The sequence below is a fragment of the Sphingobacterium sp. FBM7-1 genome, from assembly GCF_020687765.1.
Lineage (GTDB): Bacteria > Bacteroidota > Bacteroidia > Sphingobacteriales > Sphingobacteriaceae > Sphingobacterium.
Genome location: NZ_JAJEWJ010000006.1, coordinates 115,343 through 173,013, shown reverse-complemented (window position 1 = coordinate 173,013; position 57,671 = coordinate 115,343). Strand labels below are relative to the sequence as shown.

General features: G+C 41.9%; 50 protein-coding genes and 5 tRNA genes (2 of these 55 running past the window's edge). 34 read left to right on the top strand and 21 right to left on the bottom strand.

What is annotated here, in order from left to right:
* The 3 genes in view from LKO28_RS11885 to LKO28_RS11875 are tightly spaced (at most 7 nt apart) and all read left to right on the top strand, a layout consistent with a single transcriptional unit that may run on beyond the window.
* A protein-coding gene (locus LKO28_RS11885; RefSeq protein ID WP_227695093.1) for an FtsK/SpoIIIE family DNA translocase crosses the window boundary here: on the top strand, nucleotides 1-1,653 show its 3' portion. 930 nt of this gene lie to the left of the window's left edge; the window shows 1,653 of its 2,583 coding nt (coding positions 931-2,583); the start codon falls outside the window, past its left edge; its stop codon occupies nucleotides 1,651-1,653.
* Nucleotide 1,654: 1 nt separating this feature from the next.
* Entirely contained in the window at nucleotides 1,655-2,299 is a 645-nt protein-coding gene (locus LKO28_RS11880) for a LolA family protein (protein WP_227695091.1), read from the top strand.
* Nucleotides 2,300-2,306: 7 nt separating this feature from the next.
* On the top strand, nucleotides 2,307-3,332 hold the full coding sequence (locus LKO28_RS11875) for a LacI family DNA-binding transcriptional regulator (protein WP_227695089.1): 1,026 nt from the start codon (nucleotides 2,307-2,309) through the stop codon (nucleotides 3,330-3,332).
* 1 nt (nucleotide 3,333) lies between these two features.
* Here the strand turns inward: LKO28_RS11875 and uxuA are convergent, their stop codons facing one another.
* The gene (uxuA, locus tag LKO28_RS11870; RefSeq protein WP_227695129.1) at nucleotides 3,334-4,497 is read right to left on the bottom strand and encodes a mannonate dehydratase; all 1,164 of its coding nucleotides are present in this window, start codon (nucleotides 4,495-4,497) and stop codon (nucleotides 3,334-3,336) included.
* A 20-nt stretch (nucleotides 4,498-4,517) separates the two neighbouring features.
* Complete coding sequence (locus LKO28_RS11865) at nucleotides 4,518-5,339, bottom strand: SDR family oxidoreductase (protein ID WP_227695087.1); 822 nt, start codon at nucleotides 5,337-5,339, stop codon at nucleotides 4,518-4,520.
* A gap of 200 nt (nucleotides 5,340-5,539) precedes the next feature.
* On the opposite strand from LKO28_RS11865, the gene LKO28_RS11860 reads away from it, so the two are divergent.
* From LKO28_RS11860 to LKO28_RS11795, 14 genes are all read left to right on the top strand, one after another.
* Nucleotides 5,540-6,262, top strand: a complete 723-nt coding sequence (locus LKO28_RS11860) for a FadR/GntR family transcriptional regulator (RefSeq protein ID WP_227695085.1) — start codon at nucleotides 5,540-5,542, stop codon at nucleotides 6,260-6,262.
* Nucleotides 6,263-6,290: 28 nt separating this feature from the next.
* On the top strand, nucleotides 6,291-8,444 hold the full coding sequence (locus LKO28_RS11855; protein ID WP_227695083.1) for a heparinase II/III family protein: 2,154 nt from the start codon (nucleotides 6,291-6,293) through the stop codon (nucleotides 8,442-8,444).
* Nucleotides 8,441-8,794: a cupin domain-containing protein gene (locus LKO28_RS11850; protein ID WP_227695082.1), complete on the top strand. Its 354-nt coding sequence runs from the start codon at nucleotides 8,441-8,443 to the stop codon at nucleotides 8,792-8,794. Before LKO28_RS11855 ends, LKO28_RS11850 begins: the two co-directional genes overlap by 4 nt.
* Nucleotides 8,791-9,645 (top strand): alpha/beta hydrolase, encoded by an 855-nt coding sequence (locus LKO28_RS11845; protein WP_227695081.1) that lies wholly within the window; start codon nucleotides 8,791-8,793, stop codon nucleotides 9,643-9,645. The genes LKO28_RS11850 and LKO28_RS11845 overlap by 4 nt, the downstream gene beginning before the upstream one ends.
* Before the next feature lie 10 nt (nucleotides 9,646-9,655).
* Nucleotides 9,656-10,684 (top strand): chondroitinase-B domain-containing protein, encoded by a 1,029-nt coding sequence (locus tag LKO28_RS11840; protein WP_227695080.1) that lies wholly within the window; start codon nucleotides 9,656-9,658, stop codon nucleotides 10,682-10,684.
* A gap of 11 nt (nucleotides 10,685-10,695) precedes the next feature.
* A complete protein-coding gene (locus LKO28_RS11835; protein ID WP_227695079.1) occupies nucleotides 10,696-11,964 on the top strand; it encodes an MFS transporter in 1,269 nt (422 codons plus the stop codon).
* Nucleotides 11,965-11,974: 10 nt separating this feature from the next.
* Nucleotides 11,975-12,727 carry an SDR family NAD(P)-dependent oxidoreductase gene (locus tag LKO28_RS11830; RefSeq protein ID WP_227695078.1) on the top strand — a complete coding sequence of 251 codons (753 nt, stop codon included), beginning with the start codon at nucleotides 11,975-11,977 and terminating at the stop codon, nucleotides 12,725-12,727.
* A 72-nt stretch (nucleotides 12,728-12,799) separates the two neighbouring features.
* Entirely contained in the window at nucleotides 12,800-15,994 is a 3,195-nt protein-coding gene (locus LKO28_RS11825) for a SusC/RagA family TonB-linked outer membrane protein (RefSeq protein WP_227695077.1), read from the top strand.
* 12 nt (nucleotides 15,995-16,006) lie between these two features.
* Nucleotides 16,007-17,584, top strand: a complete 1,578-nt coding sequence (locus LKO28_RS11820; RefSeq protein ID WP_227695075.1) for a RagB/SusD family nutrient uptake outer membrane protein — start codon at nucleotides 16,007-16,009, stop codon at nucleotides 17,582-17,584.
* Between the two features lie 12 nt (nucleotides 17,585-17,596).
* Nucleotides 17,597-18,883, top strand: a complete 1,287-nt coding sequence (locus LKO28_RS11815; RefSeq protein WP_227695074.1) for a hypothetical protein — start codon at nucleotides 17,597-17,599, stop codon at nucleotides 18,881-18,883.
* 27 nt (nucleotides 18,884-18,910) lie between these two features.
* On the top strand, nucleotides 18,911-19,615 hold the full coding sequence (locus LKO28_RS11810; RefSeq protein ID WP_227695072.1) for a hypothetical protein: 705 nt from the start codon (nucleotides 18,911-18,913) through the stop codon (nucleotides 19,613-19,615).
* 27 nt (nucleotides 19,616-19,642) lie between these two features.
* Nucleotides 19,643-21,832: a chondroitinase-B domain-containing protein gene (locus LKO28_RS11805; RefSeq protein WP_227695071.1), complete on the top strand. Its 2,190-nt coding sequence runs from the start codon at nucleotides 19,643-19,645 to the stop codon at nucleotides 21,830-21,832.
* Entirely contained in the window at nucleotides 21,819-23,171 is a 1,353-nt protein-coding gene (locus LKO28_RS11800) for a polysaccharide lyase 6 family protein (protein WP_227695070.1), read from the top strand. The genes LKO28_RS11805 and LKO28_RS11800 overlap by 14 nt, the downstream gene beginning before the upstream one ends.
* Before the next feature lie 125 nt (nucleotides 23,172-23,296).
* Nucleotides 23,297-24,289, top strand: a complete 993-nt coding sequence (locus tag LKO28_RS11795) for a sugar kinase (RefSeq protein ID WP_227695069.1) — start codon at nucleotides 23,297-23,299, stop codon at nucleotides 24,287-24,289.
* 63 nt (nucleotides 24,290-24,352) lie between these two features.
* Here LKO28_RS11795 and rpoC read toward each other — a convergent pair whose 3' ends face one another.
* The 14 genes from rpoC to LKO28_RS11725 all read right to left on the bottom strand — a co-directional run bounded on the left by rpoC (nucleotide 24,353) and on the right by LKO28_RS11725 (nucleotide 37,740).
* On the bottom strand, nucleotides 24,353-28,630 hold the full coding sequence (gene rpoC / locus LKO28_RS11790) for a DNA-directed RNA polymerase subunit beta' (RefSeq protein WP_227695068.1): 4,278 nt from the start codon (nucleotides 28,628-28,630) through the stop codon (nucleotides 24,353-24,355).
* 30 nt (nucleotides 28,631-28,660) lie between these two features.
* Entirely contained in the window at nucleotides 28,661-32,455 is a 3,795-nt protein-coding gene (gene rpoB, locus LKO28_RS11785) for a DNA-directed RNA polymerase subunit beta (RefSeq protein ID WP_411028043.1), read from the bottom strand.
* Between the two features lie 178 nt (nucleotides 32,456-32,633).
* A complete protein-coding gene (gene rplL, locus LKO28_RS11780) occupies nucleotides 32,634-33,014 on the bottom strand; it encodes a 50S ribosomal protein L7/L12 (protein ID WP_227695066.1) in 381 nt (126 codons plus the stop codon).
* A gap of 73 nt (nucleotides 33,015-33,087) precedes the next feature.
* Nucleotides 33,088-33,606: a 50S ribosomal protein L10 gene (rplJ, locus tag LKO28_RS11775; RefSeq protein WP_227695065.1), complete on the bottom strand. Its 519-nt coding sequence runs from the start codon at nucleotides 33,604-33,606 to the stop codon at nucleotides 33,088-33,090.
* Nucleotides 33,607-33,608: 2 nt separating this feature from the next.
* Nucleotides 33,609-34,307 carry a 50S ribosomal protein L1 gene (gene rplA, locus LKO28_RS11770; protein ID WP_227695063.1) on the bottom strand — a complete coding sequence of 233 codons (699 nt, stop codon included), beginning with the start codon at nucleotides 34,305-34,307 and terminating at the stop codon, nucleotides 33,609-33,611.
* A 22-nt stretch (nucleotides 34,308-34,329) separates the two neighbouring features.
* On the bottom strand, nucleotides 34,330-34,773 hold the full coding sequence (gene rplK, locus LKO28_RS11765; protein WP_227695061.1) for a 50S ribosomal protein L11: 444 nt from the start codon (nucleotides 34,771-34,773) through the stop codon (nucleotides 34,330-34,332).
* Between the two features lie 205 nt (nucleotides 34,774-34,978).
* Nucleotides 34,979-35,524, bottom strand: a complete 546-nt coding sequence (gene nusG / locus LKO28_RS11760; RefSeq protein ID WP_189625109.1) for a transcription termination/antitermination protein NusG — start codon at nucleotides 35,522-35,524, stop codon at nucleotides 34,979-34,981.
* A gap of 18 nt (nucleotides 35,525-35,542) precedes the next feature.
* The gene (secE, locus tag LKO28_RS11755; protein WP_227695060.1) at nucleotides 35,543-35,737 is read right to left on the bottom strand and encodes a preprotein translocase subunit SecE; all 195 of its coding nucleotides are present in this window, start codon (nucleotides 35,735-35,737) and stop codon (nucleotides 35,543-35,545) included.
* Between the two features lie 24 nt (nucleotides 35,738-35,761).
* Nucleotides 35,762-35,833 (bottom strand) — tRNA-Trp (locus LKO28_RS11750).
* A gap of 161 nt (nucleotides 35,834-35,994) precedes the next feature.
* The gene (gene tuf, locus LKO28_RS11745; protein ID WP_227695059.1) at nucleotides 35,995-37,182 is read right to left on the bottom strand and encodes an elongation factor Tu; all 1,188 of its coding nucleotides are present in this window, start codon (nucleotides 37,180-37,182) and stop codon (nucleotides 35,995-35,997) included.
* Between the two features lie 77 nt (nucleotides 37,183-37,259).
* A tRNA-Thr gene (locus tag LKO28_RS11740) sits at nucleotides 37,260-37,331 on the bottom strand.
* Nucleotides 37,332-37,422: 91 nt separating this feature from the next.
* Nucleotides 37,423-37,495: transfer RNA gene (locus tag LKO28_RS11735), tRNA-Gly, on the bottom strand.
* Nucleotides 37,496-37,557: 62 nt separating this feature from the next.
* Nucleotides 37,558-37,641 (bottom strand) — tRNA-Tyr (locus LKO28_RS11730).
* 26 nt (nucleotides 37,642-37,667) lie between these two features.
* A tRNA-Thr gene (locus LKO28_RS11725) sits at nucleotides 37,668-37,740 on the bottom strand.
* Nucleotides 37,741-38,044: 304 nt separating this feature from the next.
* Between LKO28_RS11725 and LKO28_RS11720 the strand changes: the two genes are divergently transcribed.
* Nucleotides 38,045-39,205 carry a BamA/TamA family outer membrane protein gene (locus tag LKO28_RS11720; protein ID WP_227695058.1) on the top strand — a complete coding sequence of 387 codons (1,161 nt, stop codon included), beginning with the start codon at nucleotides 38,045-38,047 and terminating at the stop codon, nucleotides 39,203-39,205.
* A gap of 7 nt (nucleotides 39,206-39,212) precedes the next feature.
* Here LKO28_RS11720 and LKO28_RS11715 read toward each other — a convergent pair whose 3' ends face one another.
* Both LKO28_RS11715 and LKO28_RS11710 read right to left on the bottom strand, forming a co-directional pair.
* Nucleotides 39,213-39,692 carry a hypothetical protein gene (locus tag LKO28_RS11715; RefSeq protein WP_227695057.1) on the bottom strand — a complete coding sequence of 160 codons (480 nt, stop codon included), beginning with the start codon at nucleotides 39,690-39,692 and terminating at the stop codon, nucleotides 39,213-39,215.
* An 85-nt stretch (nucleotides 39,693-39,777) separates the two neighbouring features.
* The gene (locus tag LKO28_RS11710) at nucleotides 39,778-40,386 is read right to left on the bottom strand and encodes a fibronectin type III domain-containing protein (protein ID WP_227695055.1); all 609 of its coding nucleotides are present in this window, start codon (nucleotides 40,384-40,386) and stop codon (nucleotides 39,778-39,780) included.
* A gap of 775 nt (nucleotides 40,387-41,161) precedes the next feature.
* On the opposite strand from LKO28_RS11710, the gene LKO28_RS11705 reads away from it, so the two are divergent.
* Together LKO28_RS11705 and LKO28_RS11700 are read left to right on the top strand one after the other, a co-directional pair.
* The gene (locus tag LKO28_RS11705) at nucleotides 41,162-42,331 is read left to right on the top strand and encodes a MalY/PatB family protein (RefSeq protein WP_227695054.1); all 1,170 of its coding nucleotides are present in this window, start codon (nucleotides 41,162-41,164) and stop codon (nucleotides 42,329-42,331) included.
* Nucleotides 42,332-42,527: 196 nt separating this feature from the next.
* A complete protein-coding gene (locus LKO28_RS11700; RefSeq protein ID WP_227695053.1) occupies nucleotides 42,528-43,376 on the top strand; it encodes a transglutaminase-like domain-containing protein in 849 nt (282 codons plus the stop codon).
* Here the strand turns inward: LKO28_RS11700 and LKO28_RS11695 are convergent.
* Complete coding sequence (locus LKO28_RS11695) at nucleotides 43,360-44,466, bottom strand: hypothetical protein (protein WP_227695052.1); 1,107 nt, start codon at nucleotides 44,464-44,466, stop codon at nucleotides 43,360-43,362. The two genes, LKO28_RS11700 and LKO28_RS11695, sit on opposite strands and share 17 nt — an antisense overlap.
* 32 nt (nucleotides 44,467-44,498) lie before the next feature.
* Nucleotides 44,499-45,590: a hypothetical protein gene (locus LKO28_RS11690; RefSeq protein ID WP_227695051.1), complete on the bottom strand. Its 1,092-nt coding sequence runs from the start codon at nucleotides 45,588-45,590 to the stop codon at nucleotides 44,499-44,501.
* A 136-nt stretch (nucleotides 45,591-45,726) separates the two neighbouring features.
* Here LKO28_RS11690 and LKO28_RS11685 point away from each other — a divergent pair, with 136 nt between their 5' ends.
* The 13 genes from LKO28_RS11685 (at nucleotide 45,727) to LKO28_RS11625 (ending at nucleotide 56,220) form a co-directional block, all read left to right on the top strand.
* A complete protein-coding gene (locus LKO28_RS11685; RefSeq protein ID WP_227695050.1) occupies nucleotides 45,727-46,389 on the top strand; it encodes an epoxyqueuosine reductase QueH in 663 nt (220 codons plus the stop codon).
* A gap of 62 nt (nucleotides 46,390-46,451) precedes the next feature.
* Nucleotides 46,452-46,988 (top strand): YceD family protein, encoded by a 537-nt coding sequence (locus LKO28_RS11680; protein WP_227695049.1) that lies wholly within the window; start codon nucleotides 46,452-46,454, stop codon nucleotides 46,986-46,988.
* Nucleotides 46,989-47,002: 14 nt separating this feature from the next.
* Complete coding sequence (gene rpmF, locus LKO28_RS11675) at nucleotides 47,003-47,194, top strand: 50S ribosomal protein L32 (protein WP_227695048.1); 192 nt, start codon at nucleotides 47,003-47,005, stop codon at nucleotides 47,192-47,194.
* Nucleotides 47,195-47,298: 104 nt separating this feature from the next.
* Entirely contained in the window at nucleotides 47,299-48,237 is a 939-nt protein-coding gene (gene plsX / locus LKO28_RS11670) for a phosphate acyltransferase PlsX (protein ID WP_227695047.1), read from the top strand.
* 6 nt (nucleotides 48,238-48,243) lie between these two features.
* A complete protein-coding gene (locus tag LKO28_RS11665; RefSeq protein WP_227695046.1) occupies nucleotides 48,244-49,242 on the top strand; it encodes a beta-ketoacyl-ACP synthase III in 999 nt (332 codons plus the stop codon).
* Between the two features lie 96 nt (nucleotides 49,243-49,338).
* Entirely contained in the window at nucleotides 49,339-49,824 is a 486-nt protein-coding gene (gene accB, locus LKO28_RS11660) for an acetyl-CoA carboxylase biotin carboxyl carrier protein (protein ID WP_227695128.1), read from the top strand.
* A 22-nt stretch (nucleotides 49,825-49,846) separates the two neighbouring features.
* Nucleotides 49,847-51,208, top strand: a complete 1,362-nt coding sequence (gene accC, locus LKO28_RS11655) for an acetyl-CoA carboxylase biotin carboxylase subunit (RefSeq protein WP_227695045.1) — start codon at nucleotides 49,847-49,849, stop codon at nucleotides 51,206-51,208.
* Nucleotides 51,209-51,291: 83 nt separating this feature from the next.
* Nucleotides 51,292-52,164, top strand: coding sequence for a twin-arginine translocase subunit TatC (gene tatC, locus LKO28_RS11650; protein ID WP_227695044.1), 873 nt, complete (start codon nucleotides 51,292-51,294; stop codon nucleotides 52,162-52,164).
* An 11-nt stretch (nucleotides 52,165-52,175) separates the two neighbouring features.
* Nucleotides 52,176-52,613, top strand: a complete 438-nt coding sequence (gene rpiB / locus LKO28_RS11645; protein WP_227695043.1) for a ribose 5-phosphate isomerase B — start codon at nucleotides 52,176-52,178, stop codon at nucleotides 52,611-52,613.
* A gap of 27 nt (nucleotides 52,614-52,640) precedes the next feature.
* Nucleotides 52,641-54,209, top strand: a complete 1,569-nt coding sequence (locus tag LKO28_RS11640) for a M28 family peptidase (RefSeq protein WP_227695042.1) — start codon at nucleotides 52,641-52,643, stop codon at nucleotides 54,207-54,209.
* 73 nt (nucleotides 54,210-54,282) lie between these two features.
* Nucleotides 54,283-55,197, top strand: coding sequence for a DnaJ C-terminal domain-containing protein (locus LKO28_RS11635; RefSeq protein WP_227695041.1), 915 nt, complete (start codon nucleotides 54,283-54,285; stop codon nucleotides 55,195-55,197).
* Between the two features lie 3 nt (nucleotides 55,198-55,200).
* Nucleotides 55,201-55,482: a chaperone modulator CbpM gene (locus LKO28_RS11630; protein ID WP_227695040.1), complete on the top strand. Its 282-nt coding sequence runs from the start codon at nucleotides 55,201-55,203 to the stop codon at nucleotides 55,480-55,482.
* 54 nt (nucleotides 55,483-55,536) lie between these two features.
* Nucleotides 55,537-56,220, top strand: coding sequence for a phosphoribosylaminoimidazolesuccinocarboxamide synthase (locus tag LKO28_RS11625; protein WP_227695039.1), 684 nt, complete (start codon nucleotides 55,537-55,539; stop codon nucleotides 56,218-56,220).
* Between the two features lie 82 nt (nucleotides 56,221-56,302).
* Here LKO28_RS11625 and arfB read toward each other — a convergent pair whose 3' ends face one another.
* Nucleotides 56,303-56,710 (bottom strand): alternative ribosome rescue aminoacyl-tRNA hydrolase ArfB, encoded by a 408-nt coding sequence (gene arfB / locus LKO28_RS11620; RefSeq protein ID WP_227695038.1) that lies wholly within the window; start codon nucleotides 56,708-56,710, stop codon nucleotides 56,303-56,305.
* A gap of 114 nt (nucleotides 56,711-56,824) precedes the next feature.
* Between arfB and bshA the strand changes: the two genes are divergently transcribed.
* Nucleotides 56,825-57,671 carry the 5' portion of an N-acetyl-alpha-D-glucosaminyl L-malate synthase BshA gene (gene bshA / locus LKO28_RS11615; protein ID WP_227695037.1) on the top strand. It continues 290 nt past the right edge of the window, so only the first 847 of its 1,137 coding nucleotides appear in the window; its start codon is at nucleotides 56,825-56,827; the stop codon falls past the right edge of the window.

Below are 57,671 nucleotides of genomic sequence, written 5' to 3'. Positions count from 1 at the left end.
GTAGATACACCCGTTGTAATGGATGAATCGATACCAAAGGAAAACCCATCTTCTCTCGATAGTCCTGTTTTAAGCGTAGAGAAAGTCGTGGAAGAAAAAGCGATTACAGCCAATGATCTGGTTGCCGAGTTTGGCGAATATGATCCCAAATTGGACTTGTCGGGATACCAATACCCGACACTTGATCTGCTCAAAGAATACGGTAATGGCAAAATTACAATCAATCAGCAGGAATTAGAAGCAAATAAAAACCGTATCGTCGAAACGTTGCGCAACTACAATATCGAAATCGAACATATTAAAGCGACAATCGGCCCCACGGTAACCTTATATGAAATTATTCCAAAACCGGGTGTACGTATCTCCAAAATAAAGAACCTGGAAGATGATATTGCTTTGAGTCTGGCCGCATTAGGGATTCGTATCATCGCGCCGATGCCCGGCAAAGGCACTATTGGTATAGAAGTCCCCAACAGTTCGCCGGAAATGGTGTCTATGCGTTCGGTGTTGGCGACCGAAAAATTCCAAAAAACAGATATGGATTTGCCTATCGCACTCGGAAAGACGATATCAAACGAGGTATACATCGCGGATTTGGCAAAAATGCCTCACTTATTAGTTGCAGGCGCCACAGGACAGGGTAAATCAGTAGGTATCAATGCAATATTAACCTCTCTACTATACAAAAAACACCCAGCCGAGCTGAAATTTGTCATGGTTGACCCTAAAAAAGTAGAGCTTTCTCTTTTTAAGACGATAGAACGGCACTTCTTGGCGAAACTACCGAATGAAGACGAAGCTATCATCACCGACACAAAAAAGGTAATAAACACACTCAATTCGCTCTGCATCGAAATGGACCAGCGATACGATCTCTTAAAGAACGCCGCGGTACGGAACTTAAAAGAGTATAATGTAAAATTTGTTAATCGTCGATTAAACCCTGAGGAGGGTCATCGATTCTTACCTTATATCGTTCTGGTAGTTGATGAGTTTGCAGATTTGATGATGACGGCAGGTAAAGAAGTAGAAACTCCGATTGCACGTCTCGCACAGCTGGCTCGGGCAGTAGGCATACATTTAGTTATTGCTACCCAACGCCCGTCGGTAAATATTATTACAGGTACCATTAAAGCCAACTTCCCTGCTCGTTTAGCTTTCCGGGTATTATCCAAAGTTGATTCACGAACTATTCTGGATGCCGGGGGAGCGGATCAGTTGATCGGTCGCGGGGATATGTTATTGGCCACAGGAAGTGATTTAACGCGTATCCAATGTGCGTTTGTAGACACGCCGGAAGTGGAGAAAATATCCGAGTTCATCGGAAGTCAACGCGGTTACCCGTCTGCTTTTATGCTGCCCGAATACGTCGATGAAAATGGAGAGGGAAGCGGTGGAATGGAGTTTGATTCGAGCGATCGCGATCAGCTTTTTGAGGACGCTGCGCGCCTCATCGTCATGCATCAACAAGGCTCAACATCATTAATTCAACGTAAATTAAAACTTGGCTACAACAGAGCGGGACGGATAATCGATCAATTGGAGGCTGCCGGTATTGTCGGTCCTTTTGAGGGGAGTAAAGCACGAGAGGTCCTTTACCCCGACGAGTATTCATTAGAACAGTATTTAGAAACGTTAAGAAACAACGACTAAGATGGAGAAGAAAATATTGGTTATCCTAGCCTTCATTTGCGCGTCGCTACTGGCATCCGCACAAACAGATACCAAAGCAAAAAAATTGCTAGACGAAGTGTCTTCAAAATACGACGCTTATCGGAACATACAATCTGACTTTAGCTTTTCGATGCAACAAGCACAAGGAGGAAATCATACAGATAAAGGAACCTTGTTCTTGAACAAACCTAAGAACCAGTTTCGTATCGAATTGAGCCAACAAAATATCATAAGTGATGGCAAAAGTACCTGGTCTATTCTAAAAGAGGACCAAGAAGTACAGGTCAGCGACGCAGACAATACTACTGAAAGCATCGGTCCCAACAATCTTTTTACGTTTTATAAAAAAGGATTTGTCTATAAAAAGACGAAGGACGAAATGCTAGACAAAGAAGTATTAAACGTTATCGAATTAACGCCTACTGACACAAAAACAAATTATGCCAAAATTAAACTGCGAATAAATAAAAACAAACATATACATGATGTTGCCGTAATGGATAAATCAGGAACCCGATATACCTATACGATCAACACCCTCTATGTAAATCATCATATCCCAGCAACGACATTTACCTACAACAAAGCAGATTATCCCGGTTATGAGATAGTTGACCTTAGATAAGATCCCCATGGCGAAGACGACACTTAAAAGTTTAGCCCAGGCATTAAATATGTCTGTTTCGACGGTATCGAAAGCCTTAAATGATAGTTACGAAATCAGTGAGGTGACGAAGAAAACCGTACAAGAGTTTGCGAAAAAGCACAACTATCAACCCAACGTACATGCTAAATTCCTAAAAACAGGAAAAACAAATACCATTGGTGTAGTGCTTCCAAAAATGACGGGATCATTCGAAGCACAGATCCTTGCGGGGATGCAAAAAGCGGCTAGTGCTCATCATTACCGGACAATCATCATGAATACCATGGAAAATGAAGAACTGGAGAAGTTAGCTCTTCAATCCATGTTAGACAAGTCCGTAGATGGCATTCTCTTTTGCCCAATTCATGAAGAGTCTAATATCGATTTGGCTAAACAAATCCTCAAAACCACCCCCATTGTCGTTTTCGACCGAACACGCTACCCGATAGAAACGCATAAAGTAGGCGTATTAAATACGGACGGAATGTATAATGCATGCAAGCACCTCTGGGATATAGGTCGACGGAAGATAGCCATATTCTGTGGTGCACGTCAAGGCATCACTACCGAGCGCCTATCCGGTTATATGGAAGCTCATCGCGATTTTCAAATACCCGTTACCCCAGCCTATATCGTACATTGCAATGTGAAAAGTTTGGTAGATCTACAAGATGATCTCGAAACACATGTTAAAAATCTATTGCAACTGCCCGTCCCTCCAAATGCCATCGTGGGCGTAGCAGACAGCATTACGACTCATTTATTAGGAATTCTAGCAAAATTAGAAATTAAAGTACCGGAGACACTTGCCGTGATAGGCTTTGCAAACACTGATCTAGGTCTATCACTAAATCCCTCCTTAAGTACTATCCGACAACCGACGAGCGAAATAGGTGAAATTTCCGTAAATAAATTGGTAGAAATCATGCAAAAAAAGAATCGAAGCCAAATCGAATGGGAAGACATTAAACTACCCACGTCCATTCAGCTTCGACGCTCTACGATTGGTTAAACTATCCTAGATTTCTTACAACGCCCAATTCAAGTCCACGCAACTCTGCGAGTCCTCTTAATCGACCAATTGCTGAATATCCCGGGTTGGTAACCTTATTTAAATCATCTAGCATTTGATGACCATGATCTGGTCTCAACGGAATCGGAATCTCTCGATTTTGGTTCTCCGCGACGAGCTCCTTCATAACCGCATACATATCCACGTCCCCGTCTAAATGGTCCGCTTCATAAAAACTTCCTATGGCATCTCTTTTCACGTTACGTAAATGAACGAAATTCACTCGGTGTTTCACCTTATTGAAGATCTCTACGAGATTGTTATCGGGTCCCGCTCCCAATGAGCCCGTACAAAAACAAACACCATTGAAGGGCTTATCTACCGTATTAACGATATACTCAAAATCCGCCACATTCCCTGCAATTCTAGGAAGCCCTAAAATAGGATACGGGGGATCGTCCGGGTGAATCGTCATTTTAATACCGTGCGTTTCACAAACATCAGCGATTTCCGACAAGAAATAGGTTAAATTGTCACGTAGCCCGTCGAAACCAATTGCCGCATAAATATCAATACTACGCTGCAAATCTTCCAAAGACGGATCCTTCTCCCCAGGAATCCCCATTAAGACATTGGAAAGCAAGAATTTTTTCGCCTCTTCGTCGAACGTACGATAACGGCTTTCCGCTTGCTCCACGATTGCCGTCGCATACGAAGATCTAGCGTTAGGCCGCTCTAAAATAAAGATATCAAAAACAGCCAAATCGATCCAATCGAAATAGAGTGCTTTAGAACCATCATGCATCACTTTGTCTAACTGCGTACGTGTCCAGTCCAACACCGGCATAAAGTTATAACATACCGTTTTGATACCGCACTCTGCTAAATTAGTCAACGTTTGACGATAATTATCTAGATAGAAATCTACTTTTTCCGAACGTGTTTTTATAGCCTCGTGTACGGTCACACTTTCTACCACAGACCACACGAGTCCAGCTTCCTCGATGATACGCTTACGTTCCAAAATTTCTGCTTTAGGCCATACGTCGCCGTGCGGAATATGGTGTAAGGCAGATACAACACCCGTTGCTCCCGCCTGCTTTACATCCTGTAAGGATACCGGGTCATTGGGACCGTACCAACGCCAGGTTTGTTCTAAAAACATTCTTTTCATATTATAAAAACTTAAACACCAGACCAACTATTAAAACCGCCGTCTACAAAAATCGTCTCTCCCGAAACAAATGCGGAGGCATCACTCAATAAATAAACGAGCGTACCTTCCAATTCCGACGGGTCGCCAAGTCTGGAAAACGGTGTTCCTTGTACAAATTTGTTCGCACGATCCGTATAACTTCCGTCAGGATTCGTCAACAAGTTACGATTTTGTTCGGTAAGAAAAACACCTGGAGCAATGGCGTTTACACGAATTTTATCGCTATATCGTAAAGCTAATTCCGTCGCCATCCACTTGGTAAAGCCATCCACACCATGTTTTGCGACCGTATACCCTAACACGCGCGTTATTGGCAAACTAGCGGCTAAGGAAGATATATTAACGATGGAGCCTTTCCCCTGCTTAGCGATAACCTCTCCAAAAATCAAAGTGGGAATAATAGTTCCGTATAAGTTCAGTTCAATAGCTTTGATCGTATCCCCTATTTTATTATCAAATAGGTTGTCATCTGGACCGATAGTCGCTCCGGGGATATTCCCCCCCGCTGCGTTCACGAGCCCATCGATTGTACCCCATTCGTCCAAAATTTGATCCTTAGCTTGTCGCACGGACACCTCATCCATCACATCTGCAACGATAGCCAAGCCTTCGGCGCCTAAGGTTTCCACCATCTTCACGCGTTCGTCTGCTTTTTCCCGGCTCCGGCCGATAATACAAACTTTAGCCCCTGCTTCTGCTAACGCTTTGACAAATGCTTTTCCCAAAATACCTGTCCCGCCAGTTACCACGATAACTTTTCCTTTCAACGAGAACTTTTCTAAAATACTCATGTTATTATAGTCCTAAGTTTATAATATTCAATTTTAGCTATTTTTTAGTCATTCTCAAGTATTTACCGCAGGTTTATTCACGATAACGATTTCGTATACGCTTACTCGCAACATAAATATTTATTATTTTTTTGTTTATATCATATTTATTCCTAAATTGGTCAACCAATAACTGGTTTACCAATTTAGACAGATGTTATATGAACAACAGTATTATTGAAAGTATCTCTGCCATACAAAGGCAATCTCCGGTGGACATTATCATCCACCAAATGAGGAATCTCATTGTTTCAGGGCAATTGAAACCTGGTGATAAACTGCCTTCTGAACGCATATTGAGTGAGAGATTTCAAACGAGCAGAAGTTATGTGAGAGAGGCCATCCTAAAATTACAATTCTACGGACTACTAAAAACAAACCCGCAAAGTGGAACGTATGTAGCAGGTTTGGGTATCAACATCATCGATAGTATGATAGGTGATCTCATTAACTTTAATCAGGATGATTTCTATGCCTTAATTGAAGCACGTTTTCATCTAGAAATTACCGCGGTACAATTGGCAGCTATTCGACGCACCGAAGAAGATCTAAAAGTCTTAAAGGAAACGATGCTAAGTTTCGAGATAAAAACGAAAAACAATCAATCGAGCGTCGAAGAAGACATGCTTTTTCATACCAAAATTGCACAAGCGACACAAAACAATGTTATATCGTCCATGATTCTTCATCTCATACCCGATTTGGTAAAGAACATCACGGAGAAAAAAGTATGTGGAGAAAATCAAGTATATAAAGCAATCGACGAGCATCGTGCCATATATGAAGCTATCGAACAACAAAATGCAAGCCTTGCAGAAGAAGCAATGCGAACGCATTTGAACGATATCTGGGAATTAAGCCAACGAGAAATAAAAAACAGATAGTAATTTAATTTCATAACCCAAATAAACCATGAAAAACTACATAAAACATGTGGTCAGTATATTTTTTGCTCTATTTTTTCCGCTGATTATTTCTGCACAGGAGCACCCTAGCTTGTTAATGACAAAAGCGAATCTACCTGCATTAAGAGAAGGTGTGAAAGAATTTCCGTTGCTGAAAAATAGCTTTTTGGATATCCAGCAATCTGTAGATGATGAATTAATTAACGAGTTACTTGTTCCAACACCCCGAGATGCGGGTGGAGGTTATACACACGAATTACACAAAAAAAATTACCAACTACTCCTGAATAGCGCAATTTGTTTTCAGGTGACGCAGGACGTCAAATACCTTAATCTGAGCAAAAATATATTGACAGCCTACGCCAAAAAGTATCAGGACTGGCCGGAACACCCTAAAAGAAAAGAGAATCATCCCAGTGGACGTATCTTTTGGCAGAATCTAAATGATTGTGTATGGCTCGTAAATGCCATTCAAGCGTACGATCTAATTGTTTCAGAACTCTCCTCACAAGAACGGGAGATTATTGAAAAAGATCTTTTTATTCCTATGGCAGAATACCTGATGATTTCGCACAAAGCGGTATTTGATAAAATCCATAATCACGGTACGTGGAGCATTGCCGCCGTGGGCATCACAGGTCTAATATTAAATAAGCCGGAATGGGTTAACAAGTCCCTATACGGTAGTGCACTGGACAAACAGACAGGTTTTCTGAAACAGCTTGACGAATTATTCTCACCCGACGGATACTATGCGGAAGGCCCCTATTATCAACGGTATGCGCTATCGCCCTTCGTTTTATTTGCTCAAGCATTGCATAACTATAAACCAGAAATCAAGATATTCGAATACCGAGACCGTCTTCTTGCTAAAGCCATAGAAACTGTATTCCAAACAAGCTATACCGATGGTCTTCTCTTTCCGTTAAATGATGCTATCAAAGATAAATCTATAAAGAGTAACGAGTTAATATTGGCCAACAACGTTGCTTATAGCGATATTGACACGAATCCTACATTGTTAGGGATGGCTAAAAGGCAAAACAAAGTAATTATCTCCGATGCAGGATTAAAGGTAGCACGGGATATATTTTTGGGTAAATCAAAGAACTTCGATTACAAAACTACGCTTATAAGAGACGGTAAGGATGGAAAAAAGGGGGGGATCGGTATTCTCCGTCATGGAGACGAAGATACACAACAGACACTGGTTCTTAAAAACACGACACACGGAATGGGGCATGGGCATTTTGATCGCCTGAACTTCCTTCTCTATGATAATGGCTTCGAAGTATTTCCTGATTATGGCGCAGCGCGCTTCTTAAATATCGAAAGCAAATCTGGTGGTCATTATTTAAAAGAAAACAATACGTGGGCAAAACAAAGCATCGCACACAATACGATTGTCATCAATGAGACGTCGCAGTTTGATGGAAATGTAGATCGAGCGGAACACTTTGCTCCTATGCATATAACGTTATACGATCACGATACATTGAAATACGTTATTGCTTCTGAAAGCCATTCTTACCCACAGACAAAAATTTCGCGCGCTCTTATAACGATCCAAATAAATGAATTAAAGAAACCACTTATTGTCGATGTCAGCTATATACACAGTGACAATGCACTAAAAACGGTTGATCTTCCCTATTATTATATCGGACAAGTTGTCGATCAACGTAAAAAAGATGTAGAAGCGAAGGCTTCGTTACACGCTTTTGGTGAGAAAAACGGTTACCAACATTTATGGCTTAATAGCTCGTATGCTCTTCAATCCCACGGTGATTATATTACATTACTGAGCAATTATAAATTTTATAAAGTCCATTTTGCCAGCCAAAGTCCACATAACATACTAAATCACGTGCATCTAGGTGCCGATGATCCACAGCTCAACCTCATACCGACACGGGGGATCGTATTAAGACAAGAAAATTTACATGAGGCTGTATTTGCGCAATTAATAGAAACATACGGCGATATTAACCCAACAGACGAAACGATCAGTGATGCAGATCCTGCTGTAAAAAACTTCAAAACCACGCCGGCAGAAAAAAACAACTTCAATATAAGTTTTGAAGTTGGTGCGCGCGTATTTCAACTTGAAGCAGATTTAACCGATAATATAATTTCCAACATACAAATAAAACAATTATGATACAGAGCGAAAACTTTCAATTCAACGACAACATCCAATGGGAAGACCTTGGAAATGGAATAAAACGTCAGGTGTACGGTTACGATGACACCATTATGCTTGTAAAAGCACAATTTGAGGCGGGAGCCATAGGCGAACTGCATAGTCACTTTCACGCACAAGTTACTTATGTAGAAAGTGGTCTCTTCAAAATGACCATAGACGATGAAGAAAAAATCATAAGTAAGGGAGATGGTTATTACGTACCACCACATGCCACACACGGATGTGTTTGTATCGAACCAGGAATGCTAATCGACGTATTCTCGCCATTGCGGGAGGACTTTTTACTCAAAAAAGTAACAAGATGAAAAAGATTGCTTTTATACTATTATTCATAATTTCTTGGTCATATAGTAACGCCCAGATTGATACGGTCACTCATCCTGCAAATTTTTCCAAGAAACTTAATGTAGAATATGCTAAAGTCAATGATTGGGTTGGATTAGTCGACATCTATTTTAATGCGACAAATCCCTCGCCGACACCTATCGTTATCAATATCCACGGTGGCGGTTGGAACAAAGGCTCTAAAGAGACACAACGTGGGTTTGGTTCTTGGTTCAAAAACGATATTGCCGTCGCCAATATGGGTTATCGTTTATCCCAAATTGCACCAGCACCTGCGGCCATTGAGGATGTCCGCGCCGTCATCGCCTATGTAAAGTACCACGCCAAAGAACTGAACATCGACCCTAACAAGGTTATCATTATGGGCGGATCGGCTGGTGGGCATCTGGCGCTTATGGGCGGCTTATTGGGCAATGACAAGAGGTTTGACAAAAACTGTCTTCCTGTTGAAGACATGCGCGTAGCCGCCGTCATCGATAAGTATGGTATTACCGAGGTGAAGGCATGGAAAAGTAAATCCGCACAACAATGGTTGGGCGAAAATCACCAAAGCAACAAGTTTATCGCATCCGTCTCTCCCATCAGTTATGTCAACGAAAACACCCCACCTATCTTTATTGTACACGGGGATGCAGATCCCATTGTACCGATCGAAATGTCTTACGATCTACAAAAGAAGTTGGACGGTGCGAAAGTATACCATGAACTATATGTCGTTAAAGACGGCCTTCATGGTAAATTTCCGAAAGAGGAGAATCAAGAAATCAGTAAACGGATAATGCTATTTATAAAGAAGCTCAACATTATTTAAATCTATACGAATGAAACAGCTCATCTTTTTTATTTTCTTAACAGGCGTTTCCTGCGGAGCAACGTCACTCGTTCAACTGCCGACAGACGAAAGTCAACCTCAAAATTCCCACGCTTATACACTCATTAAGGTAGAAAGTACTACGCAGTTAAAAAAAGCTTTGGCGGAGGCACAGCCAGGTGATTCCATTGTAGTTGCTCCAGGTACGTATGAGGGCAGATTTATACTCGCAAAAAGTGGCACGGAAACGCACCCGATCATTGTAGAGGGCGCCGGACCCGCAACTATTTTAGATGCAGGTGATACCAATACAGGATATGTATTCCATTTACAAGGTAACTATTGTAAAATTAAAAAGATGACGTTACAAAATGGGTTAAAAGGTTTCATGGCTGATAATGCCTCTTTCAATACCTTAACCCACCTTACTGTAAAAAATACTGGCGAAGAAGCTATACATCTACGGAAATTCAGCAGCCATAATGTCGTACAACATTGCGATATCTCCACTACTGGCCTAAAAAGACCAGGTTATGGCGAAGGCATTTATATCGGAACAGCTAACAGCAATTGGGCAAGATACACGAATGGAGAACCGGACAAATGTGATTACAACGCCGTTATAAACAATAAAATCGGATCGGGTATCACAGCGGAATGTATCGATATAAAAGAAGGCACGTCCTATGGTTTGATTGCTTATAATACGTTTTACGCTGATGGAATTTCCGGTGAAAATAGTGCAGATAGCTGGTTGGATGTTAAAGGAAACAGCTACCAGATAGAGAACAACCAAGGGTATCACGACGGTTCTAACACAAACTTCCTGGACGGTGTACAGGTTAATTGCGCTTATGAGGGTTGGGGCAGTTATAATATATTCAGCAACAACAGCTTTCAAGTTAATGCAGCAGGTTATGCCATCAACGTACGGCTGAAAAGCAGTAAGGGCGAAGCAGTGGGTAATATTATTGACGATACAAACGAACAGGAAGGTGCCCAAAAAGGCTTAACCAACATTACCATAACGAATAAATAAACAATATTCAAATGAAAATAAAAGGTTTAAGATGGTATATCATCACGTTAATCGCGATTGCGACGGTTATCAACTACATCGATAGGAGTGCTATTAATATCCTTTGGCCCTATATACATGAAGATTTTGGAATTGATGCCGCTGATTCGAAAAATGCGCTAGCGGCTATCACGACATTCTTTATGATTGCCTACGCGATCGGTCAAACGGCTACTGGCAAAATGATGGACGCGATCGGTACACGTTTGGGAATGACCATTTCCATACTGGGATGGAGCTTATCCATAGCATTACATGCGTTCGCCAGATCTATCATGAGTTTTAGCATTTTCCGACTTTTTCTGGGATTTTTTGAGGCCGGTAATTGGCCGGGCGCAACAAAAAGCAATGCGGAATGGTTTCCTCCTAAAGAACGGGCAATTGCCCAAGGGATCTTTGGTGCAGGTGCGAGCTTAGGTTCCGTGATTTCGGCCCCAATTATCGTTTTATTATACCTTGCTTTTGGTTGGAAAGCTACGTTTGTCCTTATTGGCTTTTTAGGTATAATTTGGCTCATACCATGGCTATATTTCAATCGAAACGTACCCGAAAAACACGCTTTTATCACAGAGGAAGAAAAACAATATATTGTACAGGTTCAAGATAATGTAGTATTACCAACAGTGGAGAAACTCCATTGGAAAGCATTATTGAAAATCAAAAACACCTGGGGAATTATACTCTCGCGTTTTTTTATTGATCCCGTATGGTGGCTGTTCGTCACATGGCTTCCCACATTTTTAAAGGAACAATTCCATTTTGACATCAAGCAAATTGGAGCTTTTGCATGGGTTCCCTATTTATTTGCGGCTTTGGGTTCCCTGAGCGGAGGCTACTATTCTTCTTACCGCATCCGGCAAAATTTACCAGCAGTAGAAGCACGAAAAGAAGCCGTAACCATTGGTGCAGTCATTATGATTATATCATTAATTATCATATTAATACGTTTGGATAATCTACGGGAGTCTCCTGTCTTCGCTATGTGCCTCATCGGAATGACGTTGTTTGGCTTCCAGTTTTTAATCAACAATATCCAAACACTACCAAGTGATTATTTCAACGGAAAAAACGTAGGTACCGTATCGGGAATGGGGGGAACTGCAGCTGTATTAGGAACGCTTATTACAACATGGGCTGTACCCATTATCACACAGACCAGCTACATATCGTTTTTCGCATTAGCTGCCGCTCTGGTACCACTATCATGGATTAGTATAAAATATATTTACTCAAAAAAATAAAAAAACAGATATGAAATTAAAAAACAAAGTCGCTATTGTAACAGGAGGAGGAAGAGACATCGGCAGAGAAGTATCTATCAAATTAGCAAAAGAAGGTGCTAAAGTCGTTATAAACTATTTCGGCAATGAAGAAAAAGCAAAAAAAACCCTGGAACTAATTCAAGCGTTTGGTGGAGAAGCAACGTTGGTCTACGCTGATGTGACGAAATCCGAAGATATCGAAAGGATCGTGCAGACTGCTGCTGACAAGTATGGCAATGAAATCAACATTTTGGTGAATGTAGCTGGCGGACTGGTCGCCAGAAAAACAACAGAAGAAATGGATGAGGAATTTTGGGACTATGTACTCAACCTAAACTTAAAGAGTGTTTTCCTTGCTGTAAAAAACACGCTCCCCTATATGCCTCAAGGAGGTGCAATAGTCAACTTTACCTCGCTAGCCGGACGAGATGGCGGTGGTCCAGGAGCAAGTGCGTATGCTACTTCAAAGGGGGCATTGATGACCTATACCCGTTCCTTGGCAAAAGAATTAGGTCCCAAAGGTATTCGCGTAAATGGCGTCGCTCCGGGCATGATTGCTACGACTTTTCATGATACGTTTACAAAACCGGAAGCACGTCAAAATACAGCTAATGCTACTCCGCTTAGACGGGAAGGGCAAGCATCGGAAGTAGCCGATCTAGTTGCATATTTGGTATCAGAAGAATCGAGCTTTGTGAGCGGAACGAACGTGGATATCAACGGAGGATTAAGTTTCTCATAAATAGACAAGCAAATGGACATCTAACCCATGTGTGTCCATTTGCTATTCAATTACATTATAAACCATATGATCATGAAAACATCGATTTACATCATGTTATTCACCTTCTTATTTTCCATATCATCTGGAAACCTTTATGGACAAACGAGGGTAAAAGTCACTGGAGAAGTAATAGATGCGCTAGGCTCTCCTATATCGGGAGCAAGCATTTCTGTACAGAACAGCAAGCAAGCAACAAAAACAGATGAACAGGGTAAATTTGAAATAAGGGTAGAAAAAGGGGAAATATTACTCATATCTGCAATAGGGTATCAGCGTTATGCAAAACAGATTAACGACACAGAAAATCTAAAAATATCTTTGGATCCTGAAGAAAAAGAAATTGAAGAAGTCGTCGTAATCGGCTATGGTATACAAAAGAAATCCTCCGTAACAGGCTCCGTTAGCAAACTGGTCAATACCAATCTCGACGAAATGCCCTCCTCTCGCCTAGATAACGCGCTAATCGGGAAAATAGCGGGTGTTTCTATCCAAAACGTTTCTTCGGAGGTCGGCGCGGAACCTGTCGTACGTGTACGAGGATTTAATTCCATCAGTTCAAACACATCGCCTTTGGTCGTCGTAGATGGCTACCCTGTACCCGACGGTCTATCCTTTGTGAATCCACAAGATGTAGAGTCCATAGAGGTATTGAAAGATGCTGCATCTGCTGCCATTTATGGTTCGCGGGCAGCGAACGGGGTTATTTTAATTACCACAAAAGAAGGTGTAGCAGATCGCCCGCAATACTCCGTAAAAGCATACACAGGTGTACGAAATACCTTGGAACTACATCCCATAATGACCATGTCTGAATATGTAACCAAACTATACGGCGAAGCCGCATTACGCGAAAACGATCCCTCCGTACCGGAAAATAGAAGAAATTTAATCAATAATAATGAGCGAGCACAGTACGTTATCGAAAATCAAATTATTGGTCAGTCGACAAACTGGCAGCAACTTGCCTTGCAACCAGCGACCATCAGCAATCTTCAGATTGGTCTTTCGGGAGGTAAAAAAGAAATAAAATATTTTTTGACAGCGAATGCACAAACAGATGAAGGCGCAATGCGTTACAATGAAAACGACCGCATGTCAATACGTGCCAAGATTAATGCGACACTTAGCCCAAAACTGAAACTAAACTTTAACATCAATCCATCTTACAATAAAACACAAAGACCAGGTGTAAATTACACAGACTATTACCGCTGGTATTCTTCCGTTCCAGCTTATCACACTGAATTTTCAGCGGCATATGTAAACCAGAATTCGCAATGGGCAAATATAAAAGCCGGAGACTATGCGCAAGCACGACATTTTAATAGTCTACGATATTCGGGGTATATGCCTGATGGCACTTTATGGACGAGTTCAGGCACTTTAGATCCTTGGAATACGGCCAACAACACGCCACTTTCGATTGCCGATCGCGTAAATAATTCCCGTATCCGGTATCGTTTGCTTGGAAGCATGGATCTCAATTATGAAATCATTAAAAATCTAATCTTCAAAACCTCCGTAGGCGGATATTACAATATTAACCAAAATCAAGTATTTACACAGAGTGATGCTAGACAAGACGGCGCAGTGAACCAAGCGACACTTTTCACCCGTCACTACAAAGATTTTCTGTGGGAAAACACCCTAAATTATACGAAAAACATTCAAAAACACAACTTCACAGGGTTATTGGGCTTCACGACGCAACAAACCTGGATCGATGATGCCAATATGGTCGGCAGAGATTTTCCAACAGAAGATTTTAAAACATTAAATCAAGCCGGACAGATAGATCAAAGTTTGACAAATACATTGAAAGACCAAATCGGATTGATATCCTATCTCGGTCGGATTACATACGATTTTGATAATAAATACATGTTAGCTGCGTCTTATCGTATTGACGGCAGCTCGTATTTTGCTAAAGGGAACAAGTATGGTAGCTTTCCGTCGATCTCCGCAGGCTGGATGATTTCGGAAGAAAACGTTATGAAAGACATATCATGGCTGAGTTCCTTGAAAGTCCGCTCAAGCTACGGCGCCACAGGAAACAACAGAATTAATAGCTTCGCCTTTCAGGATCTGATGTATCCCGCGAACTATGCTTTTGGTTCGGGTACGGGCAATATAAATTTAGGCCTCTCTCCCAATGGAGCATTGTTGGCAAATCCGAATATCACCTGGGAAAGAACATTTGAATCCAACACCGGTCTTGACGTCGCTTTTTTAAAGAACCGTATCGCGCTAACGGTTGAATATTACAATTCAAAAACGGATCGGCTACTTTACAATCAAGCCACTATGGCATTTAGTGGTTCCGATGAATATATTAATAATGCCGGAAAAGTTCAAAATAAAGGTATAGAGATCGAATTGACGACCAAAAATATGACAAAACCTCATTTTGAATGGACAACTAATTTAAACATCAGTCACAATAAAAATACGCTGATTGATTTAGGCGGTGAGCCTTTCCAATATAGTTTTGGGGAAAGAAATGAGGTTTATGCGGCCACTATAGGTCAACCTTCTATTCAGTTCTTCGGTTACAAAACAGATGGTGTTTGGCTTTCACAATCTCAAATAGACGAAGCGGTGGCTAATGGATTGACAACCAACATCAGTAATTATCTCATGGCCGGCGGACTTAAAATCGTGGATGTGAATAACGATAACATGATCGATCAAAATGACCGTACCGTTATCGGCTCTCCTTTCCCTGATTTCACTTGGGGCATCACAAACACGTTTAAATACAAAGATTTAGATCTGAGTTTTTTGGTACAAGGGGTACAAGGTGGCCAGCTAGTCAATGGCGATCATAACTATAATGAGTCTAAACGTTTTAACCGCAACGTAGTCGAAAACAGATGGATAAGTGAAATGTATCCCGGCGATGGCGAAACGCCTTATCTTACCAACGGCGTCAATTGGATGTTAACGGACTATGTTGTGGAAAGTGCCTCTTATGCTTCCCTACGATCCGTTATATTCGGTTACACATTCAAACAAAAAACACTAAACAAGCTCGGGGTCAAAGCGCTACGACTGTACGCCTCCGGAGAAAACCTACTTTATTTTATGGGTAACAACTACAGGGGTATTAATCCAGAAGCCCGTACCACCTCGGGTAACTATAATAATCCATTAGTAAATGGCTATCAACGTGGTGCCTTCCCCCTAATGCGTACATACACGTTTGGTCTAGATTTCAATTTTTAAACTGACAAAATCATGAAAAGAATATTGTTATACAGCATGTTAGTCGTTGCGCTAAGTTCTTGCGAACGAATAATTGATATAGACCCTATATCCAATGTCGGCGTTGGTGCATTCTATCGTGACTACAAAGAAGCTAATACGGCACTTACGGGTTGCTACAATGGGATGCATGCACCACTATATAATGAGTGGATGATGACGGAGTTACGTTCTGATCTCTCCTTACAAGGCGTGGCAAATAGCAGTGCTGCACCTAGAATAGAACAAAACGAATTGGATATGTTCACCCTAAATGCCGATCATCTCCAAGTGTATGATTACTGGATAAATACATACCGAAACATCCGTGCAGTAAACTACCTATTAAACAATATGGGTGTTCGGTATATAGACGGCGATCACCAAATCCAACGAAATGCCAATATGACGGAAACGGAATGGCAACATATTGTGGGAGAGGCATTGTTCATTCGGGCTTATCACTATTTTAATATGGTCAGGTTATTTGGGAATATCTTTATGGTAACAGAACCCGTAAACCCCAACACATCAAAATCAAAAAATTACGATACCAAAGAAGATGTCTATAATTTAATCATCGCTGACTTACAAAGGTCCATCGAAGTTCTTCCCGCAATACAATATCAGAACATTCCGTCGGACGATTTAGGGCGCGTCACCCACTGGGCTTCTCGAGCAATGTTAGCTAAGGTATTCCTGACACTCGACAGAAAAAACGATGCTTTATTGGAACTGAATGAAGTAATCAGTAAAAGCGGACATGAATTAGCAACGAGTTATAGCGATGTTTTCTCGATTGGAAATGAAATGAATGCAGAAATCCTATTCGCTGTTCGATACAAGGCCGGCGGTTTTGGTTTGGGCTCTCCATTTGCTAATCTTTTTGCTCCCACTGGCTCAGGATCGGCTGTTGTAAACAATGATGGTGATGGTCTAAATTTCCCGACCTATGAAGCCATGTCCATGTATTATACTTCACATGCAACCAACAAGGATACCCGATATGCTGCCAATCTCGCCATTTATAGTCCTACGAAGCCTTATGTAAAGAAGTACGTTTCGCCTATAATGACACGTTATGACGCGGAAAACGATTTTCCTGTTCTACGATATGCAGATATATTGCTTATGAAAGCCGAAGCACTTGGGTATGACGGGCCAAATGGAGAGTCTGTACAGCTCATCAACACCGTTCGAGAAAGAGCGGGCGCCGTAGAATACGATGGTTCTTCTGCTTTTTCCGCCCAATTCTTCACCTACCCGACCACAGGTACAAACAGTATCGATAGCGAGTCGCGATTTATCGACGCTTTGCTGAACGAACGCAAGTTAGAATTGGCATTTGAAAACCAACGTTTCTTCGATCTCGTACGATTTGGCAAAGCGATAGAAACTTTGAAACAACATTTCGAGAACGAATATCCCGAGCATTACAGCCGAATTGTTCCAGCAATTTCCCTGGAAGATTTAAAAGCAAAAGTGACGGAGCAGCGATTGCTTTTGCCTATTCCGCTTCGGGAGATTACCACAAACAATGAATTAGAACTTGAACAAAATCCTGGATATTAAACCATAAACGTGATGAAAACTATAGTTCATATCATAGCCATAACCGTATGTATTTTCGGCATACTGGCTTGTTCTAAAAAAAGTGAGGACGTGATTCTCAACGATAAGGGAGCAAAAGATGTTGTCGAAGCACAAGATTATACTTTTAACACCGCAACGAAAACATTTACGCCCCAGAATAATATTGAAGCACAAATTACTTCCCAAAAAGATATCAACTTTATATATACTTATCTTATCAGAGAAGGCGTGAGTGATTCATTAGTAGATATCACCTATACACAAGACCTCGATAGCAAACGAAACATCCAATATGTCATGGAGGCTAGTTTATTTGAGCATATACCCATGCAGGATGTTTCCGGATTAAAACTGATGATTAAACGAACAGATAATAGCTCCGACGAAGCTTTTATCAACATCCAAAGCTTTACGCCCCCATTACCTTTTTGGGAGGACATCCCCGCGTCATTGGTTCCCGATGAAGCGAACATCATCCAAATCGCCGCCACTGCGAAATCGGAAAATGGTATCACAAAAATCGAACTGCACGATGATTACCAAGGGACTTTTGTAAAAGTGCACGAAATAGATTTAAACGGTGAAACAACACACACATTTGATTACGCTTACACATATAGACCAAATGCAGCAAATCTAAAACTCATTATGCACGACGCCTATGGGTTGTCATCAGAAGCTGTAATAGCTATTCCGATCCTTCCTTACGAGATATACACCAATGTAATCATGAGCGCACAAGGTACCAACGCCGTAACCTTCAATAATAACGCCATGCTATTGCCGAGTTTTGAATTGATAGGGCCTTGTAATTTCGCTAATAAAGAGGAAGCGATATCTTTCTTTACCTATGCTACCAGTAGTGGTGTATCATTTTATGCACCTACCAACACCACAAATATTATTGGAAATTACCGATGCAACGGCTCACCTTACACACCTATCACATCTCCGTCGAACTGGGTCGCGACACGCTTTCGGGTATTGCTACCATCAAATTCAAGGCAACAACAGGTATATGATGCCTATAATACCAACAATATCCCCGATTTATCAGATGATTTCTTTGACGGAATCTCAGCTCCTTCCAGCTCCGCTCCGCGGTATTCCTCTACAGCGGGAGCATCGGCAAGTATATTCACCCAAGAGGCTTATTTGATCTGGGCAACCATACCAAATCCTCAAGGTACGATCAATGTTTTGCTACGTATCCGTGAAGTGATAGAAAATGGCAACGAATCTTCGATACGGTTTGATCTTTTGGTGCCAAAAAATTAAGTATAGACATATTAAACAATAAATATTATGAAAACATTCATGAATAGCTTACTGATTACATTGCCTCTATTGTCATTCCACGGAGGCGCGTTTACTTCCATATTCGATGTATTTAATACAAAAGAGATAGTAGAAGAGGTGGTGGATGCTAAAAGTTGTGAAATCCACCAAGATATTACGATGAATACACAGGGCAACAGTAAAACTACTTTTGACAATAGCGCACTTATATTGCCGGAGTTCCAATTAATCGGCCCGTGTGCTCTGAACAATAATGAAAAGAAAATAGCATTGCTCGCTTACTACACAAGCAAGGGCGTGTCTATTTATTCGCCCAACAATGCAACGAATATCATCAAAAATTACAGGTGTAATGGAGCTCCATACGAAGCACTAGTGGTGCCTGCTGAGTGGACAGCGACCCGTTTTCGGGTACTGCTCCCATCGAACAAAAGACAGCGCGCCATTTATGAAGCATTTAATTCCGGAGATATCACCCAGCTTTCCGACGACCTCTTCAAGGGAATCCCAGAACCGTCGAGTTCGGCAATACGATATTCAACAACCGAAACACCTGCATCTAATGTATTCAATACGATAGACACCTATCTAATTTGGGCAAAAATTCCTACGGAGCAGGGAAATATGAATGTATTAATGCGTATGAAAAAAGTAACAGAAAACGAGAATTTATCGACTTTAAAGTTTGATTTGGCTATACCAAAAGATTAATTTATTAGGGAGCAATAAGAGAAAAACATGAAAAAAATAATTGGAAGCATCTTACTCCTGCTACCGTTAATTATCTTTGGTAACGATATATCCGTATCAACACCGCAGGAGCTTGAGCAGGCAGTAAAAAAAGCAAATCCTGGAGACCGAATCATCATTACGAATGCTGGTATATGGAAAGACGTCAGCTTGAAGATACGTGGACATGGAACAGTACAGCAACCCATCGTTATCACCACTAGCGATGACGCCCCTTTATTCATAGAGGGTGTATCGTCCCTATCCATAGCCGGTGAACATCTCCACTTCAAAAACTTCTACTTCCGGAACGGGCATGCGACTAAAAATTCCGTGATTACATTTCGAATAAGTGATGATCTGGCTAACCACTGTACGATTGAAAATTTTGTTATTGACCATTACAATAAGCGGAATCGCTTTGACAGCGATAATTGGGTTATACTTTGGGGGCAGCACAATCGTATTATCCACTGTACTTTTGACGGAAAAATCAATGCAGGCCCGGTACTTATTGTCGAGTTAAATGATGAAAGAAGCCAAAAGAATTTTCATCTTATCGAGAAAAACCATTTTAAAAACCGGTATCGTTTAGGCTCCAATGGAGGAGAAACGATACGGATAGGCGTTTCCCGCTACTCCATGCACGATTCCAACACGCGATTGATCAATAATTTTTTTGAGCACTGCTCAGGAGAAACGGAAATCGTTTCGATAAAATCTGGCACCAATTACATAGCAGGAAATTATTTTTTCGAATGCGAAGGTTCTTTGGTATTGCGTCATGGCGATAACAATGTTGTAGATGGTAATATATTTGACGGTAACTTCCAAAAGGAAACCGGGGGCGTCCGAATGGTTAATTCCGGCCATGTCATCAAAAACAACATATTCAAAAACCTTCGTGGTAAAGGATTCAGATCACCATTAACGATTATGAACGGTGTTCCTAATTCGCTAATAAACCGCTACATGCCTGTGAAAGATGTCAAGATCCATCATAATACTTTCGTCCAGTCCGGAAGTTTGGTATTTGGCGGCGGGAAAGATAACGAACGTACCGTCGCACCAGAAAATATTGCGTTTGAAAACAATGCTTTTGTACTGTACAGCAAAGAATGGTATATCGATAACAATGGAAAAGGAATAACCTTCGCCAACAACAACACGTCAGATGTTTTCCAGGATGTAAAGGTAAACAGCGATAGCTTTGGTTCTACTTTAGTATCCAAAGATGTACAAACAGATGCCTATTTTCCTACGAAGCATATCATCCGAAACGCGGAAGAATTGCACAACGTCCTCCAACATGCACAGGCACAGGATACGCTTTTCCTGCAATCCGACCAATTGATCTTCGGTTTGGAGCAGCCCCTCATTATTGACAAACCGTTGGTCATCACCAGTAATCAAAAACAGACCTTAGTAAGTAACACATACAAGACGCTGCCAGCATTTATTATTATCGCCAACAACGGCTCACTCCATATAGAAAACATTCATTTTCTAGGCACGCATGAAAGCTACGGAAATGTTCGCGCGGGAATCAATACGGATATCGACGGTGTATTACAGCGCTACACCTTAAAAGTCAAAAACTGCACATTTACCGATTTTAACGAAAGTACCTTTGCGGGAATAAAAGCCGAGAAAGCCTCTTTTGCCGATTCACTCCACATAGAAAACTGTGTGTTCTATAACATATCGGGCACCGGTATAGCCTATAACGCCGAACGCGAAGATAAAGGCATCTACAATGTTGAAAATGTATGGATTAAAGATTGTATATTTTCCAATATATTAAATAGTGCTGTTGATATCTATAGAGGTGGAAATGATGAGAGTACGACCGGCCCTTTTGTGGAGATATACCATTGTACATTCAATGAAGTCGATAACAAAGAACAAGGTGCTGCCGTAAGATTAATAGGGCCACAATACATTCGTTTCACGAACAACAATGTATACAAGTCTGGCCAAGGGGGACGAAGTATTGAATGCCGTGAATTTCGATATCATGATATCCTTATCGAAAATTCCAATTTTTTCGAATCTGGAAAAATCGAAACTTTTTACCCGCAAAATAGTGGGCAAAACAGTGCTGAAAAACCGATTCTCATGGACTACAAAGAATTAAACAAACAGCTCCCAAAATCTTTTAAAAACAATCAAATAATAGGAAGCCATGAACTTATATAAAAACACCATCGTATTGTTATCCATCATCTTGTTCTATAGCAACTGTTCGGCCACCATCAATACACCCTACGCTGATCCCCGACCTGATCAGGCCGTAAGAATTGAAGTTAAAAACGTCGATGAACTACATGCCTTAAATCCCAACCCTGGAGACACCATTTATCTTGTGGACAGCCTATGGGAAAACAGTCAAATAACGCTGAAAGGCATAGGGACAGCTGATAAGCCAATCGTCTTTCGGGTAGCCGACCCCCAAAAAACAAGCTTTTCCAAAAACTCTAATCTAACGATAGACGGTGAGTGGATCATTGCGGATGGGTTTGTGTTTAAGGATGGATTTTCAACAGGGAAAGATGTGATTATATTCTCCAAAAAATCATCCCACTGTACGTTGAAGAATACGGCCATATTGGATTACAATCCCGATAACAAGGAAGTAGATTACAAATGGGTCTCTCTGTACGGCACGCATAATGCCGTGGTAAACTGTGAGTTTACAGGTAAAACTCATTCAGGAACCACTCTTGTGGTATGGCTAGATGAAAATCCCAATCATCATATCATTACCCGGAATTACTTCGGCCATCGTCCTGAACTGGGAACAAATGGGGGCGAGACCATCCGGATAGGAACAAGCCATTGGTCTATGCATTCATCCAACACACTCGTCATCAATAATATCTTCGACAATTGTGATGGTGAAATTGAGATCATTTCTGTCAAGTCATGCCATAATACCATCGAGGATAACCTTTTCTACGAATGCTCGGGAACATTGACACTCCGTCATGGAAATGATAATATCATCCGAAATAACTTCTTTATTGGCAATGAAAAAGCCAACTCGGGTGGAATACGTGTCATCGGGGAACGTCATCTTGTGGAAGGTAATTATCTCTATAAACTAAAAGGAAAATCTTTACGAGCTTCCTTATCGATTATGAATGCCGTAGAAAACCCGGAGCTTAATGCATATTTTCAAGTCCAGGACGCACAAGTCAAAAACAACATTGTTGTTGGATGCGCAGAAGGTATCATTATCGGTGCCGGTGCCAATACTACCCGTACCGTCGTTCCCAAAAACCTTACCATACAAGGCAATATATTACAAAATGTTTCTACCGTCATTAAATATGAAGCACAGCCAATTGGGTTAAGCATTGATAATAATCAAACAAATGCTTCTATATCGGAAAATGGGTTTTTGAAACTAAATGAGTTACTGGAGGCCAACGAATATGGCATATATACCGATATGCCTGCTTTTTGGCTAGACAAGAGCAACAAGATAGGTCCTGACGGGACAAATCTAGATCAAACAAAACTAGTAGGTAAATAATCGCCCAAAGTGACAACATCCTACCGGAAACTACCATGTATATTAGGTGGATTGGCAACGATTTCGTAGACAACACTATAAAGTTTAAAAAAATAACGCTAATTTAACCTCCAAAATAAATATTCATGAACCTTATATTATCTTTCGGCGAAATATTAATCCGACAACAAAGTTTAGGCAAGACATTTTTTGATAAAGAAAATAATCGTCTAGAAATTTTTCCTGGAGGTTCGGAAGCCAATGTAGCAGCCGGACTTGCCCAGATGGGAAACAACGCGGCCTATGGCAGCGCGTTTCCACAAAATGCTTTATCGGAGGAAATTTTAAAAATTCTGAATACCGTCGGGGTGAAAACCGATAAATCGCTTCATATTGGAGACCGAATAGGAACCTATATACTCATGTCTGCCAATGGGCTATCAAAAGGAGAAGTTATCTATGACCGGAAATATTCGAGTTTCAGTCAGTTAACGATCGCAGATATTGATGTAAACAAATTATTAGATGGTGTGACGTGGCTCCACTGGACAGCACTTACGCCGGCACTTAACCAAAACATGGCCGATCTGATGGATACGCTCCTCCAAGAAGCTGCCAGCCGTAACATTACCATTTCGGTCGACTTAAACTACCGAAACCGTTTGTGGCAATATGGAAAACAGCCGATCGATGTAATGCCTCAACTTGTCGCGCACTGCGATGTGGTGATGGGTAATATTTGGGCAGCGAACAAGATGCTTGGCACAGATGTAAACGACACCTTGGATAGAAACACCCCACAAGACACTTATCTAACAGCTGCTAGAGAATCTGCGGAACAAGTTTTCGAAAAATATCCTAAATGCAAACACGTGGCCTACACCTTCCGTTTCATGGACGGTCCGAATCACAACCTATTTTACGGCACATACCATACCCCCACAGAACACGTCTCTTCGGAGATCATGGAAACGTTTGAAGTAATCGACCGTATCGGCAGTGGCGATGCATTTATGGCCGGATATATCCATGCCTTGGTTAACAACATGACGGCTCAAGAGGTTATTGATACCGCTACAGGAGCAGGATTTCAAAAGCTTTTTGTAAAGGGCGATTTTGGTAACGGTAAGATCAAATAACAGCATAACAGATAAACAAAAAAGGCAGCAAAATTTGCTGCCTTTTTTGTTTTATTAGAACGATTAATCCTCTTCCTTGGAAGCCAGTAATTGATCGTATTCTTCTCGCGAACCAACAATGATGTTGCTGTATTCCCGCAAACCTGTTCCAGAAGGAATCAAGTGACCTACAATTACGTTTTCTTTCAAACCTAACAAGTCGTCACGTTTACCTGCAATCGCAGCTTCGTTCAAGACTTTGGTAGTTTCTTGGAACGACGCAGCCGAGATAAACGACTTGGTTCCTAGTGAAGCACGGGTAATACCCTGTAGCAACGGACTTGAAGTCGCTGGGATAGCGTCGCGAACTTCTACTGTTTTTAAATCTTGACGACGCAAGCTGGAATTTTCTTCCCGAAGCTTACGCATCGTTACAATTTGACCAGCTTTCAGTTCATTCGAATCCCCTGCGTCCACGACAACCTTCTTATCAAATAAGGAATCGTTTTCTTCCATGAAATCCCACTTGTTCACAGCTTCTTTTTCTAAGAAACGTGTATCGCCCGGATCCTCAATATTCACTTTCTGCATCATTTGGTGAACAATCGTTTCAAAGTGCTTATCGTTGATTTTCACCCCTTGCAAGCGATAAACTTCCTGTATACCATTTACGATATACTCTTGAACCGCTGCTGGACCTTTAATAGAAAGGATATCAGATGGAGAAATAGAACCATCAGACAATGGCATACCCGCTTTTACAAAGTCATTATCTTGCACCAAGATATGCTTAGACAATGGTACCAAGTATTTTTTGATCTGTCCATCTCTGGATTCGATCGAAATCTCGCGGTTACCACGTTTCACACCACCCAAGGTAACAACTCCATCGATTTCCGTAACAACAGCCGGATTCGACGGGTTACGTGCTTCGAACAATTCCGTTACACGAGGAAGACCCCCGGTGATATCACGTGTTTTACCTGTTGCGCGAGGAATCTTAGCGAGGATTGTACCCTCTTTGATTTTTTGCTTATCCTGAACAGAAACGTGTGCCCCTACCGGAATATTGTACGAGCGTAAGGTATCTCCCGCTAAGTCCGCAATCTTAATGGTTGGGTTTTTAGTTTTATCACGCGTCTCAATAATAACTTTCTCTTTGTGACCAGTTTGTTCATCCGATTCGTCACGGAAGGTAACGCCCTCAATAATCGATTCGAACTCAATTTTACCCGGAAACTCGGAGATGATTACCGCGTTATACGGATCCCAATCAGCCAGCACTTTACCCTTTTCTACTTTATCCCCATCATTAACGTATACACTTGCACCGTAAGGAATAATTTGATTATAGAGTACCTTTCTGTCCTCCCCAACGATACGCACCTCTCCCGAACGTCCGATAGCTATCTGATATGGTCCTTCTTCGCCTTCTTTAGCTACAAATCGACCATTTTCAAACTCTATCTTACCGTCATATTTCGCCACGATACTAGATTCCGCAGCAATATTAGATGCCGTACCACCGACGTGGAACGTCCGTAACGTCAGCTGTGTACCCGGTTCACCGACGGACTGCGCCGCGATAACCCCCACAGCTTCACCCATCTGCACACGCTTACCAGACGCTAGATTTCGTCCATAACACGTTGTACACACACCACGTTTAGCTTCACAGGTCAATACCGAACGAATCTCAACCCCTTCGATACCAGCCTCTTCGATTGCCAATGCGATATCTTCGTCAATATCTTCGTTTGCAGCAACAATTAGCGCCCCTGTCTCCGGATGATAGACATCATTCAATGGTGTACGTCCTAAGATACGGTCGTATAGTGGTTCAACAATATCGTCATTTTCTTTAAGCGCAGTTTTATATAAACCCCGTAGCGTGTTACAATCTTCTTCCACCACGATCATATCTTGCGCAACATCATGTAGACGACGGGTCAAGTAACCAGCATCCGCTGTCTTCAATGCCGTATCCGCAAGACCTTTACGCGCACCGTGAGTAGAGATAAAGTACTCCAAAACCGATAAACCTTCTTTGAAGTTCGATAAAATCGGGTTCTCGATAATCTCACCGCCTGAGGTACCAGATTTCTGAGGCTTAGCCATCAGACCCCGCATACCACATAACTGGCGAATCTGTTCTTTCGATCCACGTGCACCAGAATCCAACATCATATAAACCGAGTTGAACCCTTGGTTATCATTCGAAAGAATATCCATCACGTATGCCGTCAATCTATTGTTGATACGTGTCCAGATATCGATAATTTGATTGTAGCGTTCGTTGTTCGTAATGAAACCCATGTTATAGTTATTCATTACCTCTTCCACTTCATTTGTCGCTTGCTCAATCAAATCCGCTTTAGCAGCCGGAATATTCAAATCTTGCAGGTTGAAAGACAAACCGCCTTTGAAAGCCGTTTGGAAACCTAGCTCTTTCATATCATCCAAGAACTGTGCCGCACGAGCCATACCCGTACTTTTCACAATATCCCCAATAATATTACGCAAAGATTTCTTAGTCAGGAGTTCGTTGACATACCCCATCTCCTCAGGCACAATCTGATTAAAGATTACCCGACCAACGGTAGTTTCAATAATACCCTCCGTGATTTGACCGTCTTTACTTCTGTTCTTCGTTTTTACTTTGATGAATGCGTGCAAATCAACTTGATCCTCGTTCAAAGCAATAATAACTTCTTCCGGAGAATAAAATGTCATGCCCTCGCCCCTTACTTTATGATCCGCTGCAGACTTCCGGCCTTTCGTAATATAATAAAGCCCCAACACCATATCCTGAGACGGAACCGTTACTGGAGAACCGTTCGCAGGGTTAAGAATGTTGTGCGAAGCCAACATTAAGATTTGAGCTTCCAATATAGCCGCATTACCTAAAGGTAAGTGAACAGCCATTTGGTCACCGTCGAAATCGGCGTTGAATGCGGTACACACCAATGGGTGTAACTGGATCGCCTTACCTTCAACTAGCGTCGGTTGGAAAGCCTGGATACCTAAACGGTGAAGTGTCGGTGCACGGTTAAGTAATACCGGGTGCCCCTTCAATACATTCTCCAAAATATCCCAAACAACCGGATCTTTACGATCCACGATCTTTTTCGCTGATTTTACGGTTTTTACAATACCTCTTTCAATCATCTTACGGATGATAAACGGTTTGTACAACTCCGCAGCCATGTCCTTCGGAAGACCACACTCATGAAGTTTCAAGTGCGGACCAACGACAATAACAGAACGCGCCGAGTAATCCACACGCTTACCCAATAAGTTTTGACGGAAACGACCCTGCTTACCTTTCAAAATATCGGACAACGATTTCAACGCACGGTTACCCTCGGTTTTCACCGCATTCACTTTACGCGAGTTATCAAATAACGAATCCACCGCTTCCTGAAGCATACGTTTCTCGTTACGCAAGATAACTTCCGGCGCTTTAATTTCGATCAAACGTTTCAGACGATTATTACGGATAATAACACGACGGTATAAATCGTTCAAATCAGAAGTCGCGAAACGACCACCATCCAATGGAACCAATGGTCTCAACTCCGGCGGAATAATCGGAACAATTTTCACGATCATCCACTCCGGACGATTTTCGATACGCGTATTAGCCCCACGGAAAGCTTCCACAACGTGAAGACGTTTTAACGCTTCGTTTTTACGCTGTTGTGAAGTCTCATTCGCTGCTTGGTGACGTAAATCATAAGATAATTGATCTAAGTCGATACGTTTCAAAAGTTCCTCCATCGCCTCAGCCCCCATCTTCGCGATGAATTTCTGCGGGTCTGTATCATCCAGATATTGATTTTCTTTTGGCAAAGTATCCAAAATATCCAGATACTCTTCTTCTGTTAAGAAATCCATATAGGAAATACCATCTTCTTCCTTAATACCTGATTGGATAACCACGTATCTTTCGTAGTAGATGATCATATCCAACTTTTTGGTCGGAAGACCCAACAAATAACCTATCTTATTAGGAAGAGAACGGAAATACCAAATATGTGCCACAGGAACAACCAAGTTGATATGTCCCATGCGCTCACGACGTACTTTTTTCTCCGTAACTTCCACACCACAACGGTCACACACGATACCTTTATAACGAATACGTTTGTATTTACCACAGTGGCATTCATAGTCTTTTACCGGACCAAAGATACGCTCACAGAATAAACCATCACGCTCAGGTTTGTAGGTACGATAGTTGATCGTCTCTGGTTTTGTAACCTCACCACTAGAACGCTCCAAGATTGTTTCCGGAGAAGCCAAACTGATCGTAATCGACGTGAAGTTGCTTTTAATTTTATTATCTTTTTTGTAAGACATACTTATAAAAAGTTAAAGCTGTATGCTTGATTAATCTAATGTGATATCTAATCCTAAACCGCGTAGCTCATGTACCAATACATTAAACGACTCCGGTACCGATGGAGTTGGAAGGTTATTACCTTTCACGATAGCCTCATACGTTTTGGCACGGCCAACAACATCGTCTGATTTCACGGTTAAGATCTCCTGAAGGATATTCGACGCACCAAATGCTTCCAATGCCCATACCTCCATCTCACCAAAACGCTGGCCACCAAATTGTGCCTTACCACCTAACGGTTGTTGCGTAATTAGCGAGTATGGTCCTATAGAACGTGCGTGCATTTTATCATCCACCATGTGACCAAGTTTCAACATGTAAATTACACCCACCGTAGTCGGTTGATCAAAACGCTCACCTGTCAAACCATTATATAAATAGGTTCTTCCAGACTTCGGCAATTCAGCTTTCGCAATCCAATCTTCCACTTCATCCATTTCCGCACCATCAAAAATCGGTGTGGCAAACTTAGTTCCGAGTTTCTGACCGGCCCATCCCAAAACAGTTTCGTAAATCTGTCCAAGGTTCATCCGCGAAGGTACCCCCAATGGGTTTAGTACGATATCAACCGGCGTACCATCTTCCAAGAACGGCATATCTTCATCGCGAACGATACGCGCAACAATACCTTTGTTACCGTGACGTCCCGCCATCTTATCACCCACTTTCAACTTACGCTTTTTCGCAACATAAACTTTCGCCATCTGAACGATACCCGATGGAAGTTCATCTCCTACAGAGATAGCAAACTTATCCCGCTTAAAGGCACCTAATTCTTCGTTAACTTTGATGTTGTAGAAGTGAAGAGCCAACTTAATCAGTTCGTTTTTATCTTCGTCTGTCGTCCAACCGGTTGGGTTAATATGTGCATAATCCAAATCTATCAGGATTTTCTGCGTGAATTTCGCCCCCTTCGGCACCAATAATTCTCTATATACATTGAATACCCCTTGGCTAGTTTTACCGTTTACGATCGTAAACAATTTTTCCACCAAACGATCTTTCAATATTTTCACCGCCTTATTGTGCGCAACCTCTAATTTGTCTAATGCTTTTCTTTCTGCATCTTTCGACATTTTTTTAGCACGTGAGAACAGTTTCGTATCAATAACAACACCCTTCAACGATGGCGAAGCTTTCAGAGACGCATCTTTTACATCTCCAGCTTTGTCACCAAAGATAGCACGTAGTAATTTCTCTTCCGGTGATGGATCCGACTCCCCTTTAGGAGTGATCTTACCAATCAAGATATCTCCACCGTTTACCTCCGCACCTACACGGATGATGCCATTCTCGTCTAGATCTTTAGTAGCTTCCTCCGACACGTTCGGAATATCCGAAGTTAACTCCTCTTCACCACGTTTTGTATCCCGCACTTCCAATTCAAACTCTTCAATATGCAAAGAGGTGAACAAGTCTTGCGATACCACACGTTCAGAGATTACAATCGCATCCTCAAAGTTATATCCCTGCCAAGGCATGAACGCCACTTTCAAGTTACGACCTAACGCCAACTCACCATTCTCCGTTGCATACCCCTCACACAATACCTGACCTTTGCTTACTTTCTGCCCTTTTATCACAATAGGCTTCAAGTTGATACAGGTATTTTGGTTGGTTTTCTTAAACTTGGTAAGTCTATATGTTTTCACATCGTTATCAAACGACACTAAACGATCATCATCTGTGCGCACGTAACGAATTTTGATCTCGTTAGCGTCCACATATTCTACCACACCTTCACCCTCTGCATTGATCAAGGTACGCGAATCCGATGCTACGCGAGCTTCCAATCCAGTACCTACAATAGGCGCTTGCGGCTTCAATAAAGGAACTGCTTGACGCTGCATGTTCGATCCCATCAACGCACGGTTGGCATCATCATGTTCCAAGAATGGAATCAACGAAGCAGCAATCGAAGTGATCTGGTTAGGCGCAACGTCCATATAATCCAATTTCTCCGGCTCAATAATCGGGAAGTCACCCTCATATCTCGCTTTTACTTTTGGATCTTCAAAGTTACCTTTATCATCGTATTGCGCATTTGCTTGCGCAATAGTTTTATCATCCTCATCCTCCGCAGACAAGTAAACTACGGGTTCATCAACGACGACTTTACCATCTCTTACTTGACGGTAAGGCGTTTCAATAAAACCTAAGTTGTTAATTTTCGCGTGTACAGCCAACGAAGAAATCAAACCGATATTCGGACCCTCTGGTGTTTCAATTGTACACAGACGACCGTAGTGCGTATAGTGAACGTCACGCACTTCGAAGCCCGCACGCTCACGCGAAAGACCACCGGGACCTAAGGCTGATAGACGACGCTTGTGCGTAATCTCTGCCAATGGGTTCGTTTGATCCATAAATTGTGACAACTGGTTTGTTCCAAAGAAAGAGTTGATCACGGACGATAACGTACGTGCATTAATCAAATCAGTCGGTGTAAACACCTCATTGTCACGAATATTCATACGTTCCCGAATGGTACGCGCCATACGAGAAAGACCCACACCAAATTGTGCGTACAACTGCTCACCTACCGTACGTACACGACGGTTGGATAAGTGGTCAATATCATCCACTTCCGCTTTAGAGTTAATCAAGTTGATTAAATACTTCACGATAGCAATAATGTCCTCGCGTGTCAATACTTTCGTATCATCTGCCGTATCTAATTTCAACTTACGGTTAATCCGGTAACGACCGACATCACCTAAATCATAACGTTTATCCGAGAAGAACAAACGATCAATGATACCACGTGCAGTTTCCTCATCTGGTGGTTCCGCGTTACGCAATTGCCTATAGATGTGTTCCACAGCCTCCTTTTCAGAGTTCGAGGTATCCTTTTGTAAAGTATTATATATAATGGAGTAGTCCGCATTGTTTGCACCATCTTCTTTTGCCAGGATAATAGATTTTACCCCTGCATCGATAATCATTTCAATGTGGTCTTCCTCTAAAACAGTTTCACGTTCTAAGATAATTTCATTTCTGTCGATAGACACCACTTCTCCCGTGTCCTCATCCACGAAATCCTCTATCCATTTTTTCAACACCCTAGCCGCTAAACGACGACCAACGTATTTCTTCAGACCGGATTTACTAACTTTAACTTCATCTGCGAGATCGAACAATTCTAAGATGTCTTTATCTGAGTCGTAACCGATCGCACGTAACAAAGTAGTAACCGGGAATTTTTTCTTCCGATCGATATACGCATACATCACGTTGTTAACGTCTGTAGCGAACTCGATCCAAGATCCTTTAAAAGGAATTACCCTTGCAGAATAAAGTTTCGTACCATTTGTGTGTCTACTCTGACCAAAGAATACGCCTGGGGAACGGTGTAACTGAGAAACGATAACACGCTCAGCACCATTGATCACAAAGGTACCTTTTGGCGTCATATAAGGAATCGTTCCCAAATATACGTCCTGTACAATGGTTTCGAAATCCTCGTGTTCTTCGTCATTACAAGATAACTTCAACTTCGCTTTGAGCGGAACGCTATACGTCAACCCCCGCTCGATACATTCCTGTATATCATAGCGTGGCGGATCGATAAAATAATCCAAAAACTCTAGTACGAAGATGTTTCTTGAATCAGAAATAGGGAAGTTTTCCGAGAAAACCTTGAACAGCCCTTCCTGATGGCGGTTGTCAGAAGTAGTTTCTAATTGAAAAAACTCCTTGAAAGATTGCAATTGCACATTTAAGAAATCCGGATAATCGATAACCTTCTTACTTATTGCAAAATTCACTCTTTCTTGTTGCATATTATTGTTTGCCAAGGGAATAAGTATTTTAGTTTAAAAAAACTGAGCCAACTATGCTGTAATCATGTCTTTATCAGATGCCAGCAACCATCTGATACACGTAATAATATAAACAGGAATAGACTCTGACAATATATTGACAGAGTCTAAACCTTTAAGGTGCTTTTCTAAGCTGAGATTACTTAACCTCAACTACTGCTCCAGCTTCTTCTAATTGTTTTTTCAACGCTTCAGCTTCGTCTTTAGAAACACCAGCTTTCAATTCCTTAGGTGCAGCGTCCACTAAATCTTTAGCTTCTTTCAAACCTAAACCAGCTAGGTCTTTCACCAATTTAACTACTGCCAATTTCTGACCACCAGCTTCTTTCAAGATAACGTCGAATGAAGTTTTCTCTTCAGCAGCAGCAGCACCGTCGCCACCAGCAGCAGGTCCTGCAACAGCTACAGCTGCAGCAGCAGGCTCGATACCGTACTCGTCTTTAAGGATATCAGCTAATTCTTTAACTTCTTTTACTGTTAAGTTAACCAACTGTTCAGCAAGTTGTTTTAAATCTGCCATTTTATTTTGAATTTTTGAATGTACTTAATAAAGATTGTTAATTATAAACACGAACTTTTATAAGAGGTGTTCGTTAGCCTCTTTCTTCTAAAGCTTTTACTAAACCTGAAATTGTATTTCCACCTGATTGAAGTGCAGAAATAACATTCTTCGCAGGAGATTGAAGCAATGCAATAACGTCAGCAACAAGTTCTTCCTTAGATTTAAGGGAAACTAGCGCATTCAATTGATCGTCACCAACAAAAGCAGTCTCTTGGATGTAAGCCGCTTTTAAAAGGGGCTTATCACCTTCTTTACGCAATTGTTTGATCAATTTCGCTGGTGCATTTCCTGTTTCAGAGAACATCAACGTAGAAGCGCCTTTAAGCACACCACGCAACTCTTCTGAATCAATTCCGGCTTCCTCAAGGGCTTTCTCGATCAAGGAATTTTTAGCAACTTGAATCGCTATACCTTGCTCGTAACCCTTACGGCGAATATTATTTACTTTTTCAACAGTTAAATCAGCAGTATCCGTAATGTAAAAATTACCGTAAGATTTAATCTGCTCGGCCAAAGCTTGAACAATTGCTTGTTTTTCTTCTTTTCTCATGATTAAATTCCTGCTACTGATTTAGTCTCCACGTGAATACTAGGACTCATCGTTGAAGAGATGTGAATACTCCTAAAGTATGTTCCTTTAGCAGCAGACGGTTTAAGACGTGCAATAGTTTGTAATACCTCTAATGCGTTGTCATAAATCTTATCTGCTTCGAACGACGCTTTACCCACTGAAGTATGGATGATACCTGTCTTGTCGACTTTGAAATCAATTTTACCACCTTTAACTTCCGTTACAGCTTTACCTACTTCCGTAGTCACTGTACCAGTTTTAGGGTTAGGCATTAAGTTTCGAGGACCTAAAATACGTCCTAATTTACCCACTTTTGCCATAACGCTAGGCATAGTAATAATGATATCAACGTCAGTCCAACCACCTTCGATTTTGCTGATATAGTCATCAAGACCCACGTAATCCGCACCTGCTGCTTTAGCTTCTTCTTCCTTGTCAGGAGTACACAATACTAAAACACGCACAGCTTTACCGGTTCCGTGAGGTAATGTCGCGATACCGCGAACCATTTGGTTTGCTTTACGAGGATCCACGCCTAAACGAACGTCGATATCCACAGAAGCATCAAATTTCGTCGCTGTAATCTCTTTAACTAAAGCTGCTGCTTCTTTTAAAGAGTACGCCTTACCAGCTTCAATTTTGGATAGTGCCGCTTTTTGATTTTTTGTTAATCTAGCCACTTTCTTAAACTGATTTCGTTAATTAATTGTTCCAAGGAGCGCTACCAGAAACGGTAATGCCCATACTACGTGCTGTCCCAGCGACCATTTTCATGGCTGCCTCTACAGTAAATGCATTCAAATCAGGCATTTTATCTGTGGCAATAGCCTCAACCTGCTCCCATGTAATAGAAGCAACTTTTTTACGGTTAGGCTCACCAGATCCGCTTTTCAATTTAGCTGCATCTTTTAACTGAACAGCTACTGGCGGAGTTTTAATGATAAAATCGAACGACTTGTCACTATAAACTGTAATGACAACAGGCAATACTTGCCCTGGTTTGTCTTGCGTACGAGCGTTGAATTGCTTACAGAAATCCATAATGTTCACCCCTTTAGCACCTAATGCAGGTCCTACTGGAGGAGATGGATTCGCAGCACCGCCCTTTACTTGTAATTTTACTAACGCACTGACTTCTTTTGCCATTTTGTTTTGAATTTAATTGTTAAATGTTTGTTAGTAAGGTGGAAGCATTATAACGTAACATTTATTCTTGCGCAGGCTACCCATCAACTAGATAACCAAACGAGGTGCAAAGATAATAAGAAGTTTCGAAATAAAAAATGTAAAATTAAAAACAAATAAAAAAGGGCGATCTATGTGGATCGCCCTTTTTCTATAAAGATTTCAATTACTCTTTCTCAACTTGCATATAATTGAGTTCTAGTGGCGTTTTCCGACCAAAGACTTTTACCATAACGGTTAATTTCTTTTTATCTTCATGAACCTCTTCGATCTCACCCGTAAACCCATTGAATGGCCCGTCGTTCACTTTCACGGTTTCTCCCACATAATAAGGAACATTCATACTTTCACCCTGTTCCGCCATCTCGTCTACCTTACCTAGTATCCGATTTACTTCAGCAGGACGCAACGGAATCGCATTCCCGGCCTTGTCACCCAAGAAACCGATAACACTATTCAAGTTTTTAATTGCGTGCTCAATCTCACCGTCCAATGCCGCTTCGATTAAAACATAACCGGGATAATAGTTACGCTCTTTTGCAACTTTCTTCCCATCGCGCATTTGGTAATATTTTTCCATTGGGATCAATACCTGAGGCACTAAGTGCTGAATGCCCAAACGGCTCACCTCCGCCTCGACGTATTGCTTCACCTTCTTCTCTTTTCCACTAACGGCACGAACTACATACCATTTTAACGATTGATCTGCCATAAAATTATAACGATAAATTTAGGAAGTAATTCCATACAACAACTCCAATAAGTTACTTGAAGCCTTATCCATCACAAATATCAACAACGCAATAATGACAGACGCTACAAGTACCACCACTGCGGAGTTTTGCAATTGCGCCCAAGTAGGCCAAGTTACTTTCTCTGTAACCTCTACATAGGAGCTTTTTATAAAATCAAGTACTTTAGCCATTTTAGTTTACCTAAATCTTTTTAGCAGGGGTACCAGGATTCGAACCCAGACCAACGGTTTTGGAGACCGCTATACTAACCATTATACTATACCCCTTGGTTTTTTTTGATGACGCAAATATAGCGTTTCAACACTATTAGCGCAAATATTATTTACTTTTTTTCTACGCTAATTAATCAATTCTTAGGTAGAAAAAAACAAGCTAACTAGCCTTTAGCTAATTAGCTTGTTTTATTGTATTAGAATAATCTAAAAGATTACGCTACAATTTCAGTTACCTGACCAGCACCTACTGTTCTACCACCTTCACGGATAGCGAAACGTAGACCTTTTTCCATCGCGATAGCGTTGATCAATTTCACACTGATTGTAACGTTATCACCAGGCATAACCATTTCAGTACCTTCTGGCAACGAGATTTCTCCTGTTACGTCAGTTGTACGGAAATAGAACTGCGGACGATATTTGTTAAAGAATGGTGTGTGACGACCACCCTCTGCTTTTGACAATACGTAAACCTCAGCTTTGAAGTCAGTGTGAGGAGTTACAGAACCTGGTTTACAGATAACCATACCACGTTTGATATCAGTTTTCTCAATACCACGTAACAATAGACCTACGTTATCTCCAGCTTCACCGTAATCCAAAATCTTACGGAACATCTCAACCCCTGTTACAGTAGATTTCAAGTTCTCAGCACCCATACCTAAGATGTCAACTGGATCACCAGAGTTAATTACACCTCTTTCGATACGACCTGTAGCAACTGTACCACGACCTGTGATAGAGAATACGTCCTCGATTGGCATCAAGAAAGGAAGATCTGTCAAACGTGGAGGAATCGGAATGTAGTTATCTACTGCTTCCATCAATTCCATGATTTTATCAACCCACTGCTCTTCGCCGTTCAATGCACCAAGTGCAGAACCTTTTACTACTGGAATATCATCACCTGGGAATTCGTAGAAAGATAAAAGTTCGCGAACTTCCATTTCAACTAGTTCCAACAACTCTTCGTCGTCAACCAAGTCAACTTTGTTCAAAAATACTACTAACGCAGGAACACCTACCTGGCGAGCCAACAAGATGTGCTCACGAGTTTGAGGCATCGGACCATCGGTCGCAGCAACTACGATGATAGCACCATCCATTTGGGCAGCACCAGTAACCATGTTTTTCACATAGTCAGCGTGACCTGGACAATCAACGTGCGCATAGTGACGGTTCGCTGTTTGGTATTCTACGTGTGACGTGTTAATTGTGATACCACGCTCTTTTTCTTCAGGAGCAGAGTCAATTGAATCAAATGAACGTGCTTCTGAAAAACCTTTATCAGCTAATACCTTAGTGATAGCCGCTGTAGTAGTTGTTTTACCGTGGTCAACGTGACCGATTGTACCGATGTTTAAGTGCGGTTTACTCCGGTCAAATTTCTCTTTTGCCATGTTTATGCGAATTAGTAATTATAAAAATGTTTCTTTATTAAATTCTTTACAAAAGTAATAAACTTTCATATTTCTTGAGCCAAAGATGGGATTTGAACCCACGACCTCTTCCTTACCAAGGAAGTGCTCTACCCCTGAGCTACTTCGGCTTTCTCAAAAAGCCTATCTACAGATAATAGCCTCTACCTATTTGGACAATTAATCAAAAAGACAGAGACTTAAAATCAAACTTTAAAAATGAGCGGAAGACGGGCCTCGAACCCGCAACCTATAGCTTGGAAGGCTATCGCTCTACCAATTGAGCTACTTCCGCTGGTTGATTTCAGCGGTCTTGATAACCCACAAAGGAGCCAAACAAAACCAACTAAAATCGGATGGTGGAGGGAGAAGGATTCGAACCTTCGAAGCCGAAGCAACGGATTTACAGTCCGTCCCATTTGACCGCTCTGGAACCCCTCCATACCTGCAAAATAATTTGCATTTAGAGCCTCTTATCGGGATCGAACCAATGACCTACTGATTACAAGTCAGTTGCTCTACCAGCTGAGCTAAAGAGGCAATATTTTATTTTAAAAAACTCTCTAAAGAACTACTATCTCCTCAGATAGCGAGTGCAAAAATCCAACTTAATTTTGATATTTGCAAGTTTTTTATTTTTTTTTAATGTGTTAAAGAACTCTTCCAATCAGCCTCAAACAACCTTAACGGGTTTGATTTTGATGAGGCAAAGATAGCGACTACATCCAAACTACAAAAATATTTCACAAAAAAAAACCGTTGCTTTTATCATATACTTGATATGCAAGGAAATAATTTACATCTTGCACCGCCTTTTTAGGGCAGTGCTTATCTTTATATGTTCATGAAATTAAAATCATCGTTAAAAAACGGTATACTTTTGACGCTGTTGTTCACCGCAACGACCATCTCCAAAATAGCTGCACAAGAGCAAACATTCGTCCAGCGGATGATAAAAAAATTCCTTTCTTCCGAGAATGATTCCACCAGAGGAGGTAGTCTGATTGTCCTACCCGCCCTAGGATATGCACAGGAAACCGGTGTAGAATATGGCATCGGGAGCACCTACAACTTCTATTTAGACAAAGCAGACCCCAACAACCGGACATCGAACATTACCCTAATCGGTACATTGACGACGAAAAGCCAAAAAAACATCAAATTGCTCACTGATCTCTGGACGACCGATAACGCCTATCATATCGTTTCCGAATTACGTTACCGAGATTGGCCTTTTAATTTCTACGGGATAGGAACGGATACTTGGTTGGCTGATGAAGACTTTCTGGAACAGCAGCTGGTACGGACGAGAATAGAAGTCGAAAAAAGAATAGCCGCTAACTGGTATGCCGGCGTAAACGCCAATTACGAGTATTTTAAGTTTGCAGACCGTGATCCGGGCGGAATATTTGAAAGGCCAGATATATTAGGAAAGAGCGGCGGACAATACTTAGCGCTGGGCGTTTCTTCCCTATATGATACGCGAAATAATACCACCTATACAACCGACGGCTTCTATTCCAGACTAAAATTTGCGTACGCGCCGAATTTTTGGGGTGGCGATAATTTCACAGGGAGTCAGCTCGAAGCTGATTTTAGAGGGTTTCGATCCCTTTCCTCAAAAGTGACATTGGCCAGTCAGCTACTTTACCGTGGTACCTTTGGCGATCACATCCCATTCTACAACTATCGGGATCTAGGCGGTGATATGACGATGCGCGGCTATTATTTAGGTCGGTATAAAGATAAAAACTACGCTACCGCACAACTGGAGCTACGTTACCGGTTCATACCACGGCTGGGTGTCGTCGGCTTCGGCGGGACAGGAAGCACCTTTTCGCCGCAACATAATTTGCGCCTAGTCCCCAGTTTTGGAGGCGGCATCCGTTATTTCTTTAGTTTAGAACACAACAGTACGGTCCGATTGGATTATGCATTCGGTGAAAAAAGACCGGGCGAAAAGAGGCAGACCGGATTCTATCTAAGCATCAGCGAAGCCTTTTAATTTTCATTCACCTCCAAAACGGATAACGTAGGAGAAAGTTCTCTTTACGCTGCCCTTCCCGGTACATCAACAATCCGAAATGGAATAGATTGATCGAGACCACCACATCCGGACTTTGGATCAGTTCCCGCCATAACTGTTTTGTTTGGCGGGTGTGAAAAGGTTCATGTACCACGATAATCTTTCCTCGACGAATAGCTTCGAGGAGCTGATCAGCCGGAGCGCTCTTTAAATCGGCAAATAACGCATCAGCAGAAGTATCCTCCCGAAAACAAGCCAGCTTTTGAACCCCCATATCGGTTAATATAGCTAAAAGTAGGTCACTATATTTGGGGTTAAAATCGGAAGGAACAGCCACCGTATAAGGCCGCACACGTGAAATATGATAAATAACACGGGAAGCCAGACCATATACGAAAGGAGAATGCGTACCGTGACGGCTATTGGAGACAAAAAAATGTTGGATCAGATCCCAGTAGTAGCGCATGCTACAAATTTAGTGTTTAAATAATAGCATTATATTAGACTACGACACAAACTGCAACGAAAATGTACTCCCCTTCCCTTTTCCCTCATATCACCCATGCCGTAATCAAATCACTGTAGTTCAACGTGACATCACTACCAATATAGGATACCCGAAATTCATACTCCTCAAGCATGTCCAGATTGCTCATTTCTAAAGAAGATTTGGTATGCATCACGCTGCTCCACTGTTCTTTTCCCTTTTTACGATATTCATACTGATAAAGCCTCGCCGGTCGCCAAGAGTTAACACGCAAGCGTATAATCCCGGAACCAACCTGTATATGTTCTACACGGAGGTTTTCCGGCTTCGGTGTACGCCCTAAAGAAACGTGACTGGACCTTGAAGGACGAAATCCCGCTGCTACGATAATCGCTTCGTCACCCGCCGCGACCCCTTCGACATAGTGCGCTAACCGGCGAATAACATCTTGAAGTTTTTCGCCATGTTGTGCCTTTAAGATGACAGCCCGCTTGTCCCGAAAACTAGCTTCAGCATACGCCTCCCGATAAGCACTCAAATTTGTCTCCAAGGTCGTTAAATCCGGAACCGGATCGGTGAATAGATCAGCGTTCTCCGTCAGCTTTAAAAAAATCTGTTCTGCATAGACCAACAATTGCGTTGCATCTTTGCTTGTAAATACTGGTTTTGCCATGTTGTTATTTGTTTAATATTCGTTTCGTAGATAGTAGACTTCATCCATACTACTACCTTATTCCATTACAAAGATGTGCTACAAAAATGAACAAAAGGTGTAGATTCTGGCCAATTTCGGGGGTACCCCAAAAAAGTTTTTGGCCAAAAAACGAACCTTTTCCATGCAAACTCTCAAAGTATTTATCTTCAAAATCCGCTTTTTCGACGTCATGAAGGCAGTTTTTAGTTAAAATAATCGTGAAAACAGCAAAATAGACTTGCATGCAAGATTAGCGTACTAGCATACCCCGCGCTACAACTTACCGGCACGGCGGTCGCCCTAGCTTCGCACCCGGAACATCCTATTGGCGTATTAAAAAAAACAATATGCGTATATCCAATACCTGCCTGAGCTTACCGCTGGCTAACCGATATCCTGAAAATCCTTAAGCACGATCCTGTTGGGTTGGGAAACCTCGCTATTCCATTTGCGAGCCCATCTAAAATAAAGGCCTACTTGTTATCCATATGCGCGATTACCACCTTCCTATCAGCAAGTGAATATTACACAATCGTGGTTATCGTCGCTCCACGTGCTGCACGTTGATGTCCAGTCCCATAGAAACGCACTATATTAGCGAGTAATCCGGCCCCGTTTACGCGTAAGATGATGAAAAAGACCATTCAAGCGGAACAATGCCAGCCTTGAGTTTTTTTGCTTCGTTTTTTCAGCAAGGAAAAAATGAAGAAGAGTAATTTCTTAAGTTTGTATAACACGATAAGAAAAAAGAAATATGCCATATAACTTTGATGAAATCATCGATCGAACAGATACTGGAAGTGTAAAATGGTCCAAACCGAATGTACTCCCCATGTGGATAGCCGACATGGATTTCAAAACGGCCCCGGAAATAACAGAAGCCTTAATAGCTCGAGCATCACACGGCGTATTTGGTTACTCCGAAACCCCGCCCACTTTTTATGACGCCATCACGAATTGGTGGAAAAAAAGACATGCACTGCAGGTTGAAAAGGATTGGATCGTGGCTACGCCAGGTGTTATGCCGGCCCTTGCTGCGGCGGTCGAAGCATTAACGTCCCCTGGTGACAAAATCCTAGTACAACCTCCGGTATACAATCACTTTTTTGTCACCGTCAACCAAAGTCATTGTGAGCTCGTAGCGAACAATCTGCTGTATGAAAACGGAGATTATCAGATCGATTTTGACGACCTAGAAAACAAAGCTGCCGATCCTGCTGTAAAGTTACTGCTATTTAGTAACCCCCATAATCCTGCCGGTCGGGTCTGGACACGTGACGAGTTACAACAACTTGGGGATATATGTATTCGTCACCATGTTGTCGTGCTATCCGACGAAATCCATTCCGATTTGGTGTACGACGATTTTACACATGTCCCTTTTGCGTCTTTAGGAGAAGCTCATGCGAAAACGTCCATTACTTTTTCTTCCCCCTCCAAAACATTTAATTTAGCAGGTTTACAAGTTGCCTATTTCTTCACTGAAAACGCATCATTCCGTAGCAGGACAAGGGCGGTATTAACAAAATGGGAAATGACGATGTTAAATGTATTTGCCATCGACAGCTTGATCGTTGCTTATGAAAAAGGGGAGCCCTGGCTGGAAGAACTCAAAAAATACCTTCATGACAATTATGTATACCTAACGGATTTTTGCCAGAAACATCTCCCGCTGCTTACCGTTATTCCGCTACAGTCTACTTATTTAGTTTGGCTGGACTGTAGCGCATTAGGTATGCCCTCCTCCTCCCTCGCAGAAAGTTTATTGGAAAAGGAACAATTATGGCTACAGGCAGGGGGCAAATATGGTCAAGCCGGAGATGATTTCCTTCGCATCAATATCGCTTGCTCCCGTTTACTACTCGAAGAAGGCCTGCAGCGATTACACCGAGCATATAAACGGATACGAAGTCATCATTCTTGATCGCACTTCCCATTGTTATGCATCTATGGAAGTATTTGAAGCGACGATTTTTATGAATTCTTGTCTATTAGTATCCATGAGCTCGCTTCGCTCGGCTTTGGTTCTTTTTTGAGCGAAAACCACGAAGCGCTCATCCATACTATTATAAATAAACACGCATGGATAAAAGAACTTAAAAACCCGTATATTAGTACGGATGACTGAGCAGGAGTTAAAAGCACTGATTTCGTTACTGGATGATCCGGATGTGGAAATCTACCAAGTGTTGGAAGACAAGCTAATCACGTGCGGACCAGAAGTGATTCCTTTATTGGAAGCATCATGGGAGGAGTCTTTCGATGTACTTTTACAGGAACGGGTAGAACAGATTATACACAAAATCCAGTTCAATCAGGTTAAAAATGATCTCCAGCTATGGAAATTAAGCAACCAAGAAGACCTGTTGGACGGCCTACTGATCATTAACCGATACCAATATCCCAACTTAGGCGAGGAGGAAGTATACGGTAAACTGGCAGAACTGCGGCGTAATGCCTGGTATCATTTGATGTATGACATGAGTCCGATTGAAAAGGTCAAGCTTCTGAATAACATCCTCTTCCGTGAGTTTGGATTATCCGGTAACACCTCCGATTTTCATGCCCCACAAAACTCTTTTATTAATAAGGTGCTCGAATCCAAGAAAGGCAATCCTATTTCATTAGCTTGTATATACAGTATCGTTGCCCAACGCTTAGACATACCTATTTATGGTGTTAATCTGCCGAAACATTTTGTGCTGGCCTATATGAATGAAGAAAATCCCGATGAGGTTCTTTTTTACATTAATGTGTTCAACCGCGGACAGATTATGCGGGAAGTGGATATTACGGCATTTCTCCAACAACTAAACCTGCCACCTACCGATGACTATGTAAAACCATGCACGAATATAGCGATTATCCAACGCATTCTACGCAATCTTATTGCTGCCTATGAATATGTGGACAATAACGAAAAACGGGAGGAAGTACAATCATTACTGAATCTTATCGACCCAACGTAGAATCGTCTCGAGCATCCAGCGCCAACCCTACCGGCGTTACTCCATAGCCCAATTCGGAAGTGTCGAGCACATCTTCGGGTTCTACGTCGCCATTGTCCGTCGATTTAAACCGGGATATTTTTTTAGCGGCACGGTCTGCCACATATAAATACACCCCACCGGCCCTTGTATCCATCGCCACATCTACAGGAGCGACTAGCCCCGTACGAGGCCCCGTAATCACGCGCGTAGGTTTAATGATATCCGAACTGCCATTTACGATATTGGAAAAGTTTTCGAAAATAAGAATTCGTCCATTCCCTAGAGTTCCATCACCCATTTCGGCAATGGCCAGCACATTCTTGATCGTATCATAAGACAATCCACGAAGATCAGTAGTAGCATCTTCAATCTGGAAGGTACGAGCCGGCTGCAAGGTAGCCACCGAATCGCTGGCGTTGACCGGCATCGTCGTTAGATTCTGGAACATGTAAATGCCCGCTGGTGCGCTAAGCTTAGCTGTAAAAAGCCGATCATTTTGATAAGCAGCCCCCCACATATTAAGGTCCGGGTTAACTAATTTTTTATAAGGCTGTTTCTGGATGCCGGTATTCGTGGGATTATCAATTACATATACTCCTGCACCTTCCCCGGCCCCATTTACAGCTAAAAGAGATCGTGTCGCGGCATGATACACAAAACCTCTCACCTGATTATAGTATCTACTACGAATACCATTGCCGGCGTTATTCAGCAATCCGGTTCTTTGGACGCTAACCGCCGCGATAACCGTATCCTGCCCCCCGTCGTTCGCACTTGCTTGAAAAATAGTTTTCACATAGGGGTTGAAATAAATCGCACCACCACCTTGTACTTGGGAGAGATGGCTTTCCCGAAAGGCAAAAACAGACGAATCTGCCGGCTGAATAACCCGAATGGTCGTATCGGGCCTTTCATCGGTCGTTCCGTATTCTTCAAAAGAAACATAAAGACGGGAGATCTGGGCAATTTCTAATCCCGGCCCTACATCTTCCTCTTCTTCGCAGGCAACAAAACCAACGACAGGCGCGAAAAAAAGACATATACCATATAGAAGCCGGCTTTTTGACATATCAAACGTATTTACAAAATATAAATTAATTATTACAGCTCATGTTCACGAGTGTCCAACGTAATACTGACCGGTGTTCGGCCATCTTTCAACTCCGAAGTATCGATTACCTTATCGGGCGCGATGTTCCCATCATCCGTATACTTAAACCGTGATATTTTTCGGGCTTCGCGATCTGCTACATATAAGTATACACCGGTCTCCCGCGTATCAATAACCACATCTACCGGCGAAATCAATCCTGTATTCGCTCCCGTAATCACGCGCGTGGGCGTAATCGTCTCCTCTTCCACCTGCTCAGAAAAGTTCTCAAAAATAAGAATGCGCCCACTCCCAGGTGTTGTTCCATCGCCCAATTGGCTCACCGCCAACACGTTTTTAACCGTATCGTAAAACAGTCCACGTAGATTATTTGCTGCGCCCTCAATTAATAATATACGAGTCGGATCTAACGGACCGACAGAGTCCCGATCGTTCACCACTACATTCGCTATATCCTCAAAAACATAAATCCCGCCCGGGGCGCTTGTTTTCGACGTAAAAAGCCGCTCGTTTTGATAAGCTGCTCCCCACATCGCCAAGCTACTATTCCTTAATTTCTTAACGGGCTGTGTTTCCCGGTTTGCATATCGGGGGCGCTCCATCACATATACGCCTGCGTCCGGTCCCGCACCATTCACAATATAGAGAACATTCGCACGCCGATGGAACACCATACCCCTTACACTATTATAATAACGACTCTTGGGTAGACCCGAGTTGTTTAATGACCCTGTTGATCCCATACTCAGTACAGCGATGGACGTATCATTGGAACCTGCTCGATTAACACTAGCTTGAAATAATACGTTTAATTGAGGCTCAAAATAAATCGGCCCACCACCTTGAATTTCCGATCGATGTCGACCATTGAAAACAAAAACAGAGGAGTCTGCCGGATATATAATCCTAACGTTGGTATCCGGCGGTTGCTTATTTAAGCGATGCTCCTCAAAAGAAACATATAAGCGCGTAAACTTTCGCATCTCCAAATTGGGTTCTGCGTCGTCCCGTTCGCAGGCGTAAAACCCAAGAATAAGCGCCAGCATCGCGAAGACATAATATATAGGGGATATTTTAGCCATAAATTTATTGAGTCATACGTTACAAAAGTAAAAAATAAACGGGTATATCGGCAAACCTGCGACAACCCGCAACGAACTTTTGTATAATCTAGCAGTTTTCCGTAAAATTGCATCATATTTTAAATGCACTGCGATCATGGACAATAAGGAGTTTAAACGAGAGAAGCTTAATTTGCCGAACGAGGGGAAGAAGTTGCTGCTGCATTCTTGCTGTGCACCCTGCTCCGGAGAAGTGATGGAAGCTTTAATTACTTCGGACATTGACTTTACCATTTATTTCTACAATCCGAATATACACCCGCGTAAAGAATATGATTTGCGCAAGGAGGAAAACATCCGGTTTGCAGAAAAACATGGTATTCCTTTTATCGATGCAGACTATGATGTGGACCATTGGTTTGAGTTAGCCAAAGGAATGGAAGATGAACCCGAACGCGGTATCCGCTGCACCATGTGTTTTGACATGCGTTTTGAAAAAACGGCAGAATATGCGGCTGCCCACGGATTCGACGTGATATCCAGTTCGCTAGGCATCTCGCGTTGGAAAAACATGGAACAGATCAACGATTGTGGCCTAAGGGCTGCCGGGCGGCATGATAATATGGAGTATTGGACATTAAACTGGCGGAAGAAAGGCGGCTCAGCGCGTATGCTGGAAATCAGCAAACGCGAAAAATTCTACATGCAGGAATATTGTGGCTGCGCTTATTCTTTACGTGACACCAACCGTTGGCGTATGGCGAACGGTAGAGAAAAAATAGAGCTCGGTAAATACTACTACGGAGAAGACGAACAATAATTTCGTAAAAAGTTTCCTTTTTACTGAAATAATATATAATTTTGCACGCTCGAATACAGATTGTGAAACAGCTAAAATACTATAGAATCCCTTTTTCAGGATTAACTACTGGAAAGCACAATTTCGAGTTTGAGGTAGGTGATAAGTTCTTTGATTGTTTTGAACATTCATTAGTAAAGCAGGGAAAGCTCCAGGCTGATGTAGAACTGCAAAAGCGGGAAAACATGCTGATTGTGAACTTTCATGTATACGGCACGGTTCGTTTAACCTGTGATGTATGCTTAACCGCCTTTGATGCGCCGCAAGATTTTGAAGAGCGTATCTTGGTTAAATTTACAGAAGATGAGTGGGGACAAGACACCGAGGAAGTATTAACGTTATCCAAAACGGATTACGAGTTAGACATTGCCGATCTGCTCTACGAGTACATTAATGTTCGCGTTCCTTATTATAAGAAATGTTCGGAACAGGGAACAAATGCGAGCTGCGATCCGGAAATGTTAGCGAAATTAGGCAGCTCTGCAGATTTAGAGAGCGACACAGACGAAGAAGACACAGACCCACGTTGGGATATATTAAAGAAAATTAAAAATAACTAAAACAGAGATACGAGATGGCACATCCAAAGCGTAAGACTTCTAAATCAAGAAGAGACAAAAGAAGAACACATTATAAGGCAGAAAGACCTACGTTAACGGTATGCACAGAGACAGGTGCTGTACACACACCGCATCGTGCATATACAGTAGATGGTAATTTATATTACAACGGAAAATTGATTATTGAAAACACCGCTGCTGTCTAACGAGATCATTCAACGAAATTAAACATCCCAAATAGGTGTAAAATTTAATTTTTATACTTTAATTTGGGATGTTTTTGCGTATTATTGATGATAAATAATAACGAATGAAGATTGGTTTAGACGTTTTAGGCGGGGATTACGCCCCCGACTCCACCATAAATGGAGCTATAGCAGCTCAAAAAGTACTACAGGAGGGACAACGTCTTGTCCTTATCGGTGATCAACAAGACACCATCGAGCGGTTAAAGCACGCTGGAGCGGATCCCGAAAAATTTGATTTCATACATGCGCCTGAAAACATAAGCATGCATGAACATCCGACCAAAGCGATTACCCAAAAACCCAATTCTAGTATCGCAAAAGGATTTGACCTGTTAAAACAGGGCGAAATCGACTCTTTTGCTTCAGCTGGTAACACAGGGGCGATGTTGGTTGGTGCTGTATTCAGTGTAAAAACAATTCCCGGTGTTCTTCGTCCTGCAATTGCAACGAATGTACCTAAGGTTAAAAGCGGGTACGGTATTTTATTGGATGTCGGCGCAAATGCGGACTGCAAGCCAGAAATGCTCTCCCAGTTTGCCACCTTAGGAAGCTTATACATGCAGTATATTTATGGCGTTGAGACTCCCAAAGTCGGCTTGTTAAATATCGGAGAAGAAGAAGAAAAAGGCAACAATTTAACCATATCAACCTACCCCCTACTCCAACAGAACAAAAAGATAAATTTTATCGGCAATACCGAAGGTCGCGATTTGTTCACAGACGCTGCAGATGTGTATGTATGCGATGGATTTACGGGTAATGTGGTATTGAAACTTGCCGAATCTTTTTATGTAGTTACGCTAAAAAAGGGAATGAAGGATGATTTTTTTGATAGATTCAATTACGAACGGTATGGCGGTAGCCCTATTTTAGGCGTAAATGCCCCTGTTATTATCGGACATGGCATCTCGACTCCCGAAGCTATCAAAAACATGGTTTTATTATCAAAAGACATGATTGAATCACAAATCATCGATAAAATCAGGTCTGCTTTCAATTAATTATATATGTCAAAAATACATGCTGCAATCACGGCAGTAAACGGGTATGTTCCCGACTACGTCCTCACGAACCAGGAGTTGGAAACCATGGTCGATACAAACGATGAATGGATCGTAACCAGGACTGGGATAAAGGAGCGTAGAATACTTAAAGGTGAAGGCAAAGCAACATCAGACTTGGCTGTTCCGGCTGTTAAAGGCTTATTGGAAAAGCGCGGTATCTCTGCGGAAGAAATTGAACTGATTATCTTTTGTACGAGTACGCCGGATATGCTATTCCCGGCAACGGCAAACATTCTGGCAAATAAAATCGGAGCAAAGAATGCATGGGGATACGATCTGCAAGCGGCCTGCTCTGGATTTCTTTTCGGTTTGACGACGGGTGCGCAATTTATTGAATCCGGTAAGCATAAAAAAGTATTGGTTGTGGGCGCCGACAAAATGTCATCGGTCGTGAATTACGAAGATCGTAACACCTGTATTTTATTTGGCGACGGTTGTGGGTGTGTATTACTAGAGCCGAATGAAGAAAATAACGGCGTCATGGATGCTGTTCTGAAAACGGATGGTTCTGGCGGCCCTTATTTAAACATCAAAGGTGGTGGGTCGCTCAACCCAGCATCTCATCAGACCGTAGAAGCGGGTTTACATTATGCTTATCAAGAAGGGCGTACCGTATTCAAGTTTGCGGTTACGAACATGGCTGAAGTAGCTGTTGAGGTCATGGAAAGAAACCATTTGACATCGGAAAATGTGGATTGGCTCGTACCGCACCAAGCGAATAAGCGTATCATAGATGCTACTGCCGAACGTGCAGGCCTGTCAGAAGACAAAGTTATGGTCAATATCCATAAATACGGAAATACCACCAGCGGTACAATCCCCCTATGCTTATGGGAGTGGGAAAACCAACTAAAAAAAGGAGACAACTTAATATTAGCGGCTTTCGGCGGCGGTTTTACTTGGGGAGCAGTTTATCTCAAGTGGGCTTATACAAAAGCATAAAAATATTATTTAACTTTACCCCGGTTATCTATTAACCTTAAATCTGGGGTTAAAATTTATCATAAGAAGTTTATACAAATGAAACCTACTAGAAATATGAGTATGGATATTAAACAGATTCAAGACCTGATCAAATTTGTTGCGAAGTCAGGTGTGAACGAAGTCGCTATTGAAGAAAAAGACTTTAAAATCACCATCAAAACGAATCAGGAACCAACCTATGTTACCGCAACGGTTCCAGCTCCTGTAGCATTACCACAACAACAACCGGCTGCTGCACCAGCAGCAACGGCAGCGCCAATAGTACAAGCGCCGAGTGCTCCTGCTGCGGAAGCATCAAACCTTATCACCGTGAAATCACCCATGATCGGAACTTTTTACCGCGCTTCGGGTCCGGATAAGCCTTTGTTTGTGAACGTAGGTGACGAGATCACGCCCGGAAAAGTGCTATGCATCGTCGAGGCCATGAAACTTTTTAATGAAATTGAATCGGAAGTTTCGGGTAAAATCGTAAAAATATTAGTTAATGATGCAGAGCCTGTAGAATTCGATCAACCGTTATTCTTAGTTGATCCTTCTTAGTTTGGATGTGAGATAAAAAAAGATGTTCAAAAAAATATTAATAGCAAATAGAGGAGAGATTGCACTTCGCATCATTCGTACTTGTCGCGAAATGGGCATTAAGAGTGTTGCCGTCTACTCTACAGCGGATCGTGACAGCTTGCATGTACGTTTCGCCGACGAAGCGGTCTGTATAGGACCTCCTCCGAGTAAAGATTCTTATTTAAGTATACCAAATATCATTTCTGCTGCCGAATTAACAAATGCAGACGCGATCCACCCTGGATACGGATTTCTTTCTGAGAACGCTAAATTTTCAGCTATATGTGCCGAATACGGCATCAAATTTATTGGTGCTACAGCCGATCAGATCGAAAAAATGGGTGATAAAGCTTCTGCAAAGGAGACCATGAAACAGGCAGGTGTACCTACCGTTCCGGGTTCGGACGGTTTGGTTCCTGATGTAAAAACAGGTATTAAACTGGCCCAGGAGATTGGTTATCCGGTCATTTTAAAAGCGACTGCCGGCGGCGGCGGACGTGGAATGCGTATCGTGTGGAATGATGACGAGTTTGAGCCCGCGTGGGACTCTGCCCGTCAAGAAGCTGGAGCGGCATTTGGTAACGATGGAATCTATTTGGAGAAATTCGTAGAAGATCCCCGTCATATTGAAATACAAGTGATCGGTGACCAGTATGGCAAGGTTTGTCACCTCTCTGAACGTGACTGTTCCATACAACGTCGCCATCAGAAACTGGTAGAAGAAGCACCTTCTCCATTTATCACACCGGAATTGCGTGCGAAAATGGGCGAGGCGGCCATCAAAGGGGCACAAGCTGTAAATTACGAAGGAGCGGGTACGATTGAATTTTTAGTCGATAAGCATCGTGATTTCTATTTTATGGAAATGAATACCCGTATCCAGGTCGAGCACCCGGTTACAGAGGAAGTCATCAATTTCGATCTTATCAAAGAACAGATCAAAGTGGCTGCCGGTATTCCGATTTCGGGAAAGAGTTATGAGCCGACGATGCACGCGATTGAGTGCCGTATTAATGCGGAAGATCCTTTTAATAACTTCCGTCCGTCTCCAGGTAAGATCACCAACTTTCATTCACCTGGTGGACATGGTGTACGGGTGGATACCCATGTATATGCAGGTTATAGCATCCCACCGAATTACGACTCGATGATTGCTAAACTCATCTGTGTCGCACAAACGCGCGAGGAGGCTATCAATACCATGGAACGGGCACTACGTGAATTCGTCATTGAAGGGGTAAAAACAACGATACCACTTCATATACGGCTAATGCGCGATCCAAATTTTAGAGCAGGTAATTTTACAACAAAGTTCATGGAAACATTTGACCTTACGGAATATCCGGACGAAGAGGTCGAATAAAATTTCGTTTACATACCGTTAAAATACCATTCTTCAAAATAAGAATGGTATTTTTGTTTTGTTTCAGACACAACATTTTTAGCATGTCAACATCAAAAGAGTTAATCGACGCTATTAAACAAAAAGGAAAGAATCTCGAAGGGGAAATGTCATTTTTTGAGCATCTTGAAGTGCTGCGGTGGCATATTATCCGTTCGGTAATCGCCATTGCTGTTTTCGCTATTCTATCTTTTACATTTTACGATTTCGTATTCAATTCCATTATCATGGGGCCTAAAAACCTCGACTTCTGGACGTATCGAATGATGTGTAAAGTAGGTGACTTACTGAGTTTGGATGGCTTCTGTGTGAATCGCATTCCGTTTAACATCATCAATACGGAAATGGCGGGGCAATTTATGTTGCAGATTAACTCTTGTCTACTCATGGCGGTTGCATTGGGTTTCCCTTATCTGTTATTCGAAGTATGGCTTTTTGTAAAGCCTGCCCTAACAGAAGTGGAAAAGAGTTCTGCCCGTGGTTTTGTATTCTATGCCACGGTGTTATTTGTTATCGGTGCCTTATTCGGTTATTATATTGTTGTGCCGCTTTCAGTTAATTTCTTGAGTAATGTATCTTTAAGTGATGAAATTACCAATCAGATTACCATTGACTCGTATTTATCGCTTATTGCGACATTAACATTGGGGTGTGGCGTTGTGTTCTTGCTACCCATCGTCATATTTATATTGTCTAAATTGGGTCTGATGACGCCGGCCTTTATGCGTGCCAGCAGAAGATATGCTGTAGTGATTATTTTAATCATCGCCGCCATCATTACACCAACCGCGGACGTCATCACACTTTTAACCGTAAGCGCCCCTATGTTCTTACTCTACGAATTAAGTATCATGGTGTCTGCAAGCGTTTATAAACGCAATCTTGAAAAAGAAAAAGAATTTTATAAACAGAAATAAACATAACGATCATGTCTAAAAAAATTGCACTAGGAAGCGATCACGCTGGATTTGACTATAAAACGGCGGTGTTAGATTTTTTACAAGAAGAGGGATACACTGTAGAAGACTTCGGTCCGGCCACTGCAGATTCTGTTGATTATCCAGATTTCGCTCACCCTGTAGCAAGTAGCGTCGAACAAGGTAAAAACGAACTGGGGATTTTGATCTGCGGAAGTGCCAACGGTGTCGCTATAACAGCCAACAAACACCAAGGCGTCCGGGCGGCTATTGCATGGCAAAATGAGATTTCGGCATTAGCGAGACAACATAATAATGCGAATATCGTCTGTATCCCCGCTCGGTTTATTGACATCGAACTCACTAAGAAAATTATTAAAACATTTTTAACGACGGAGTTTGAAGGTGGCCGACATGGCACACGTGTTAATAAAATAGCTTGTATGTAAACGAATTTCTCCTACATATTCTTAATAATGGTAAAAAATTGGATAACAACTTTCCTACTTATACCTGTACTCCATAGCTGTGCTGTTGCACAACAACCCGATCCGGTACAGACGAAATATGCAGATCTCCTAACAGAGGAAAAAGCAAGGAAACATTTAACACTGCTGGCGTCGCCAGAATTTGAAGGACGTGGCACGGGACAAAAAGGCGGCGAAAAAACGGCCCATTACCTTGCCGAACAGTTCCATGCGTATGGTTTGGAAGCCCCTGTTAATGGCCGTTATTTTCAGCCAGTCGATTTAGTCAGAATTGCTTATCAGGTACAAGATTTCGTTTTAGACGGAAAGGCTTATGAAAACGGTACCGATTTTTTTGTGCAGGGCGATAATGTACACAGCAGCTACCAAGCCGATGATATCGTGTTTGTGGGTTATGGTATTCAAGATAAGAAACACAACGATTTAGCGGGTATCGACATCGAAGGCAAGATTGTTCTGGTTATAAACGAGGGCGAACCCACCGATGCAAACGGTAATTCGCGTATTACCGGCAGTACAAAAATGTCAGAATGGGCAAGTAGCCGGTTTAAGCGTGTACAGGAACTGCTAAAGAAAAATCCAAAAATGATTTTGGCTACGGGAGACTATGTAGACCAAAACATGGCGCGGTTTGGAAAGCGTTTAGTAGGCGGTCGTTTCGCTTTAAATGATGGAGACACGGTTGTTAAAGGAACAACAAAAGCACCTGTAGTCAATATTTCTACCGAATTAGCCAATCAATTACTGGCTAAGCGGAATACCTCCCTTGAACAACAAAAAAATAAGACGACCACCTTTACTATTCCCGCAGCCGTGCAGGCTGAAATGGGCATCACCAAAGAACAATTAGCCGATCCAAATGTCTTGGGCCTTTTAGAAGGTACCGATTTAAAAGATGAACTTGTCGTCCTCGTGGGGCATTATGATCATGACGGTATATTGCCAGATGGAACATTCTTCCCGGGGGCAGACGATAATGGTTCGGGTACAGTCGGTATTTTGGAGCTAGCCCGTGCATTTGCAGCAGCTAAAAAAGATGGGAAAGGTCCCCGCAGAAGCATATTATTTATTGGTTTGGCAGCTGAAGAAAAAGGACTACTCGGCTCCAAGTTTTATGTAGAAAACCCTATTTTCCCACTGGAAAACACCGTGGCTTGTATCAATATGGACATGATCGGCCGTATAGACGACAAACATTTGAACGGAAATCACAATTACATCCACGCCATAGGACTCGACAAATTAAGTACGGAACTCAAGGTGATTACAGAAACTGCAAACGACACCTATACCCAAATGGAGTTGGATTATATGTATGATGATCCAAATGATCCAATGCGTCTGTATTATCGCTCTGATCATTACAATTTCGCTGAGAAAGGTATTCCGTCGGCTTTCTTTTTCTCGGGGCTCCACCCCCATTATCATACACCGGAAGACACGGTAGATAAAATCGACTTCCCGATGATGGTAAAGAGAGAGAAACTAGTTTTCCATATCACCTGGGAAATCGCGAATCGTGATAAACGCTTGCCGGTAGATGCTAATAAAAAATAGTTTCTAACTAGGACTTGACTCCTGTTAAAACAAAAAAAAAGCCATCTTGTTATGATAATACAAATCATAACATATGGCTTTTGTAGATTATTATAAGATCCTTGGGCTAGATAAAGATGCTACCCAAGACGATATTAAGAAAGCGTATAGGAAGCTTGCGCGGAAATACCATCCAGATCTAAATCCGGATGACGAGGAGGCGAAAAAGAAATTTCAGGAAATCAACGAGGCCAATGAGGTATTGACGGATCCGGAAAAGCGACAAAAATACGATCAGTATGGCGAACACTGGAAACACGGAGAAGCTTATGAACAGGCGCAACAACAACAGAGTCGCAGCGCTAGCGGAGGTGCTTCAGGAAATCCGTTTGAAGGTTTTGATTTCGATTACTCGGGAAATTATGATACAGGTGAGTTCTCTGATTTCTTCGAACAAATGTTTGGTAGCCGACACGGTGGTGGGAGACAGACAAAATTCCGGGGAAATGACTATCATTCTACCCTGGAACTGACTTTACAACAAGCCTATACCACCCATCAACAAACATTTACCGTAAACGGTAAGAACATACGGATTACGATCCCGGCGGGGGTAGAAAACGGTCAAAAAATTAAGCTTAGTGGGCAAGGTGGAGAAGGGATTAATGGTGGTCCAAACGGCGATCTTTATATAACATTCAGCATTAAACCAGATGCTCATTTCCAACGCAAAGGGCATGACCTCTACGCCGTACAAGATATCGATCTCTATACCGCATTATTAGGTGGGGAAACCGTAATAGATACATTTGCCGGGAAAATCAAAGTCAAAATTAAGCGGGAAACACAAAATGAAACTAAAATACGTCTAAAAGGGAAAGGCTTTCCGATATATAAAAAAGAGGGGCAGTTCGGGGACTTGTATGTAACATTGCATGTGAAACTTCCTACTGATCTCAGCGATAAAGAGAAAGAATTATTTCAGCAATTAGCCAATTTAAAGAAATAAGCTATGGAAAGGACATTAATCAGGATAATAGACATCTGCCAATCACACCAAATAGAGCTGCAATTTATTCGAAATCTCTCTAGCAACGGTTTGATTGAAGTGGTGACACAGGACGAAGAGGAATTCGTTAAAGAAGAAGAATTGAAAGCATTGGAACAATTTGCTACTTGGCATTATGATCTGGAAATAAACCTTCAGGGTATAGAGGTGGCACAACACCTTTTACATAAAATTGAACGGCTTCAAGAAGAAATTAGATTTTTACGTACGGAAATAAATCGGTAGGTCTCGAGCAATTAGCGGAATTTTCGTATTTTGCGAGCCATAAAAATCAAAACAATGCAACTTATTTATAAAGGCAAAACAAAGGATGTTTATGAGCTGGAAAACAGCCAGATCCTTCTGAAATTTAAAGACGATGTGACCGGAGAAAACGGCGTTTTCGATCCGGGAGCTAACACCGTAGGCCTTACGATTGACGGTGCGGGAAAATCGGGACTGAAAATGACGAAATACTTTTTCGAACGGTTGAATAGCCTTGATATTCCCACACACTATATTTCAGCAGATATCGAAGATGTATCTATGGTCGTGAAGAATGCACAAGTATTGGGAAAAGGCCTGGAAGTAATTTGTCGTTATAAAGCTGTTGGAAGTTTCTACAGACGTTACGCAGCGTACTGCCAAGAAGGACAAGATCTGGACCGCTTCGTAGAAGTAACTATTAAAGATGACGAACGTGGTGATCCGGTTATTTCTCAAGATGCTTTAGCTATGTTAAACATCTTAAGCAAAGAACGATACGATGAACTTGTCGATCTAACCCGCAAAATATGCGATATCGTGAAAGCGGAACTGGCGAAAAAAGGACTAGATCTTTATGATATTAAATTGGAGTTTGGCTATGATGCCTCCAACAATCAGCTTATTTTGATCGACGAAATTTCAGGTGGGAACATGCGCGTTTATAAAGACGGCGTCTATATCGCTCCTTTAGACCTAGAACAAGCTTTTTTAAGTTAACCTCAAGATGGGGTACCCCATCTTGATCCTATCCTACTGTAAGACTTTTTAGACACTTTTAAGCGGGGGGCGGGGTAATGCTTTAGTCAAAGTTGATATTTTTTCTACGGTTCTGTTTCTTTTGGGATTGCTTTTTCTTCCGGTCTAGCCGATCCAGGATTTGGGACTTCGGAACTTTAGTCGCCACCCGTTTCTTTTCTATTTTTAATGCCTGACGAAGGAGGTTCAAAAACCGCTCCGTAACGATTTCCTTATTCTTCACCTGGCTTCTTTCAGAGGAAGCCTCCATCTGTAATACGCCTTCTCCATTTAATCGGTTTGCTAATTTATGAGAAACACGAGTCCTCTCGTCTTCGGTCAGGACTTGAGATGTCTGGATATCCCATATTAACGTTACTTTTGACTCTACTTTATTGACATGTTGTCCTCCGGCTCCTCCTGAACGGGAAGTTCTATATGTTAACTCCTTTTTTAAGGATTCGTTGTCCATAATTTAAATTTAAGCATTTCTACTAATTATTGCAAAGCAATTATAAAAGCATCCTTATCTTTGCCAGAATAAATACTTGTGGCATTAGACACGAATGAATTAACAATTATTGGAATGAAAATAGGCATTGTATGTTACCCCACCTTTGGCGGGAGCGGTGTAGTAGCGACAGAACTCGGCAAAGCGCTTGCCTCCAACGGACATGAAATCCACTTCATTACGTACTCTCAACCTGCTCGGCTAGATTTTTTTTCGGAAAACCTTTATTATCACGAAGTGGCCGTAGCGCAATATCCATTATTTGATTTTTCCCCATACGAATCTGCATTAGCCAGTAAATTGGTAGATGTCGTGCGATTCGAAAAATTAGATTTATTGCATGTACATTATGCTATTCCGCATGCGTCAGTAGCGTATTTGGCAAAGCAGATATTAGCATCGTATGGCATCCACATTCCGGTAGTTACCACCCTACACGGAACGGATATTACGTTAGTAGGAAAAGATAAAAGCTTTAGCCCGGTGGTGACATTCTCGATCAACCAGTCCGATGGTGTAACGACAGTTTCGGAAAATCTACGTCAACAAACGCTGGATTCTTTTGAAATCACACGAGATGTGCGCGTAATACCTAACTTCATCGACTTCTCTCGTTTTCATAATAAAAGCAGAGAACATTTCAAACGTGCTATCGCTCCGGAGAATGAACGCATTATTATTCACACTTCCAATTTCCGAAAAGTTAAAAATACGCAAGATGTTATCCGCATCTTTGAAAAGGTAAATCAAGTAATTCCCAGCAAACTATTGATGGTAGGCGACGGCCCAGAGCGTAGAAATGCAGAAGAGCTAGCGCGGCAATTGGGCGTAAGCCAAGATGTACGTTTTCTCGGCAAACAAGATGCGATAGAGGAAATATTATCGGTATCCGATTTGTTTTTGATGCCTTCTTCTTCGGAAA

Bases quoted from the DNA above. Each gene is read 5' to 3' on its own strand.
- secE (WP_227695060.1), bottom strand. From the start codon at position 35,737: ATGGCTAAAGTACTTGATTTTATAAAAAGCTCCTATGTAGAGGTTACA.
- LKO28_RS11805 (WP_227695071.1), top strand. From the start codon at position 19,643: ATGAAAAAAATAATTGGAAGCATCTTACTCCTGCTACCGTTAATTATC.
- LKO28_RS11625 (WP_227695039.1), top strand. From the start codon at position 55,537: ATGCAACTTATTTATAAAGGCAAAACAAAGGATGTTTATGAGCTGGAA.
- LKO28_RS11845 (WP_227695081.1), top strand. From the start codon at position 8,791: ATGAAAAAGATTGCTTTTATACTATTATTCATAATTTCTTGGTCATAT.
- plsX (WP_227695047.1), top strand. From the start codon at position 47,299: ATGAAGATTGGTTTAGACGTTTTAGGCGGGGATTACGCCCCCGACTCC.
- rpoC (WP_227695068.1), bottom strand. From the start codon at position 28,630: ATGTCTTACAAAAAAGATAATAAAATTAAAAGCAACTTCACGTCGATT.
- accB (WP_227695128.1), top strand. From the start codon at position 49,339: ATGAGTATGGATATTAAACAGATTCAAGACCTGATCAAATTTGTTGCG.
- rplL (WP_227695066.1), bottom strand. From the start codon at position 33,014: ATGGCAGATTTAAAACAACTTGCTGAACAGTTGGTTAACTTAACAGTA.
- LKO28_RS11710 (WP_227695055.1), bottom strand. From the start codon at position 40,386: ATGGCAAAACCAGTATTTACAAGCAAAGATGCAACGCAATTGTTGGTC.
- LKO28_RS11795 (WP_227695069.1), top strand. From the start codon at position 23,297: ATGAACCTTATATTATCTTTCGGCGAAATATTAATCCGACAACAAAGT.
- LKO28_RS11820 (WP_227695075.1), top strand. From the start codon at position 16,007: ATGAAAAGAATATTGTTATACAGCATGTTAGTCGTTGCGCTAAGTTCT.
- rpmF (WP_227695048.1), top strand. From the start codon at position 47,003: ATGGCACATCCAAAGCGTAAGACTTCTAAATCAAGAAGAGACAAAAGA.
- LKO28_RS11865 (WP_227695087.1), bottom strand. From the start codon at position 5,339: ATGAGTATTTTAGAAAAGTTCTCGTTGAAAGGAAAAGTTATCGTGGTA.
- uxuA (WP_227695129.1), bottom strand. From the start codon at position 4,497: ATGTTTTTAGAACAAACCTGGCGTTGGTACGGTCCCAATGACCCGGTA.
- LKO28_RS11860 (WP_227695085.1), top strand. From the start codon at position 5,540: ATGAACAACAGTATTATTGAAAGTATCTCTGCCATACAAAGGCAATCT.
- LKO28_RS11705 (WP_227695054.1), top strand. From the start codon at position 41,162: ATGCCATATAACTTTGATGAAATCATCGATCGAACAGATACTGGAAGT.
- arfB (WP_227695038.1), bottom strand. From the start codon at position 56,710: ATGGACAACGAATCCTTAAAAAAGGAGTTAACATATAGAACTTCCCGT.
- LKO28_RS11815 (WP_227695074.1), top strand. From the start codon at position 17,597: ATGAAAACTATAGTTCATATCATAGCCATAACCGTATGTATTTTCGGC.
- LKO28_RS11635 (WP_227695041.1), top strand. From the start codon at position 54,283: ATGGCTTTTGTAGATTATTATAAGATCCTTGGGCTAGATAAAGATGCT.
- LKO28_RS11640 (WP_227695042.1), top strand. From the start codon at position 52,641: ATGGTAAAAAATTGGATAACAACTTTCCTACTTATACCTGTACTCCAT.
- accC (WP_227695045.1), top strand. From the start codon at position 49,847: ATGTTCAAAAAAATATTAATAGCAAATAGAGGAGAGATTGCACTTCGC.
- rplJ (WP_227695065.1), bottom strand. From the start codon at position 33,606: ATGAGAAAAGAAGAAAAACAAGCAATTGTTCAAGCTTTGGCCGAGCAG.
- LKO28_RS11800 (WP_227695070.1), top strand. From the start codon at position 21,819: ATGAACTTATATAAAAACACCATCGTATTGTTATCCATCATCTTGTTC.
- nusG (WP_189625109.1), bottom strand. From the start codon at position 35,524: ATGGCAGATCAATCGTTAAAATGGTATGTAGTTCGTGCCGTTAGTGGA.
- LKO28_RS11855 (WP_227695083.1), top strand. From the start codon at position 6,291: ATGAAAAACTACATAAAACATGTGGTCAGTATATTTTTTGCTCTATTT.
- tuf (WP_227695059.1), bottom strand. From the start codon at position 37,182: ATGGCAAAAGAGAAATTTGACCGGAGTAAACCGCACTTAAACATCGGT.
- rpiB (WP_227695043.1), top strand. From the start codon at position 52,176: ATGTCTAAAAAAATTGCACTAGGAAGCGATCACGCTGGATTTGACTAT.
- LKO28_RS11665 (WP_227695046.1), top strand. From the start codon at position 48,244: ATGTCAAAAATACATGCTGCAATCACGGCAGTAAACGGGTATGTTCCC.
- LKO28_RS11850 (WP_227695082.1), top strand. From the start codon at position 8,441: ATGATACAGAGCGAAAACTTTCAATTCAACGACAACATCCAATGGGAA.
- LKO28_RS11880 (WP_227695091.1), top strand. From the start codon at position 1,655: ATGGAGAAGAAAATATTGGTTATCCTAGCCTTCATTTGCGCGTCGCTA.
- LKO28_RS11830 (WP_227695078.1), top strand. From the start codon at position 11,975: ATGAAATTAAAAAACAAAGTCGCTATTGTAACAGGAGGAGGAAGAGAC.
- LKO28_RS11840 (WP_227695080.1), top strand. From the start codon at position 9,656: ATGAAACAGCTCATCTTTTTTATTTTCTTAACAGGCGTTTCCTGCGGA.
- LKO28_RS11700 (WP_227695053.1), top strand. From the start codon at position 42,528: ATGACTGAGCAGGAGTTAAAAGCACTGATTTCGTTACTGGATGATCCG.
- LKO28_RS11630 (WP_227695040.1), top strand. From the start codon at position 55,201: ATGGAAAGGACATTAATCAGGATAATAGACATCTGCCAATCACACCAA.
- LKO28_RS11690 (WP_227695051.1), bottom strand. From the start codon at position 45,590: ATGGCTAAAATATCCCCTATATATTATGTCTTCGCGATGCTGGCGCTT.
- rplK (WP_227695061.1), bottom strand. From the start codon at position 34,773: ATGGCAAAAGAAGTCAGTGCGTTAGTAAAATTACAAGTAAAGGGCGGT.
- LKO28_RS11695 (WP_227695052.1), bottom strand. From the start codon at position 44,466: ATGTCAAAAAGCCGGCTTCTATATGGTATATGTCTTTTTTTCGCGCCT.
- LKO28_RS11685 (WP_227695050.1), top strand. From the start codon at position 45,727: ATGGACAATAAGGAGTTTAAACGAGAGAAGCTTAATTTGCCGAACGAG.
- LKO28_RS11825 (WP_227695077.1), top strand. From the start codon at position 12,800: ATGAAAACATCGATTTACATCATGTTATTCACCTTCTTATTTTCCATA.
- tatC (WP_227695044.1), top strand. From the start codon at position 51,292: ATGTCAACATCAAAAGAGTTAATCGACGCTATTAAACAAAAAGGAAAG.
- LKO28_RS11720 (WP_227695058.1), top strand. From the start codon at position 38,045: ATGAAATTAAAATCATCGTTAAAAAACGGTATACTTTTGACGCTGTTG.
- LKO28_RS11715 (WP_227695057.1), bottom strand. From the start codon at position 39,692: ATGCGCTACTACTGGGATCTGATCCAACATTTTTTTGTCTCCAATAGC.
- LKO28_RS11810 (WP_227695072.1), top strand. From the start codon at position 18,911: ATGAAAACATTCATGAATAGCTTACTGATTACATTGCCTCTATTGTCA.
- rpoB (WP_411028043.1), bottom strand. From the start codon at position 32,455: ATGCAACAAGAAAGAGTGAATTTTGCAATAAGTAAGAAGGTTATCGAT.
- LKO28_RS11835 (WP_227695079.1), top strand. From the start codon at position 10,696: ATGAAAATAAAAGGTTTAAGATGGTATATCATCACGTTAATCGCGATT.
- LKO28_RS11875 (WP_227695089.1), top strand. From the start codon at position 2,307: ATGGCGAAGACGACACTTAAAAGTTTAGCCCAGGCATTAAATATGTCT.